The sequence below is a fragment of the Kluyvera sp. Awk 3 genome, assembly GCF_028069715.1.
Lineage (GTDB): Bacteria > Pseudomonadota > Gammaproteobacteria > Enterobacterales > Enterobacteriaceae > Kluyvera > Kluyvera georgiana_A.
The window spans coordinates 1-40,904 of record NZ_JANEWH010000031.1; the positions used below are offsets into that span (position 1 = coordinate 1).

Sequence of the window (40,904 nt, forward strand, 5' to 3'; positions counted from 1 at the left end):
GGCAATTCATTCTGGTTCATATTTATTTTTAATTATTTGCTGTGATAAGAAAATTATTGCCGGAACGCTTCAAACCTATCCGTAACGGCGCAAAAAAACGCCGCAAGTGTATCAGGGAGAGTACATTAAATAAACCCTCGTAACCCGCTCCCCCCTGGTATTAGTACTTCCTTATCAATATCCAGCACCAAGGCTCAGATATCCCCATTCGCTGCGGCCAGAATAACTGGCCGGGCATCGATAAAACCAGCTAATGGACGAATGGGCCGCGCTGATCGATACGGCGCGGGCACCGGATGTTTACGATAATCTGCCAGAGTGGTACAGATTTACCCTCACCCCGCCATCGGATAATCCACATACCCCGCCTTACCGCCGCCAAAGAACTGCTCTTTCACCGGCGCATTCAGCGGCAAATCATGTTCCAGACGATACGGCAGATCCGGGTTAGCGATAAACGGACGGCCAAAACCAATCAAGTCCGCCCAGCCTTTGGTCAGCGCCTCTTCCGCACGCGCTTTGGTGTATTTACCGGAGTAAATCAGCGTGCCGTGGAAGATAATACGCAGCGCTTCTTTAAAGGCCGCAGGCATCACCGGCGCATCTTCCCAGTCGGCTTCAGCGATATGGATATAGGCAATACCCAGTTCATTCAGCACGCTGGCCGCCGCCAGATAGGTGGCTTCCGGCGTGTCATCGCGCGACCCCATCAGCGTGGTCAGCGGCGCCAGGCGAATCCCGACACGCTCTTTCCCAATCGCCTCAGACACCGCAGTCACCACCTCTTTCATAAAGCGCAGGCGATTTTGCAGCGATCCGCCGTATTCGTCGTCGCGCAGGTTGGCCTGTGAATCAATAAACTGGTTGATCAGATAGCCGTTGGCGCCGTGCAGCTCAATGCCGTCGAAACCGGCGGCAATGGCGTTGCGCGCGGCCTGGGCATAGTCGTTAACGATAGCCGGGATCTCATCGGTGCGCAGCGCGCGCGGCATATCATGCTGCACCATCGCGCCAACGCCGCTCTCCGGGCCGCGGCCTTCGACGTCCACAAACACCTTCACGCCTTCGGCCTGAATGGCGGAAGAGGAGACCGGCTGCGCGCCGTTCGGCTGCAATACCGTGTGGGAAACCCGGCCCACGTGCCAGAGCTGGGCGAAGATTTTACCGCCCGCCTGATGCACCGCGGAGGTCACTTTTTTCCAGCCCGCTATCTGCGCCTCGGAATACATGCCTGGCGTCCAGGCGTAACCTTGCCCCTGCTGGCTGATCTGGGTGCCTTCGCTGATGATCAGCCCGGCACTGGCCCGCTGTGCATAGTACTCAGCCATCATATCGGTCGCGACGTCACCGGCACCGGCGCGAGAGCGGGTCATCGGCGGCATCACGATACGGTTAGCCAGCGGCAGCGTATTCAGAGCATATTTATCGAATAACATACTGTTTTCCCCCTCTTATTTGTACAGTTCGGCGCTCATGGTCACGGTATTGCCCATGCGTGCGCTGGTGATTTTGTAGTCAGAGGCGTTCATCTCTTTGGCCTTCTGGGCAATCGCCGCTTCGGCGGTGTCCAGCGTCGAGCCGGTCGCCGTCACGCTTTGCGCCGTGGCGCTAAAGGCAGCAACAGAGAGAAGGGAAGCAGCAAAAATAGCGGTAAGGTTTTTCATGGTCGTATCCTGTTCGGTTTAAGGCGTTACGCTCGGTAACGTGATGCGATGAAGGATACGGCCGCAGACTCATTACATAAATGGTATAAATCGCAATAGACTATTATCAATAAAGCAATAATACCCGGACTCGTTTATCGGCTTGCCCACAGGCGCGCTTTCATGCCCCAGTAGCTGGTCCAGCCGGTGGTGACCGAGACCAGCTGCCCTTGAGAGACGATAACGATCGTCGGCGTGACGCTCACCTGCCAGCGCTGCGCAAGCTCGCCGCGCGCGTCGTTGACCACCGGCATGGTGAGCTGCTTTTTCTGCATCCACTGCGCCAGCCGGGTATCGTCGCCGGAACGCAGCGCGATGCTCACCACGTTTTCCCCCTGCGCCGCCAGTTTCTCTACCGATGGCGTGGTGTAACGGCACACGCTGCACCAGGTCGCCCAGACGTAGATCAGCAATGGCCGCGTGTCGCTAAGCGCGGCCAGGTCGATGTTTTGTCCATCCAGGGTCTGTACGGCCATGCCGGAAAAGGAGTCCGGAAGCGTCGGGCTGCGAAAACGGTCAACGCCCCACATCAGTACCGCGGCCAGCACCAGCAGGACGACTATCTCGCGTAGCCAGCGGTACACGCGGCGGCGTTGGAAAAATTCGCTCATGATCACCTCGTAAGAATACGCGGTTTATCTTAGCGGGACACCTGGACTAGTGCTGTAAAGAAGTGTCTTTCGGCAACGGCGGCATTTTCAGGTGCTGCGTCATGACATCGTGACGAAAATAGTCGATAAATGCGGCGAAAGGGAGAGGTTTTGAATAAAAGTATCCCTGGAAAAAGTCGATCTCATTTTCCTGTAGCCAGGCCACCTGATAGTCGTGTTCTACCCCCTCGGCAACCGTCTGAATGCCCATCTGCCTCGCCATATCGATTACACAGTTAATGAGCGGCGTAGAGGCATCAGGAGAAATCTGGTTGATGAACATACGATCAATCTTAATGCTGTCCGGGCTCAGGCTGGCTATCCACGACAGGTTGGAGAAGCCGGTGCCAAAATCATCCAACGAAATAGCAATGCCGCTATCACGAATCACCTTGATTTTATTGAGAATATCATCATTGAAGTTGATCTGTTCGTTCTCGGTAAATTCGAAGGTCAGATGCAGATGCAGCCGTTTAAAACGGGCGGCAAATTCGCTGGTAAAGGCGTTGAAATCTTCCGCAACCAGGTGCGCGTGGCTGATGTTGACGTTGAAGGTGAAACCGTCCGGTAGCACACAGTCCGGCCGCTGGCAGTCGGCAAGCACGCGTTTGAGCAGGTTCTCCGTCATCAGGCCGATCGTGTTCGTTTTCTCCGCCACCGGGATAAAAATATCCGGCGGTACGAAACCAATCTCCGGATGTTCCCAGCGGGCGAGGATTTCCGCGCCGATCACCCGGTTGCTATGGGCGCAAATAATCGGCTGATAGTAGGGCGTAATACGGTCCTGATGCACCGCATTCACCAGATGTTGATAGAGCGAGCGACGACGCGTCAGCAATGACCAGGCCAGCGTCGTTAGCAGCAGCGGCGGGACAAGGATAACTAGGATATACAGCCAGGAGCCCAGAATCTCCTGCCAGATATCAGCGGTATCCGGCGAGCGCCAGGCCAGCGTATACAGTCCACCAGGCTGGCGTTGCGGGTAGTCTTGCGCGCCAAGTTTCGCCTGCTCACCGACCAGAATACCGTTCTGTGTCAGCAGTTTGTTATTCACCAGCAGCGCGAAACGTTCATCGCGGTTGCTGTTGCCCATGATGCCCCACAGGTAGCGCAGGTCAGCCGACACCACGATGCCGCCGTTAGCCAGGCGCTGGTAGAGAGAAAAGACCGGAATGCCCGCTGACGCCACGGAATCATCAATTTTCACGCCCTGCGCGCTAAAGCCGCTCAGATCGACCCGCGCGCCCTGGTTAGCCAGCAGTGAGGAGCAGGTGATGCGATCGCCATCCAGCAGGTTAATGACCAGCATGCGCATTTCGCGCGTCGGCAACGCGTTCAGGCGGCTTTCCAACTGGCGGTTACAGGTTTTTCCCACCCAGCCCTGCGCCTCGCGTGCGACGCGCCGCGTCTCGTCCAGCAGGTTTTCCACCGCATTGCGAATGGGTATCGCCTGATGAGCCAGCTGAACATTCAGCTGTCGCTGCGCGATGTAGAACGTGAGCCAGAGCGCCAGCACGACCGAACCTAAAAAAACCAGACCGACCAGCGCATAGTTTTTGCGATCGGCTTTACTGGCGTATTTTTTGTACATTGCTCATTTATTCCATCTGGCAGGGCGCACTTACCGATGCGCGTGAGACGCTCGCGTTTGCGCCTGTTGGTGCTGCATGTATTCACGCTGGAAACTCTCTTTGCTGATCGGTCGGGAAAACAGATAGCCCTGTCCGAACTTCACGCCCTGTTTCAGCATGTTGGAAGTTTGCGTATAGTTTTCAACACCTTCAATGATGACATCGATGTCGTGCTGGGCAATCAGCTGGAGGATCTGCTCGGTTTCGTCCTGCTGGCCGCACGCGAGACAGCTGCGATCGAGCTTGATGTAATCCGGAATCCAGTAGGCCAGCCGCTCCTGTAGCGCCGCCAGCGTGCCGATACCATCCCAGGCGATATTGATGCCGTCATCCTGTAACGTCTGGAGGTTCTGCCGAGCGACTTCAGTGAGCGCAACCTGTCCGGAGGTAATTTCAAATACCAACTGCGCCGCCCGCAGATGCCGCGTCTCCACAATCCCCAGCGCATGGTAGGCAAACTCCGGATCGTTCAGCTGCACGGCGGAAATATTCAGCGTGTACATGAATTCTTCCTGGTCATCGGCCCGCTTTTGCGCAATAAACGACAGCGATTTTTCCATCACGTAGTAGCCCATATCCACGATGGTGCCATTCGCTTCAAGGTGCTGGATAAACTCGACCGGCGGGACAACGTTACGCCGATGGGTGCCTCGCACCAGCACTTCACCGCCAATACAGGCAAAACGGGATAAATCGAAGATAGGCTGAATAACGAAATCGATACCTACATCGAATTTAGCGTTCTCTACGCAACGAACAACATAATGCGCACTTTTGTCCATACCAGCCTCATCTCTCATTATTGTGCGGAAAAAGCGACGTGCAGCGGCGGCAACTTAAACCGCCCGTCATTTAAAAAATGCCTTTCTGGCGGATCTGCTTCATTTTTTGCGCGGGTGCGCCAAGGGTGCTCAGGTCGACCTCTTCCGCCGCACCGTTTTTACTGCCTTCGGCAGCAGGCGAAGCAGCGCGGCCAGACAGCCTTAATTGTTGCAGCAGCAGGTTTTGCTGATTAAGCAAGGTTTTCAACTGCGCGACTTCGCTGCGCAGCTGGCTCAGTTCCTCGCGTGCACCGTCGTCCGGCGCGGCGGGCGCGGGTTGGCGCTGGAGCGCTTCGGACATCAGCGCGCGCATCTGGCGCAACTGTTGCTTGCTAAAATCCGCGCTTGGCGCAACTTGCTCGGCCGCAGGCGCCACCGTCGGGCTGGCCGACACGGGCAGCAGCGAGGCCGCGGACAGCTCGCTGCACAGCGCATCCAGCGTCAGCTTTTCCCGGCCCATTGACTCGGCAACATGGCTACACAACTGCGGGTTCAGCAACTGAAGTTGCAGCCCGGCCAGGTAAACGTTGCGGTGGAAGCGGCGCATTTCCATATTGGCATCGCCAGAGTTGCTGCCCGCCTGGCTCAGCTCCTGATGCCACTTCTTAAGTTGCAGCATCGCGCGCAGGTCCGCGCGCGAGTGTTCCGGCGACAAATGCAGCGAGAGATTAACGCGGCGAATGTGCCTGTTACTCATCGTCACCCACCTCGGCCATATGCGGCGCGGCGACGGTTTCGACGCTGGAGTCCGCATGGTACAGGCAGATTTCGCGCGACAGCGCGCTCTGTGGGTTATCGATGGTGATCACGCGGTCGCCCAGCGTGGCGTAGGTTTCACGTACCGCTTTCTCAATCAGGTGCGCGCCGCCGCCAACCAGGTAAACGCGGTTGGGGTTTTTGGCAAATTTCTTCGCTTCGTAGGCCACCTGGTCACCGAGTTCCTGAATTTTAATCTCAATACGCTCAAGGATTTCCGCAATGCGCGATTCGTCGTTAATGACGCTTTTCACAAACTCCATATCGTGACGGCGCTTGATAAGCTCGTTCGCCACCAGGTAGCTGGAGTCGCTGTCAGCCGCCGCCAGCAGCTTACGGGTGGCATCGGTGACCATCGCCACGCCGATTTCGTTGTTGCCATAAATCGCGGAGACATCATCAAATTCACCGACGATCACTCCCATATCCAGCGTGGTACCGCCGCAGTCGACCACCAGCGATTTCGTGAACTCGGTGACGTTGGAGTTCAGCAGATGAGACAGCGCCGCCGGCAGGCTTTCCGGCATCACCTGGACATCCACAATACGGAACAGCTCGCCCTTGTTGAGGGAGATATCGCGCATCAGATTGCGGCGCTTCGCTTCGATACGGCTTTCGTTACGCTGGCAGTCGTCCGGGTTGTAGTACTGGGTGATTGGCAGCGTCACGATCACTTCAACATCGCACGGCGTCATGCCGGTCTGCAGCAGCGCGTGATGCACCGCCAGCAGGTTGAGATCGTCATACTGATAGTCGATGTGCGTGGTGGATAACGCTTTGTCTGAGGTCGCATCGTAGGTGTATTTGGTGGTGCCGATGGTGTAGTTGTACACCGACTGTCCGCGCAGCAGCGCCGCGCTTTTCCAGTCCTTACGGAAGGAGTTCGGCGAGACCACGGTCTTCAGCGTGCCGTTCTCAATCCAGCTAATTTTTACGTTGGTCGAGCCATCATCAATGGCGAATTTCATACGGGTCATGGTCACGTTCTCAATACTAAAGGTGTTTTAACAGCGTCACGCCGGCCTACAGGACGCGGCGTGCGCCAAGGTAATGTGATTGCCAGAAATCATCGGATAACCGGCTGATACGAATCTTTAACCCGGTACGCGGGGCTTCAATAAAGCGCCCATCGCCCAGGTATACGCCAACGTGATCCGCGCCGGGACGCTGGTTAATGTTGAAAAAGACCAGGTCGCCCTGCTTCAGGCTGTTCTGGCGAATCGACTTCAGGCCGTTATCCCGATACATGCCGTTGGCGGTGCGCGGTAGCTTGCGGTCCAGCACATGATTGAAGGCGTAGAACACCAGCCCGCTACAGTCGAAGCCGTCGGTCGGGCTGTTGCCACCCCACAGATAAGGCTTCCCGAGTTGGCTTTCCAGCCGATGGATCACCGTACGCAGCTTCGCGGTGTTCTTCGGTGCCCGACGTTTCGCCGCGACCGCCCCGTCCTGGACTTCATCCCACAGCGCTTCTGAACCGCCCAGCGTTCCAGGCTGCCAGCGGGTGTGCATCGCCAGAATTTCACGGTTTTTCGCCCGTTCGGCCTGCTGATTCGCCAGTTCACGGCGTTTTTGCTCCGGCGTGGGCGGAACCACAACGGCGCGTTTCTTCGCTTTCGCCATCAGGCGGGCGCGGTTCTGTTTGCGCTTTTGCGCTTCACTGTCGGTTTTGGCCGCTGGCGCTTTCACCGGCTGCGGCTTTGCGCTGACGAACCCTGCGGACATCAGCAGCATCAAAAAGAGGAAAAAAAAGAGTACCTGACGGGCAAAGGCGGCCCGAACAGGTACAAAAGGGATGGTAAAAATAAAACTCTTCACAACGTTAATCAGGCTATGGGTTTTGAGTGAGCTTGTCGGCTAACGGCTTGATCACCTTCTCGCCGTGCTGGCCAAAGAATTGATACAGCGATTCACTGGCCGAGTGCGTCAGCACCATGATTTCGATGCGGCGGTTAGCCGAACTGAGCGGATGTTCCGGGTCCAGCAGCATCTGGTCGGCCATGCCGCTTACCTGCAAAATTTTGCCGGGTTCAAGGCCGCTGCGGGTCAGTACCGATCGCGCCTGCATCGCTCGTTCGCCGGAGAGGTTCCAGTTGTTGTAGAGCACCTGGTCGCGGAAACGGGTGGCGTCGGTATGCCCGGTAATAATGATTTTGTTGTCTATCTTGTTCAGTTCGGGGGCAAATTCGGTCAGCAGGCGTTTAAAGAACGGCGTCAGGATGGCGCTGCTGCGCTGGAACATTTCACGCTTCTGATCGTCAGTCACCAGGATGCGCAGCCCCTGCGGCACAATCTCCATTTTCAGGTTGGCCTGCGCGTCGTAGGCCGAGGTGATTTTCATAATGATGCGCGCGAGATCTTCAATCTCATTTTTGGAACGCGCGTTCACGTCACCGAGGCTTTCAGTGCCCTTAAGCTGCTTCGCCAACTCGGCGTCTTTCTTCGCCTGCTCTTTGAGCAGCTCTTTTTGCTTCGCGTGACGGGTATCGAGCAGCGCGATCTGCCCGCCGTTCCCCTCTTTTTGGGTCACCGGCGTGATATTGTTGCCCTCAAAAATCGACTCGCCGTTGAGCAGCGAAACGATCTCTTTACGCTCTTCTTCCGTCACCGCGCCCATAATCCACAGCACCATAAACAGCGCCATCATCGCCAGCGTAAAGTCGGCAAATGCGACCTTCCACGCGCCGCCATGAAAGGCATCATGGCTCTTGCGCGAGGAACGTTTGATGATGGTGGTATGTTCTTTGTTGCGGCTACGCATCAGGCTTCACCAATCATCTGGTTCACCCAACCGTCGAGTGTGGCGAAGGTCGGCTTGGTGTCCATCGGCAGCATCTTACGGCCCGCATCCACCGCCAGCAGCGTCGGCTTCCCGGCAACGTGGTTGACCAGCACGGTACGCACGCACTCCAGCACCGCCAGCTGTTTCTTGGTGCGCTGTTCCATGGCGTTCGCCACCGGGTCCATTAAGCAGTAACAGAAGAAGACGCCGAGGAAGGTACCAACCAGCGCGGCGGCAACCTTCACGCCGATCACCGCGATAGAGCCGTCGATCGACTGCATGGTGATGATGATCCCCAGTACCGCCGCACAGATCCCGAAGCCCGGCATCGCTTCTGCGGTACGCTGCAACGAACGCGACGGCTGCAGCAGGTTCTCTTCCATCGCCACCAGCTCCTGCTCGAGGATGCCTTCCAGCTCGTGTTCGTTGATCTTACCCATCGCCATCAGGCGGAAGTTATCGGAGATAAACGTCACCAGCGCTTTGTCACGCAGCATCAGCGGGTATTTCTGGAACAGCGGGCTGTTTTCTGGTGCTTCAATGTGCTCATCCAGCACCTTCAGGCCGCCGTCCTGCACCAGTTCCAGCAGTTCGTACAGCAGCATCAGTAGCTGACGCTGGTACTCGTTGGTGTATTCGTTTTTGCGCATAATGCCGCGGAACTGGCGGTACATTTCCGCCAGTACGGCGCGAGGGTTAGCGAGGACCATAGCCCCCATACCGGCACCCAGAATGATAATAATTTCACCCGGTTGCCAGAACGACGCGAGGTGGCCGCCGGACATAAGAAAGCCGCCAACCACGCATCCCATGATGATTACGATACCGAAGAATTTCTGCATAAACCTTTCACTTCTGGAAAAAAGACTGAATTTTTTGGGCGATTTTTTTATTGAGCTGGCAGACCCTGGCCTCGGTTAAATCAAGGACGAGGGCAATCTCTTTCAGACTCATTTCATGCTGGTAATAAAGCGTCAGGATCAGCTGTTCACGCTCATCAAGCGCTGCCAGCGCGCTGCGTAGCGTCCGGCTGACGACGACTTCGTCTTCCAGCGGTCGGCTATCCAGCGCCCCGGCGTGAACGTCATTCCCTAACAGCTCATCCAGGCTCTCTATCGTTTTGGCGCAATCCAGCAATAAATATTCCTGGTACTCTTCCGCCGTGATCGACAGGTGGCGGTTAATATCCTCGAAGCTGGGCGTCCGCCCGAGTTGGCGCGCAATTTCGCGGATACCGTCATTCAGTTTGTGGGTCTTCTGCCGCAGGCGGCGAGGACGCCAGTCCAGCAGGCGCAGTTCGTCCAGCACCGCGCCGCGAATACGCTGTACGGCGTAGGCGGCAAACTGCTCGTCCGGGTGCCCGTAGCGGCGCAGCGAGGTGAGCAGACCCATCAGGGCAATCTGCTCCATATCTTCGCGGTCGATGACGCTGCTGGTCTGGTATGAGAGCTGTTTAACCACCCGATTCACCAGCGGCAGATACGCACTGACATAGCGCGCCTCGTCTGCCGGCGTCAGGGTGTCACTCGCAATAAAGTCCATCATTTCCATTGCGGCGTATCTATCACTGGAAGACCATTTTGCTGATGATGACGTCGTCAAACGGCACGTCCATCTTCAGGCTGCTAAAGCGCGCCGCGTAAGCGGCCTGCAGCTTGTCGTGCAGGACGTTAACGCTCATGCCGCGCACTTCGTCATAGTCCAGATCGGAGAGCAGGCTCACCGTCGCACCGCGCACCGCCGGGATCATGTCCTGCGCTTTACGGGTATTTTCCGGGCCGTTGGTCGCCAGGTTCAGCTCCAGCAGCAGATAGCGCTCGGATTGCCCTTTGCCTTTCAGGGTGATCACCACGTTTTTAATTTCCACGAACTCCACGGACCCTTTATCAGAGCTGGAGAACATACCCGACAGGAAGCTACTGCCAGTGGCTTCATCCATGCGCAGCAGATGCGTGCCAACTACCGTCATGCCTGCCGCCAGCATGGCGGTGACGAGCGCGATAATGAGACCGAAAGAGAGAGTTTTTGCGTTCATATTTTTCTTTGTCTTAAACCGTCATGAGTACCGAGTCATCGCTGCGGGAATCCTGGGTAGCCGATACGTTGGCTGCCAGCTCCGCGCCCGCCTGAATGGCGTTGTGCTGCTCGGCGAAATGTTGACCTCTGCCCTGCTGCTGCCCCCCTGATTGGGAAGACACCTGCACGTTCACCTGCACGAAGTTTTGCTCTGTCAGGCTCTGGCGAAGGTCGTTACTGGTCTGCTGTAGCGCACGATAAACTTCGGCGTGGCTGGCGTTGATCTGTACCTGTACGCGGCCATTGTCGACCTGCATCGAGATATCGATTTTGCCCATATCCGGCGGATCGAGACGGATAGTGGCGTGCTGGATCTGCTGCTTCACCTGCACCTGCAAACGATCGCCAAGTGCGCTTTGCAACTGCTCGCTCCAGCGGGAAGGCTCAGGATCCATCTTCAGCGTGGTGGTGACCGGCGAAGCGGTGGAGGCGGTTGCCGGAGAAATGCTGTTGCTGCTGTCTAACGGTTGCCCAGGCATCGCGGCGACCGGCGTCATCGCCGTCATCAGGATCGGCGAAACCGGCTGAGCGCTCGGCAGGACGCTGCTCGCCGTCTCCGTAGTGGCAAGATTCGGCGCAGCCATCGTCTGCTGTTGCAGCGATGGCGCAAGGCCCATCGTCAACGCCTGCGGCGCCATCAATGTCTGCGCATTCGCCATCAGCGCATCGTCGACGGGCTGTGCCACGTTGACATAGCTGGAGGTCTGCACTGGCATCTGACTGGTCATCAACAGCGTTTCGAGCAGTTGCTGCTGAGAGTCGTCTTTCAACAACGCGCCGCTCAACTGCTGCGGATCAGCATCGTCGTCTTTGTCATCGATGGAGACCGGATGCGCGCTCACGGCCAGCGAGCTCGGGAGCGTTTGCCCGGTCATCATCGAGTCAATGACGTTAAGCAATGCGTCGCTGAAAGCGGTTGGTGTTTGCGCGGCACCGTTTTGCCCCATCTGCCCGGCGATAGATTCGGCCTGCATCGGCAGGCCGGATCCGCTCAACGCGCCCTGTGAAAGGTTCAGAATATCCATCAGCGCATCCCCTCATCGTCCATAAACTGGGCGTAAGCTGTTGCGCCTTCGCGGTTACGCGCCACCAGGCTCATTTTGGCGGCCAGCATATCGCTCTGGCCCTGGCAGTAATCGCGCGCCTGCTGGTGCACCTTCTTCAGCGCATCCAATGCCTGGCGTTCCGCAGCATCCAGATTTTTGCCCTGGATGGCCGCCAGCAGTTCGGCGATTTTGGCATCGACGTTAACGACGGAAGGCCAGTTGTGGTCTTCCGTCGCCTGACGTAGCGCCTGAGTCAGCGTCTGAATCGCATGTAACATACTCATGCCGCCTGACCCATTTTTTCCCAGCCGTCCTGCAGGTTGCCGAGGATCGCTTCCACTTCTTCGATCTGCTCGATGGAGAGGTTATTGCTGGCGTCGTACAGACGATAAACGCAGTAGTCGTAAAGATTCGCCAGGCTCAGCGCCAACTCGCCGCCTTTGTCAAAATCAAGCGAGCTGGTCAGCGCATTGAGGATATCGATGCACTTGTTGATGCTCTGCGCCTTACGCTCATAGCGACGCGCCGCAATGTGGCTTTTGGCGCGTACCAGCTCATCCATCATGCCGCGGAACAGCATCAGCACCAGCTGGTGCGGGTTGGCTGCCGCCGCCTGAATCGCCAGATCGGATTGTTGATACAGGCCGTAGCCTTCCTGCTCATTACCGTACATTGAGGATGGGTTCCCTTAGAAAATTAGCTAAACAAACTCGTGGTGTTATTCATCTGCGTCATGAGCGACTGCAACTGCGTAAACTGCTTGAGGTAGCGGTTGTACGAAGACTCATAGCGCGTTTCCATTTTTGCGGTTTTGTTGTCGATATCAGTCTGCTGACGGTCGAGGGTATCCTGACGCCCTTTCAGCAAGCCGGTAGTGGAGCTGAGGTATTTATCCAGCGTTTTATCCATCGCTTTAATCAGGCCGTCATTGCCGTTAAAGAACTGCGCCACGGTCTGCGGGTCGTTTTTCAGCTGCTCTTCCAGCTTGTCGGCATCGAAGGAGAATTTGCCGTCTTTGTCGGCGGTGATGCCGAACTTGCTCATGTTCTGATCGCCAAAGGTGCCGCGCAGCATGCTGCTGAGTTCGGTGCCTAACGTCGAAATACTGGCATCGCCGGCAAAAGCGCCGCGGTCAGTGCTGGAACTGCCGGTCGCGGTCAGGCCAGAAATGGTGTCGCGCAGGGTGTTGTAGGCATCGAGGAACGCCTGGACCTGGTTCTTGGTTTCGGTGACGTCGGTATCAATAGAGATAACCAGTGGCTTACCCGTTTCGGTGGTGCTGGTCAGTTTAATGGAGACGCCGTCGACCAGGTCATCGAGGGTGTTGGAGCTGCTGTAGTATTTTTTATCGGAGTCACCCAGAGTAAAGATGGCATCTTTGCCGTCGGTAATAATTTCCGGCTTGTCGAACATCTCCGCACCGCTGGTCATCCCGCTGGTATCCATTTGAATGTCGTACTTCGCGCCGCTCTGATCGCTGTTAAAAATCAGCGTCACTTCCCCGTTGACGCGCATCAGCGAGGCGGTAATACCGTTCTGGCCGGTGGTGGCGGTGGTGGAGCTGGACGCGCTGGGGAAATCAGCCTTGTTCACCGCTGCGGCGAAATCAGAGAGGCTGTTGAGGCCATCCATGTTGATTTCGATCTCTTCGCCATCCAGGGTGATTTTGAGCGTACCGGTAGCGTCTTTAACGGACTGGTCTGTCATTCCCTCAAACGTCTTCTGCTGGGCGGTCGCCAGCTGGGTGACGTTCAGGCTGTAGGTCCCTTTACGCGCGCTGGCGCTGGCGGTGATGGTGGCGATGCCTTCCTGGTTCATGGTCGCGACGTTCTTCAACACGCTGGCGGAACTGGAGTTCAACGCCGTGATGGAGGTGCGGAAGGTGGTTAGCGCCGTGCGCAGCGAATCCAGCGCTTTAGTCTGCGCCTGTAACGTAGTGGTCTGCTTGGTGATCGAGTTTTGCAGCGCAAGAATGTCATAGCCTGCCAGCTGGGTGGCCAGTGTATTCGGGTCAAAATCAGACATAGTAGGTTCTCCAGGCACGCAAGCCACGATCGATATGCAATTGATTTAGCAACTATCGTGCCAACTTTTAAATTGTTATTTATCAATGAATTAAATAATGGCAGGAACAGGTATTTCCGCATTTTCCGGCAGGGGAAAGGAGGGGTCGGATACAAAAACACCGCCATACAGCGGTGTTTTTTCCTGCAATAATCCGTGAAGGATTAACCCAGCAGAGAGGTCACCATGCTGGACATGCTGTTGGAGGTTTTCAGCATGGACATACTGGTCTGTACCAGCAGCTGGTTACGGGTCATGGTAGACGCTTCGGTCGCGTAGTCAGCATCCTGGATGTTGCTCAGCGCCAGGTCGGTGTTGTCTTTCATGTTCGCGAGGTTAGCCGCAGTGTGGCCCAGACGGTTGATGTTCGCACCCAGAGCGGAACGCATGGAACCGACGTTAGCGATAGCCGCTTCCAGACCAGAGATGGTTGCCTGGGACTTATCGAAATCACTTACGTCGATTGACAGACCGCCAGATACGTCGATTTTAGCCAGCTGGCCGGAAACGTCGACCGCCAGTTTCTCATCGGTGGAAGAACCGATCTGGAAGTTCATGGTGTCAGCCAGTTTGCCGCTTGCACCAAACAGGTTGTCACCCGCATATTTGGTGTTGTTCATAATGTTGTTGAGTTCGCTTTTCAGCTCAGTCATTTCCGCACCGATCGCCGTACGATCGTCAGCGCTGTTGGTGTCGTTCGCTGCCTGGGTTGCCAGGTCTTTCATGCGGTACATAATGTTGCTTACTTCATCAAACGCGCCTTCCGCAGTCTGCAGCATCGCAGTCGCGTCAGAGATGTTACGCTGTGCAACGGTCATACCGTTGGTCTGGCCCTGCAGACGGGTAGCAATCTGCAGACCAGCCGCATCGTCAGCCGCGGAGTTAATGCGTTTACCGGTGCCCAGACGTTCCATCGCGGTGGACAGCAGGTTGTTGGATTTGTTCAGAGCATTGGTGGATGCCATGGAAGAAGCGCTAGTAAAGATAGAAAGAGACATAATGATTCCTTTTTTCGTCCTGGTGATTCAGATGTTGTAATAACTCAAGACGACACGGCGGGAACAAAGATTAAATCGATAAATATCAATCGCTCATTTTTTCACCAAAACAAATCNTAACCAATTGATTTCAAAGCCATTAAAAAATCCAAGAAATGAGATAACTCTTCCATTCATCCCTTATCTGTTGCGCAACTACCAGACTAAACCCATATTCAAGTTCGTTTTTTGCGCACCTGTAGCCTATTTTTGAAAATATCCCAATTTTATTTTCAGCCCTGACTTTTCTTTACATTCACCATATTTAATTAGTAACATTAATTCCTGGCATATTATATCTCAACCATCATTCGTATTTCCGCCATATAAAAACAAATCTGGTTTAAAGCGACACAATAAAATAAAAAATTAAATCCATTTTTTCTCCTTCCACCTCACATCCCGCAAATAATACTCACCAGCATTTAGATCACACCAATAACACATTTAATTCACCAAGAGATCACTTAATTAACATAAGTTTTATTTAACGATGGATGTTAACTTTCAGCAAAATCAGCCCCCTTTTAGCCGCCACTATTGCTAAAAAGCCTGTTGCGCATCACACTTTTATCGCGTAAAAAGGGCGCAGGAAAAAATGATTCCTTCCTGTTGAGGTGTATTACAGACAAAAACGTTTCCGTTGTTTCAACAAACTCACGCCTCTTACAGAAGAACATAACGTCCGCTTTTTAATTTCCCGCAGGCACGCGGCATTCATTAAGAATTCTAAATGGAGTTATCAACTCAATCAGATAATCGCTGAGATTTTCGGGTATCCGCGCGGTTGTCACGATATTACTGGGGTGGTTGAATCCATAACGCATAAATGAATAAACGCTATTGCTCCGTAAACAACTGGCTGGTTGACGTCACCTCAGGATCCATTCTCCATCTCACCACCGGGGAACGAAAACGCCTCGGGGAGTATCAGCTCAAGCTGCTGGATATCCTGGTGCAGGACGCGGGAAAAATCTTCACCCGCGAAGAGTTGACTAACCTGGTGTGGGAACGCCGGGTGATCGGCAATAACAGCCTGCCAAACGCTATCCACGCGCTGCGTACCGCGCTGGAAGATGATGGCAAAAACCAGAGAATTATTAAAACCATCCCGCGCAAAGGCTATCTGCTGGAGGCCGAATACTGCTGCGTGGTGGAAAAAGACGAGGATGAGGTCAGCGACCCGGAAGAAGATCGTGACGTCCAGGAAGACTATCTGCTCTCACCGCAGCCAGAGACTGACGCCATCACTGAAGTGGCCGAAAAAGCGGCCGATATTCAACCCGTAGCGGAAGCTGCGGTTGCCGCCGCGCCAAAACAGCGCCGCTCAGGCATGCTCGCATTTATGCTGGTCATCTTATTGACCGCCACCGCCACCGCAGGTGTCTGCTGGTATTTATTCGGCGGGCGCGCAGAGCATCTGGTTGCGCGTGAGGTCCAGCCCGGCGTCTACAGCAATATCCGCCTCTACACGGTAGAAGCGATGGGGGATCCGGCGTATATGTCCGCCAATCTTTACGGCAAGTTAAAAGACTCGCTGTATGCGCTGAACCAGCAGATCAAAATGCAATCTGCCACGATGAACGTGTACTTCCACACCAACAACTCGTCGTTGAACTACAGCTTTATGCTGAGCAACCAGTGCGACAAGAAGCAGCTGGCGATGGCAATTTACCACTGGCGTACCGATACGGTGCAGCTGAATAACGTAATCCTGCGAGAGACCCGGAGAAAGCTCAATGAACTGGCGACATGCAAAGCCAATTAATCTGCTGATCGCGCTGGTCGTCATACTGGCGCTGTTGGGCGGGCTGCTGGCGGCGAAGCTGATGCCGTCAGAATCGGCGTTGCCAACTGGCCCGGTGACGGGCGGCTTTCAGATGGGTTTTTACGATCTGATGTCGCAGCGTAAAGAGATTTACAACGTCAACCTGCACACCGTGCGCAACGTTCTGATGGCAAACATCACCAACCCTGACGACAACCGCTTTGTGCTGAAAGGGAAGTTTACCCCTACGCAGAAAAAGCAGGGACGGATTTACTTTAACCTGACGCCCATCTACTACAGCTCAGAGCAAAGAGGGTTGATGATTGAAGGGCTTGTGGATCAGTTGATGTACTCCAACTACTGGATGGAGCCGATCTCATTGAGCAACCAATCGCTGGTTGTCGGACAGAATGGTTCGATTTTCCTGTATCCAATGCCGAAATAGCGCCATCTGCCTGATGGCGCTGCGCTTATCAGGCCTACAATCGTAATGAACGCAGGCCTTTGCATTCATTAGCCCAGCAGGTTTTTCACCGTGCTCAGATGCACATTGGCCTGGGTCCCCAGCGCCTGTGAGAGCGCGCTATAGCTGCTGCCGCTGCGTGCCAGCGCTTCGCTCAAACCGCGCGAAGTCTCCAGCGCCTGCTGTGGACTATAGACTGTCGCCATATCGTTGATACGCGAACTGACTCGCTCCTGCTGCTGACGCAGCCTGCTGCGCTGGCTGGTGATGTGATCGAGAGTGGTTTGCAGCTTCATCTGCCCTTCTCGTTCCCGACGCGTCGACAGCGCCAGCACTTCATCACTGCTGGCGCTTTCCGCCTGCGGTGCCAGCAACGTGAAAGCGTCAGCGGGGTAATGCTGGCCTTCACCGCGTACGGTAAGCTGTTGGCTCACACGATCCCAGCGGCTTTCGTCGACGCTAAAGATCAGCTTTCCACCGCCCGCCTGCGCGGCGTGAATCCCTAAACGCCCTAAGCCGACGTTCAGCTTGAGCAGCGTCTGACGCGGCGTCGCCTCTTCCGGTAACACCACGGCCGCCATCTCGCGCTGACGACCGCCGAGCGAGAAGACCAGCGTTTCGCCTCCCGGCTGGCTCAGCAATTTCTCGCTGCCCGGCAGGGTAAAATTCACCGTACTTTTTTGTTCCAGCGACGCCGTCAGATGACGATCGACCGTCCCGCCGGAGAGCTGCGTGCGGCGCGCGAGATGCTTTTGCAGCGCCTGAGTTTGGGCGCTGGCATCACCGCCGCGAGTAGCGGACTGACGCAGCTGCAACAGCTGCGTTTCCGTCTTCGCCAGGTAGCTGTCGGCCTGCTGCACCGCGGTCAGCTGCTGATTGAGCTGCACGTTATAGCGCATCGGGCGCCGCGAAAGCAGCGCCGCTTCCGGAAACGCGCTGCGGTTGGTGACCGTATCAGGGGCGTTAACGCGCCCCACGGTCTGAGGAGCGCCAATGGTACCGCGCCCGGCGTTTGCCGGGGTGGAGGTGGTCAGAGAGCCTGTTTTTAAACCAACTTGCATAACCAATTACAACATACTGAAGAGATTGAGCTGACTGACCATACTGTAGGCCTTATTGGTGATCTGCATTGAGGTCATGTACAGCTGTAAATTGATGGTGGTGGTCGCGGAGTCTGCCGAGTTGAGGTCGGTTTCGACCAGCGAGTTCGACAGGCTCACGTCAGTGTGCGCATCATCAATCAGCGTCAGGCGATTCTGACGGCCACCGAGATCGGTAAACAGTGCGCCCAGGCTATCACTGGTGGTCTGGGTCATGTCGATCATCGCGGAGATGTCGTCCTGATAATCCGCATAGCTCAGATTCGGATCCTGCATCTTCTCGCTGAGTTCTTTCAGCTTGTTCAGCATATCAAGATCGTTGCCCGAACCAGAGAACGCCTGCGCGACATTGGTGTTTTCGGTAATCGACACGCCGTTGGCTACGATGGTTTCACGCGAGTTATCGTTACCGCCATACACGTACTGACCGTCCACCAGCTCGACCGCTTTGGTGTTGGTCTTAGTGCCAGAGAACAGATAGCTGCCGCTCTCGTTCTTACTGTTCATCGAGGCGACCAGCGAGTCCAGCATCGACCCCAGCTCCGCGCCGTAGCTCGCCAAATCTTTCTGGCTCAGGGTGCTGTTGTTGGCCAGCTTAAGTTTATCGCTCACCGCCAGCACCTGGTTGCTCATCGCCGTAATATGCGATTCCTGCACCGACAGCTTACCGCTCAGGCTGGTGATGTTGCTTTGGTACTGTTTAATTGCCGACTGTTCACGGTTCAGCTGTACCAGGCGGCTGGCCGTTACCGGATCGTCCGACGGCACGTTAACACGCTTTTGCGTCGACAGCTGTTCCATCAGCTTGGAAACGCGGCTGCTGTTGGCGCCAAGCTGCGCCAGCATCGCGTTTGAGTTATGAAGACCACTAATACGCATAGCTTAATACTCCTGATGACGCTTAAAAAATGCCCAGCAAATCGCTGAAGACCTGGTTTCCAGCAGCAATCACTTTCATGTTCGCCTGATAGGACTGCATGTAAATTTGCAGGTTAATCGCCTCTTCGTCCTGGTTAACCGCGCTCAGGTTATCCCGCTGCTCTTGCGCCTGCTCGCTGACGGACACCGCCGCGTCCATTTCGGTTTTACTCTGTTTACTGGCAATACCAATCGTGGAGATAATCGCCGCCGCCCCTTCGTTGAGGCTCATGTTGCCGAGGCCAGGGATATTGGTTTTCTGGTTTTTCAGCTCGATCAGCAGGTTCAGGTTATCGCCGTTGCCCGGTTCGTCGGGATCGCTGGACAGGGCCAGCTCTTCCGGCTCGAGATCGTTAACCTGCAATATGCCCGCCGGGTTGGACGGGTCGAAGGTGAACAGCGGTTTTCCCGCATCGCCGTTCAGGTCATAGCCTTTCGCCAGCTGATCGTTGAACATGTCCGCCACCGCCTGCGCCATGCCCTGAATAGCGTCGCCCATCTGCTGGAGCGTACCGGTTTCATAATCGTACAGCGCGCCCAACTGACCGCCGGCGGACGGATTGAGCGAAAACTCACTGGTGGAGAACTTCAGGGTTAACGTCGAATTCCCGTTGCCGTCCGTGCCCACGCTCAGTTGCCCGGCGGTTTTACCGCTGACTAGCGGCTGGCCGTTGCTCAGCGAAACGGTATAGCCGCTGCTGTCATCGCTAACCTTGACCTCTGCCAGCGAACTGAGCTGCTTTACCAGCTCGTCGCGCGCGTCGCGGAGCGTGCTGCTGTTGCCACCGGTGGCGTCCATCTCAACAATTTTCTTGTTGTAGTCGGCAATGCCGCCGCTCAGGGTGTTGATCTGATCAACCATCGCCCCGCGCTGAGTCGTAATGGACTCTTTCTGGCTGGTGACAAAGTTGTTCATGCTATTGAAGCGGGTAGCCAGCGTGTTGGCCTGGTTCAGCAGCTGCTGACGCCGCGCCTGTGATTCTGGCTCCTGGGTCAGCTCGCTCAGGGCGCTGACAAAATCATCAAGCCCGGTACCGATGCTGGTTGAGTCGGTGCCGATCACCTTCTCCAGTGCGCTGATGTACTGGTTGCCCATGCTGTAGTAGTTGGACTTGGTGTTGGTCTGCCACACCTGATTCACCAGATACTGGCTGGAGATACGGCGGATGCTATCCACCTGCACGCCGCTGCCCGGCGTAATCCCGGCTTCGCCCATCGGGCCGATAGCGCTCTGGATGATCCCCTGACGGCTATAGCCGGAGGTCAGGTAGTTGGCCGTATTCATCGACGTGACGTTCATGCCCAACTGGGCTGCCTGCAGACCACTGAAGGCGATATTAATCATACTCATGGCTTACTCCTGCCCTTCGGGTTACGGGAACGACGGGCGTTTTAAGTTCTTGCGGTTGTCCATGTAAAGCGGCCGCTTCCGCCCCATTCTTAAGCGACGCCGTCGTCTGAGGCGACAGCTGGTTGATGATCATCTGCGCGATGCCGGTGCTGCGCTGCGAAGCCAGCTCGGACGCCATCTTGTCATCATAAAAATCACGCATCATTCGCTGCTGCTTGCTGTTGAACGGATTATCTTCCCCCAGCACATCCGACGCTTTGCGCATCTGCGACAGCATCGATTTCAGCATCAGCGCTTCAAACTGCTCGGCAGCCTGTTCCAGATTCTGCGGCTTGACCTGCCCGGTCATATCGCCGGGCAGAATCGCGGTTTGTCGGTTAATCGCATCCAGCATTACATCACCACCAGTTCAGCATCCAGCGCGCCTGCTTCGTGCAGCGCCTGAAGAATGGCCATGGTATCGTCCGGCGCGGCGCCCAGACTGTTCAGGGTGTTCACGATGCTGCGCAGGCTGGTGCCCGCGGCGATCGTCACCATCTGGCCGCGACCGCGGTTCACGCTGACGTCGCTCTCCGGCGTCACTACCGTCTGGCCGCGACCAAAGGCGTTTGGCTGGCTGACGTTGGACGACTCGCGGATAGTCACGGTCAGATTGCCGTGGGAGACCGCCGCGGCGCGCACAATCACGCCGTCGCCAATCACTACGGTGCCGGTGCGCGCGTTAAACACCACGCGCGGCGGCTGCTTGCCGGCGTTAATCTGCACGTCTTCCAGCGCCGACATAAAGGCCACGCGCGCGCCGGCGCCCATTGGCGCTCGCACCGCCACGTTGGTGGCGCTCTGCGCAGTCGCCGTCCCCGCGCCAAAAGCGTTGTTCAGCGCCACGGCAACGGTGTTGGCGGTTTTAAAGCTTGGCCGTTTAAGGTTAAGCATCACCATCGGTTCCTGCTGGAAGTCGCTGGCGATCTCGCGTTCAACGGAGCCGCCGTTCGGCACACGACCCACGGTCGGCGTGTTGATGGTCACGCTTGAGCCGCTGTTGCCTTCGGCCTTGACGCCGCCAACCACCACGTTGCCCTGCGCCAGCGCATAGACTTCGCCGTCAGCACCGCGCAGCTGGGTCAGCAGCAGCGTACCGCCGCGCAGGCTTTTGGCATCGCCAATGGACGATACGGTGACATCAATGCTCTGACCCAGCGAGTAGCCCGGCGGCAGCGTGGCGCTGATCGCCACCGCCGCCACGTTTTTAACCTTCGGGTCGATTTTGGCCGGCAGCTGTACGCCAAACTGGCGCAGCATATTGGTGACCGATTGGCTGGTGAACTTCACCTGGTTTTTATCGCCGGTGCCGTCAAGGCCGACCACCAGGCTGTAGCCAATCAGTTGGTTACCACGTACCCCCTGAATATCCACCACGTCACGCAGCGGCTGGGCCACGGCAGACACGCTGAAGAGGCACAGGAAAAACAGTATCCGTTTAAGCATCATGGCCTCCATCACATCGGGAACAGCGGGTGGTTAAAGAAGCGAACCAGCCAGCCCGCGGCGTTCGAATCGCTGAGCGCGCCGCGCCCGGCGTAAGAGATGCGGGCGTTGGCAATACGCTGTGACGACACAGAGTTATCGCGCTCGATATCATCGGCACGCACCAGCCCGGTCACGCGCATATACTCATCGCCCTGGTTGAGGGTGAGCCATTTCTCGCCGCGAATCGCCAGCACGCCGTTAGGCAGCACCTTAAATACCGCGACGGTGATTGCCCCGCGCAGGCTGTTTTGCTGTTGCGACGTGGCGCTGCCGTTAAAGTTACGGCTGCCGTCAACCGAGCCGGACAGCTTATCGACCGAGTGGCCAAAGGCTTCGGGGATGCCCAGCGAGACATCGTTCTTCTTGCCGAAATTGGTCCGCGCCTGCTTGCTGGCCTGCGTGGATTCATCCAGCTTGACGGTCAGAATATCGCCCACGCGGTAGGCGCGACGGTCCTGAATCAGCGACCAGTTATAGCCGCTGTTGTACACTCCACCGCCGCGTACCGGGGTTTCCGGCATGGCGAAATCTTCCGGCGGCGCATACGCCGCGTCGTCTTTTTGCACCAGCAGCGCCGGGCTTTCACAGCCCGACAGCATCAGCGCCAGCAAAACGACTGCTACCTGCTTTTTCATCTCTTTCACTTCACTGCCCTACCGTTACATCGACTGCGTGACAAACTTCAGCATGTCGTCGGCGGCAGAGACCATTTTGGCGTTCATTTCATAGGCGCGCTGAACGGTGATCATATCGACCATCTCCTCAACGACCTGTACGTTAGAGCCTTCGAGCGACCCTTGTTCCAGCTGGCCAAACGCCTCTTCACCCGGTACGCCTTCTACCGCCTGGCCGCTGGCCGCGGTTTCGAGGTACAGGTTGCCGCCGATGGCTTCCAGACCGGCCGGATTGACGAAGTTCACCAGCGTCAACTGACCCAGCTCAACCGGATCGGCCTCGCCCGCCACGGTGGCGGTAATCGTGCCGTCTTTACCAATCTGCAGGTCTTTGACGTTGTCCGGCAGCTCAATCTGTGGGATCAGCGGCAGGCCCTGGGCATTGGTCAGCACGCCTTCCGGCGTTTTCTGCAGGTTGCCGGCGCGGGTGTAGGCGATATCGCCATTGGCGGTTTCGACCTGGAAGAAACCCTGACCGGAGATCGCCACATCAAGGCTTTGCCCGGTGTTCTGGATGCTGCCGACGGTGAACTCTTTCTGCGTTCCAACGACCTTAACGCCGGTCCCGTACTGGATGCCGGTCGGGGAGACGTTGTTCTGATCCAGCTGGCCGCCCGGCGTGCGCTGATTCTGATAGAACAGATCGGCAAACATCGCGCGATCGCGTTTAAAACTGGTGGTGTTAACGTTCGCCAGGTTGTTCGAAATGGTGGTCATGCGGGCGTCTTGCGCCGCTAACCCCGTTTTGCTGATCCATAAAGCAGGATTCATTGGTATTCCTTAATCGTATTCTTAAGTGCCGCGAATCAGGCGGTTGCCTGCGGTGGCGAGATCTTCTGCGGCTTTCATCATCTTGATCTGCGCTTCAAACTGACGGTTGAGCGCAATACTGGAGACCATTTCGCCGATGGCCGACACGTTGGCCGCTTCCAGATGCCCGGCGGCCACCGTCACGTCTTCATCGCGTGGGGTAAACGCCGCGTTGCTCACCAGGAAACCCGCGTCGTTTTTGCTCAGCGCACTGGCCGGAATGTTCACCAGCTTCACGCGGTCGATATCCATCGGCGCGGCAATGTCGCCGTCATCCGGCACGATGGTGATCACCCCATCTTCAGCGATGGAGACTGACGAGTACGGCGGCAGCACGATAGGGCCGTTATCGCCTTCCAGCGGCAGCCCGTTGATCGACAGCTCCCCTTCGGCATTGATATCAATCTGGCCGTTGCGGGTATAGACCTCACGGTTGCCGCTGCGCAGCGCAATCAACCCATCGCCTTTTACGGCGATGTCCAGATCGCGGCCGGTTTCCCGTACCGCGCCTGGCGCTAAATCGACGCCGCCCTGAGTGGGCTGCGCCAGGTAGCGGGTGGCATAGCCCTCGCCGCTCACCTGTTGGGTCAACGCGTTGTCGAGATCGCTGCGGAAACCCTGAGTGTTGACGTTGGCCAGGTTGTTCGCGTGGATCTCCTGCTGCGACAGGCTGCGCGACGCGCCGCTCACCGCGGTGAAAAGTAAGCGATCCATCGATTACACCGCCTGGAACAGCGCGCTCATCATGCTGTCGTTGGTGCTGATGACTTTGGTGTTCGCCTGGTAGTTACGCTGCGCGGTCATCAGGCCCACCAGCTCGGAGGTCAGATCGACGTTGGACGACTCCAGCGCACCGGAAACGATAGAACCCAGCAGGCCGGAACCCGGCGTACCGGTCAGCGGCGCGCCGGAGCTGGCGGTTTGCGCCCAGGTGGTGCCGTCCTGCGACTGCAGACCGTTCGGGTTGGTGAAGTTCGCCAGTACCAGCTGGCCCTGCAGCAGTCGTTCACCGTTGGAGAAGGTGGCGTACACGCTGCCGTCTTCATCGATCGCCTGGCCGGTACGTTCACCGGAGGCGTAGCCGTCGCCTTTGTTTTTGCTGACGGAGAAATCGGAGCCGTACTGGGAGGTGCCGTTGTAGCTCATGTCGATAGTGATGGATTCAGCGCCCGCAATGTCTGCTGTCAGCGGAACGGAACCACTCGGGTTGGTCAGGATGCCCTGGCTATTGAAGGTCAGGTTCTGCACCTGATCGACGCCGCCATTGGTCACCGGCTTATCGTCCATGTAGTAATGCACTTCCCACTCGTTTTCACCGGTCTTCACAAAATACTGGTTCAGCGTGTGTTCGCGGCCCAGAGAGTCATAAACCTGAGTCGTGTAGGAGTTGTTGTAAGAGGTGTTGTCTTTCGGGTCGAACGGCGAGGTCGCCGGGACTTCCGCGCGCGCATCCAGGTTCGCGGTAAAGTCGATGCTCTCGGTCGCTTTCGCCGGAATAGAACCGCTGCTGATGGTCAGGTTGCTGATGGTTCCCACCTGTAGCGTACCGTTGGCATCAACCGGATACCCTTGCAGGTACATGCCCAGGTTATTGACCAGGTTACCGGCGCTATCGGTGCCGAAGTAACCCGCACGGGTGTAAGCAGTGGTACCCGCGCTATCGCGAACCATAAAGAAACCGTTGCCGTTAATCGCCAGATCCAGCGCGGTGCCGGTGGAAGAGATGCTTCCCCCTTTGGTAATGCTCTGGGTTACCGCTGAAACGCCGACGCCCAGCGGCTGGCTTTCCGCATACAGCGCGGAGAACTCAGCGCGGCCAGACTTGAAGCCCACGGTGCCGGAGTTGGCAATGTTGTTCGAGATAGCGTTCAGCTGTTCGGTAACGGCATTCAGACCGGAAGTTGCAATACTAAAGCTCATAATCGTTCCTGTTTAATTAACTGCCTGATTCACTTCAGGCTTTGTTCTTAGAGGTGTTACCAAACTGGGTAATATTGTTGTAGGCGATTTCACCCAGACCGTTGATGTTCAGTACGGTCGAGCTGCCGTCGAGCGGGATACGCACGTTGTTCACCACGCCGCCGATTTCAACCGGCACGTTCTCTTCGCCGGTATCGGTCACCACGCTCAGGGTATATTTCCCTTCGCTCAGGCCGAGTTCTTCCGGATCGATGTTGAAATCCACCTGTCCGGCTTCCTGTTTGCCCAGCTCGATTTTGTGCTCGACGCCAGCGGAATCTTTAACAATCACCGTCACCACGTTGGCCGCGTGCTCCAGCGTCAGACGACCATCAAGCACGGTTTCACCGTCACTCTCGATAGAACTGGTCTGTACCATCACATGCTGCCCGACCAGGTTGCCGGTGGTGAGAGTTTGCAGGTTGTCCATCAGCACAGAGCTGTTGGCCATTAGCTGCGACATGGTTTCCATCGACTGCACCTGGGTCAGCTGCGCCAGCTGACTGACGTACTCGGTCCCGTCGGTTGGGTTGAGCGGATCCTGGTTCTGGATCTGCGCTACCAGCAGCTGCATAAACATGGTGTTCATGCCGGAGGCGGTGCTGTTGCTGGTAATGCCGTCGGTGGAGCTGGAAGCCCGGCTATTGGCGTAAGAGTTATCAACGTTCATGCTTATACTTCCCCAAGTCGCAGCAGGCTTTGCTGCATGCTTTTTACGCTGTTAAGTACGTCGACGTTGGTTTCAAACCCACGTGACGCTGACATCATGTCCGCCATCTCTTCCACCACGTTGACGTCCGGGTAGTAGACGTAGCCGTCGTCGCTTGCCATCGGGTTGTGCGGCTCATAGCGCTGCACCGCGTTGCCCGTTTCAATGACGTCCATCACCTGCACGCGCGCGCCGGTGAGCGCGCGGCTGTGCATCAACTCATCGTTTTGATAAACCGCAGCAAACACCGGACGACGCGCTTTATAGGTGCCGTCTTCGGTGGCGGAGGCGGTTTCCGCGTTGGCGAGGTTACTGGCGATGGTGTTAAGACGAACTGTTTGCGCCGTCATCGCCGACCCCGAAACGCGATAGATATCCGAAAAAGCCATATTGCGTGGTTACCTGCGTTGGATTACTTGCCTTCAATGGCCTGCTTGAGACCAGTGAACTTCATGTTTAAAAAGGCCAGGCTCATTTGGTAGTCCTGGGTGTTTTTCGCAAACTCGGCCTGCTCAACGTTCAACGAGACGGTGTTGCCGTCTGAAGAGGGTTGATAGGGCACGCGATACATCTCCTGCGCTGACGTCTGCGTGGAAAAACTCGACCGTGAGCGTTGCATCTCGGAGGCAAAATCAATATCTTTAGCCTGGAAGTTGGGGGTATCAACGTTTGCCAGATTGGCTGAAAGCAGCTCTGCTCGGGAAAGTCGAAGTGCTACAGCCTGTGGATGAACGCCCAATGCTTTGTCAAAAGTAATACTCACAATTCACACCCTCGTGATGCTAAAACCTGCATGATCTGCTCACTCGTATAGCAATATTCATGCCAAGGTTTTAATTACATGATTTATAATGTTTTTGTTCATTTTTTTCGCGCCAGTGTGAAACGGGATTTCCGCTTCCTCACCGGCCTTTTCCTGCTCGCTATCTCTGCCGCGATTCCCGCGTCCGCCGCTGAGCGCCCGACCAGCGCCCGTAAGCAAATCTATGTCGCCGTCCAGCTCCACGCGGCTGATATTGTTCGCCAGGAAGCGAAACGCCGCCGGTGGCCGGAATATCAGGCGAAAATGAACCTGTTTATTCCCTCCGAAGCCTCGCAGTACGCGACCTGCAGCCAGGAACCTGCCGTGTCGATCCCCGGCGGCGACCGTCTCGATCTCAACCGTCTACGTTTTGATGTGCGCTGTGCGGATGCCAACGGCTGGGATATCGCGGTCACCGTCAAACCGGATATCTATCTGCCAGTCGTCGTGGCCGACAGCACCCTCGAACGCGGCCAGCAGATTTCCGCCGACAACCTCACCATTAAAAAACTCAACATCAGCAACACGCGTGGCGACTACCTGACCGATCCGGCAGAGGTTATCGGCCTGACCGTGAAGCGCCGCGTGCGCGACCGCCAGCCGATTACGCTCAACCAACTGGAGTCACCGCTGCTGGTTGAACGTGGCCAGCGAGTGCTGATGGTGGCTGAACAAAATGGCGTCGAGGCCCGTACCATGGGCGAAGCCATGAAAAAGGGGCGTAAGGGCGAGATTATTAAGGTGAAAAACGAGAGTAGCGGTCGCGTGGTCAGCGCCATTGTCGCCGACATCGGCGTGGTAAACATGGTGTACGCCAGCGGGAATTAAAAAACTTCCCGCAACGTTTAAGTTATCTTCCTTAACTGCCGCTCTTTACTGACAACGGCACAGGAAGTCCGACTTCCGCAGGGCAAGGTTCATACGCCACCACCATAAACAATGAGAACGAGGGCGCAGCGATGAAAGTAACCGCACCACAGTACAACCTGACCACCGCAATCAATAAAGCCAGCAGCGCGGAGCAGACCCGCACCGTGGCTCAGGAAGGCACCAGCGTGACGCGCAGCGCCGCGATTGATCCGGTTCTTGGCGATGCGCAAACGCAGCTGAGCACGCTGCCAGAAGTCGACATGGCGCGCGTCGCCGAAATGAAAGAAGCCATCAGCAGCGGCAAAATCAGCGTCAATATTGATTCACTGACCGATGCGATGCAAAAGTATTTCCAGAGGTAATTTATGACTAACGCAGCCCAACGCGTTAAAGCACTGATTCAGGACATGACCGAAGACCGTAAACGCTATCATGCCCTGACCACACTACTTGAAAAGCAGCGCCACCACATTGTTGCCCGCGACGCTGCCGCGTTAGATAGCGTGAACGAGCAGATTATGGCGCTGTACCATCAGCTGTCGCAAAGCAGCCAGCAGCGCTACCAGATTCTCGGCCAGTTAGGGATTGACCCGAGCACCGAAGGCCTGAAAACGCTGATCGCCCGCCTGCCCGCCGCCCATCAGCCTTCTGTTTCCGCCCTCTGGCAAAGCCTTCAGCAGCAGGCTGCTGATTGCCGGATCGCCAACGACTACAACGGGGCGTTGATGAGTATGCAACAGGAGATTCTGGGGAATTTGCAGAATGCCAGCGCGCCGGAGAATTGGTTGTATCAGCAGGGGTGAGTCCCTGCTTTTTTGTTTTCCCTTCTGAGTAGCCAAAATGCCAACATCCCACATGCTTCACCAGCTGGCTGAAGCACACCAGAGAACCTTTCATTCACTGTTAAGAATCGGCTTTACCTCAAACGAGGCTCGCAACGATATCCCGTCTATTCTGGATATCCAATGCGTGAGCGATGCCTTTCAACAGGGTGAGCCGTCATTCAAACAACCGTTTGATTTTGTCCAGGTACAAGGTGGTTTAGATATCCTTAACCAACTGAAAACGTGGCTGGATGTGACGCCAACTTTCAGTGACCTGCTCCTCTGCAACGCCGATGAAGATACCTTTGCCCAGGCTGCATACTGGTTAGGCCGTAAAGGCTACCGCTGCCTATGCCAGTCTGCACAAGGGGATGACTTTTATTTCTCCGTACTCCCCGAGCCACGTCAGCATATTGTGATGACCGCAACGGCCGATAATTACCACTTTGCTGAGCCGCTGATCCACCTTGCTCGCCAGGATGGTCATTTAGTGACGCCGCTTTCACTGAAAGGGTTAACCAAAGAAGTGCTACAGGGTTGGTTACAACACTGCGATGTTGCCTGGTTTGAGTGGGGAGATAGTGCGGTTATCGCCGCCAGCCATTTACAGAAATCCTGCCGCATGGTTTGCCGTATTCATCGCTATGAGCTGTACGACAAAACCTTTTTAAACGCCAACTGGCATAATATCGATGAGGTCATCTTTGTCTCAGAAGCGATGAAAGTCCGATTTATGACGCTGCTGGGCGATAAGTTGCCCTCAACGTTGGTATTAAAAGTCATCGGCAATCTCACCCACCATCAGCCAGCCAGCACAGCCCGGAAAACCCGGCGCGACGGTTACCAGATAGGCTGCGTCGCTCGATTTGTCGGCATCAAAAATCTGTTTCTCCTGATTCCGATTATGCAAATGCTGATCCAGCGAAATAATCGCTATCGGCTAACCATCGTTGGACGCGTTGAAGATGAGTGTCTGTATGAGTCATTCATCGAGTTTATAGCGCAAGCCGGGATGGCTAAATATATAAGAATTGAAGGCGAAATCCCGCCCCATAAGATGGCCCAGTGGTATAGCAATAAATCGTATCTGCTCTCTACCAGCTATTTCGAATCACAGGGCATGGGCATTTTTGAAGCCATGATGGCCGGTGTCAAACCAGTCGTGTTTTCCGCGAGCGGCGGGTTGCGTGAATACCTCCCCGCAGAATGGTGTTTTACCCAACTGGATGAAGCAATTGAACAGCTTTTAACGCCCCCTATGCCCGCCGAATATTATGCGCAGCAGGCAGTCACGTTACTCAAACAGGATAGTTTCACCGAAGCCTACCGCGAATGCTGGACACAACCTGAAGCAGTGCGCACTTTTACCATTATTATCCCAAGCTACAATCGGGAAGAGATGATCATATCGGCCATCACTTCAGCGCTGAACGTGGACTATCCATATTTTGACGTGGTAGTGGTGGATGACGGCTCAAGCGACAACAGCCTGGCGCGAATTGCGGATATGTTTGACGATCCCCGTCTGCGAGTTATAGCCAAAAAGCACACCAATGCACCAGATACCCGTAACGTCGGGATTAGTCACGCTCAAGGGGAATACATCGTTTGGCTGGACAGCGACGATATCCTGCACCGCTCAACATTACGCCATTACGATATGCTGCTCACCCGCTGGCCAACATGCGATATTATCTCGTGTGGTATCAGTCAGTTCGGCAGTGAACAACGGCTCTTTTATCGAACAGAAACAGCGCTTCCTCCGGCTAATTTGCTGCCACAGATCGTGCTGGGATGCCCTATCATCAATCCTGGCTGTTGTGTAAGAAAACAGATTTATGATGTCGTTGGTGGCTTTAACGATAGCTTCCTGCGTGCGCACGACTACGAATTCTGGTCACGAGCACTAGGCAGCGCCAGCGTACTCTTTACCTCACGCAATAACGTGCAGTATCGCCTGCACGCCAACAACCTGACGGGAATAGGCCAGCAGGTTGATAACACCTATGAATACCGAATATTCTCCAGCATCATCGCGCGCTATCCAGCGCGTTTACTGTTCCCGGAAATGCCCGCCTCTCAGATAAAAACCGTCATAGCCCAACTCCGCGAAAAGCGAGAGAAAGCATGCGGGCTAGAAAATCTAGTCATTGTTATCCCCGCAATGGGAGAAGCCGTAGAGAAACTGGATACGGCCTTTCAGGCCCTAGGTATACAGCAGGATCGTGCATTTGAAATCTGGGTTGTATCCGATCACGACCTTAGCTTCCTCTCAGTGCCAACGCAGCGCAGCGAACGCTACGATCCTCAGGCTATTGTGCGAGATATTGCCGAAAAGCGCCCGGCACACTATTCCTACATTTACGCCTTTCAGCCCCATACGGCCCTGGCACCCGACGCTATTAGCCAACTTAAACAGCATATTTTGACAAAAACGAACGCGAGGCCGGAAGGATTTACCTGTCTGCGAACAATTCAACAGGTATCACTATGAATAAGATGATGGCAATGCCACTCACTGAGAAACTCAATCAATTATTTACCTTCGCCGCCGAGGAGGATTTTGATAACTACTCATTCAACTGCCTTGGCGAGATGATCACTATTTTCCACATGAAGCAGGATTTTATTCCGCAACAGATTCGGCAGCATAACACCTTCTATGAAGCTGAATTTCTGCAAACGCTTAGCTTTTTCTGGGATCGGCAGGGCGCGGTATTTGATATTGGTGCCAATATAGGTAACCACAGCCTTTGGTTCGCCAAAATTATGGGGGCCTGCGTTTGGGCATTTGAACCCATTCCAATGAATGCGCTAACGCACTGCATAAATATGGAAATCAATCATGTAAAAGATCGTGTCCGCTTCTTCCAGATCGGGTTAGATAAGATAGATGGCGAACTGTCCATGGGCATGGCAAAAGAAGGCAATATGGGAACCTGGTCAATGCTGACCGGAGGCGGTGAAGACAGCGTCAAGGTAAGCGTAACGCCTCTTGACAGTCTTTTAGAAAAAACACCTCTGGATTTGCCCATTTCCGTAATCAAAATCGATGTGGAAGGAATGGAGGAAAACGTACTTCATGGTGCCAGAGATGCTCTTCAACGCTTTAAGCCGGTCCTGGCTATGGAGAGCGCCACGCTGAGCGAACTGAGCTCGCTGGAAACGTTGATTTCCCCCTGGGGCTACTTCCCTGTAGAGGTCATGAACTATACGCCTACGTTTATCTGGCTGAATAAACATAACCCGTATCATATGGAAAAACTCAGCGAATACATTCGCCGCCGGACAATTCTCAAACGCCAAACACGTTACGCCTGATATCCTCCACATTCCCCCCGCTCCTACAGGGGGAATGTACGGCCACCACTACAGTAGCGACAACCCGCACAGCAAGCTGTAATCTGCCGTATTCCCTGGCTCACCCACTGACGGATTTTTCTGCTGCCAGCCGCGCAGCGCACTTACCAGCAGCGCGACATCGTCCTGGGTCAGTTCCTTCTGCTCGGCGCGAATGACGCACAGCATTTTGATGTGGAAAAACTGCCGCGCGAGGCCGAGCAGCGCTTCGCCGTAATTGGTGCAGCCTACGCCGGGGAAAATATCGCTATACAGCTGATAAATGAGGATATTGCGCAGCGTATGCGGCTGTTCGTCAAACAGCGCGATCGTGGGCCATGCCGAATCCAGCGCCTGCTGACGCTCTGCCAGACGTGCGGGCTGCATAATCGCCAGTTCGCTCAGCTTCAGCGACATTCCCATTTTCTCCACCATCGGCAGATTCAGGTTCAGGCGCATCGCCCCCATCTCTTTAAGCTCCGCCGCACGGTTCTCGATGATGGGCGGCAACATAGCAAACTGCTGCGCCAGTACACCCTGTTCCGCCAGCGTGGCCAACTGCGCCCCCATGTCGACCAGTAGCGCCGGATCGCTTTCGCCGTTATCCAGATGCTGCTGTGCTTTGCTAAGCAGTATGCCGATGGCATACAAGCTCTCTTCCAGCGTCAGCGCCGGATGCACCGCCAGGTTGATACACTGCTGGTTAAGCGCTTCGCTCCACGCCGAAAGTAACTCTTCACTCTGCGGCGCGGCCTTTGAGGTATGCAGCACGAAGGCCTCCGGGTTGAACAGCATCTCTTTTGCCGCCGTTTCACAGCCAATATCCAGCGTTTCACGCTGCTGGTTTTTCAGCTTTACGCTGATGTGCGGCCACTCCTGTTCGGCATTCTGGCACGCCGGACAGGCACACGACGTCTCCCGCGCATCGAAGCGTGCAACGAATTCAGGTTGGTAATGTTCAATCAGTTCCATGTGTGTTCTCTTTGGTCGTCTCGGCTTCACGATGTTTACGGAAAAACCAGTGCGTACAGTCGATCAGCTCACCCGTTTTCGGGTCTGGATGATGCTGCAAGAAAGCAAAGCTCGGGCTAAAGCCCAGCCACAGCGGCGTCTGCTGCTGCAGATTTTGCCAACAGTGATCCAGACTGAGCGCTTGCTGGTAGGTCTCCAGCAACGTGTCGTAATAGTTGGCATTCACCGCGTAGGCGCACGCGCAGCCCGCTTTGTAAATTCGCGCCACGCCCTGCATGGTCCGCGTGGGCACGAAGCGTTCATAGCGCCCGCCCAGCAGCAGCACCTGCCAATCCAGCAGTTCCAGGCCGTTGAGCAGTTTGTTGATGTTGTTCACCGCGTTTTCTTTTTTCACAAACCGCAGTTCGGCATCCAGCAGCACCACGTTCTTCCAGCCCTGCTGTTTAGCGTGCGCCACAATCTGGTAGTGGGTCTGCCGCGCGGCGGCATCGCTCGACTCGGCCTTCACTTTCGCCACCGGCCAGATTTGATCGGCCTGGACGCCAAGCGCCAGCAGCGCCTCACAGCGTTCGGGAAGCATCTCCTCCTGCTGCGGTTCGTAAATCACGGCAACCTTCTCAAACACCGACCAGTTCACCAGCGTGTTGAGCGGCGCGGTGCTCAGGCGACGGTAATGCGCCAGCAGGTTGGGGTCGTGGACGAAATCTTCCAGCGTCAGATCTACCGCTGTGGAGCTGTCCATGATGTAGTCTTTATCGAAGGTATTACTGCTGTGCGAAATGCAAAGAATGCTCTGCTTCGGGTCGATCTGCTGCACCGGCGTCGTAAAACGGTTCAGGAAGGCATACTCTTCTGCCCGGGTAGCATCATCGTCATAACGGTTTTTCTTCAGCAGATTACGGTGATAGCCAAAAGTACCGTTCAGCGCATGGTGCGCGCCGAAAGGGTGCGTCAGGTAGATTTTGTCCAGGTGGCTGTACCAGATGTAGATCTGGTCGCAACCGGAGAACAGCGCGTGATGACTCTGCATCTGCGTCACCTGATGGGAAATTTTATTCGGCGGATAATAGTCGTCATCATCAAAACAGAGGATGTACTCGCCCTTCGCCAGCGCGTTAAGCCGGTTGCGTTTATGGCCCAGCACCAATCGCTCCGGGCTATGGATATAGCGTACGTTCGGCGTCGCCGGGTCGCTCATCATCTCGATGAGATCGGCGTTACTGGTCGGAGAATCGTCGAGAATAATCAGCTCGCGCTTGTCCGCCGGGTAGTCCTGGTACTGCCAGATATAGAGCAGATAGGGCAGAAACTCGCGGCGGTTATAGGTCGGGCAGACGACACTGACAAATGGCGTTGTTTGCGGCTGCGGGCGCTGCTGGCGAGCGAGCAGCGCGGACATCAGGTTTGGTTTATTGGCGGTCTTCATCACAATTATCGTTGGCGCGCGGCGGCCAGCTGCTGACGCAGCCAACACTGGGTAGAAACAGAATCAGTCATTTTTTGCTCCCGACGGCTCCTTTCCATCCGTTGGTCGCTGCGTTTGGCGTCCAGTACCAGCTCGAGGCTCTTTTCGCGCTTCGCCTCAGCCAGCAGATTGCCCTGAATTTTTTGCGCTTCGAGGTTAGCCAGCGCCTGCTCTTGTTTCTGCCAGTCGATAACACGTTGAATATTGTGCTTATATTTCGACTGGTTAATCATCATCACGGCGCTATTGACGCTCTGCTCCGCCAGCCCGGAGGCCAGCGAGGTCAGCGCATCAATATTCTTCTCAAAGCGCTGGCAGACCTGCTTTTGCGAGGCCAGCTTCGAACTGAGATCATCAACCGCGCGCGTGCGCATCAGATGAAGCTGTTCCAGCGTAGAAATCAGTTTATTCATCGTGCATTACCCTGCTTGCGCCAGCGTACGCAGATCGTTAACGGTCGAATCCATTAACGCCGCGTCCTGAACTTCCTGTTGTAAGAACTGCGTGATGGCCGGAGAGAGACGGACGGCTCTATCAGCCAGCGGGTCTGCGCCAGCAACGTACCCCCCCAGCGGAATTAACGGCTTAATGCTCTGGTATTCGGCATACAGCTGCTTAAGCGTGCGCGCGGCGAGCTGATGTTCGCGGGCGGTGACCTGGCTCATGCAACGGCTGATCGACTGGCCGATATCGATGGCCGGATAGTGTCCTGCTTCCGCCAGATGGCGCGACAGCACGATATGGCCGTCGAGCACCGCACGCGCGCAGTCGACGATCGGATCCTGCTGATCGTCGCCCTCCGCCAGCACGGTATAGATCGCGGTCATCGATCCGCAGCTTTCGCTGTTGCCGGCGCTCTCCACCAGACGGGGGATCATACTGAACGCCGACGGCGGATATCCTTTGGTGGCGGGAGGTTCGCCGAGTGATAGCGCAATCTCACGCTGCGCCATGGCGTAGCGGGTCAGCGAGTCGACCAGCAGCAGCACGTCTTTGCCTTTATCGCGGTAATAGCTGGCGATGGTGTGACACAGCTCGGTGGCTTTGATGCGCATCAGCGGCGATTCGTCCGCCGGTGCGGCGACAATCACCGACTTCGCCAGCCCTTCGGCCTGTAGCGAGTTCTCGATAAACTCTTTCACCTCACGGCCACGTTCGCCGATCAGCCCCACCACCACCACTTCGGCCTGGGTGTAGCGGGTAATCATGCCGAGCAGCACGCTTTTGCCCACGCCGCTGCCCGCCATCAGCCCCACGCGCTGGCCTTTGCCGATGGTCAGCAGGCCGTTAATGGCGCGGACGCCAACGTCCAGCGGCGCCTCCACCGGCTGGCGTTTCAGCGGGTGAACTTGCGGTAGCTGCTGCGGCAGCAGCGTGTCGCCGCCGAGTTTGCCTTTGTCATCCAGCGGTTCGCCAAGGCCGTTAACCACCCGCCCCAGCCACTGGTCGCCAATCATCACGCCTTCGCTTTTTCCGGCGGGAAACACGCGCGCGCCGGCAATCAGGCCGGAAGGCTGCTTGAACGGCATCAGGTAGGTGACTTCGCGGTCAAAGCCCACCACCTGCGCTTCCATCATCTCGTGCTCGATGCTTTCGACGTGGCACAGCTGGCCAATCGCCAGACGACAGCCGACGCACTCCAGCAAAATGCCGTTGACGCGGACCAGTCTCCCGGCGACGCGCGCCAGATCGATCTGTTCAATGGAGCGCAGCGCCTGTTCGAAATCAAGGCTGCTCATGCGCGGCTTCCGGCAACAGGTTGTCCTTCAGCACCGACACGCACTGGTCGAGGCGGTGCTGACAGCCAACGTCCATCTCGGTGGTATCGGTAATCACGCGGCATTCGCCCAGCTCAAGCGCCGGATCGGCAACCAGCCCCCACTCGCGGGTCTTTTCCGGCTCCGCTTCGCTGATGCGGCGGAATTCTTCAGCATTGAGCATCACGCGAATTTGCTCCGGCGGCTGCGGCAGGCTGGTCACCGCCTCTTCCACCAGCGCCAGCAGCTGCGTCGGGTGCAATGCCAGCTCGCAGCGAATCACCTGACGGGTGACTTTCTCCACCAGCTGTAGCAGCTCTTCGCGACGACGCTGTTCATAACCGTCAAGGAAACGCTGGACGTCGGCGGTGATGCGCTCAAACGGCGCCGCCGCGTCCAGGAACTGCTGGCGAGCCTGCTGTTTACCTTCGGCGAGCCCTTTACGCATCCCGTCATCAAAGCCCAGACGCATGCCTTCCTGATAGCCTTCCTCTTTGCCTTCTGCCATTCCCTGCGCGAAGCCCTGATTCACGCCCTCGCGGAAGCCTTCCTCAAGCTGCTGCTGATACGCCGCCGGATCCGGCGCGGCAACCGACTGGTCGTCCATCGGCGCGTCAGGCGTCGCCCAGCGTTTACGCAACGGCGGGAATTTATGCAGCTGCGGTTTCGCGGTGGCATGGCGGTTGGCGCTCAGCGATAAGCTGCGTTTTTTGAACATGGTTTATTCCACCGTCTGTTCTGCGAACAGCTGTACCTGAATCTCACCCTCTTCCACCAGCTGGCGCAGGGTCTGCATAATCTCTTTACGCACCTGCTCGATACGGCTGACCGGCACCGGCCCCAGGCGCGTGGTGGTGCTTTGCAGCAGGGTCACCTGGCGCTTCGGCATGACGTTGAAGATCGCCTGACGCAGCACCGGCTCGGTGCCCTTCAGCGCCACGGCCCATTCATCGATCGGCACTTCATCCATCAGGCGTTGCAGGGTCATCGGGGTCTGGCGGCTGAGGATGTAGAACTCATACATCTCATCCTGCAGATCGTCGACCACGCTCTCGTCACGTTCGCGCAGCTGCTCCAGTAGTTCCTGCTGGTTGCTGGGGATACGGTTGACGATATTCGCGGCGTGCTTGATACCGGCGACCTTCGAGCCGTGCTCGGAGAGCACGGCGATGCCACGGTCAATCAGGCGATCCAGCTCGTCGATCACGTCGCGGTTAACGTCATCCAGACGCGCAATGCGGTAGATGATTTCGTCCTGACGTTCACTCGGCAGCACGCTCAACACGCTGGCTGCAATATCCGGCGGCAGGAAGGCGAGGAACACCGCCTGCAATTGCAGGTGCTCTTGCTCAATCAGCGCCGCCAGCTGCGGAATATCCACCCATTGCAGGCGCGCCATGCGATAGCGAATCTCATCACCGTAGATGCCGTTAATCACGCTGCGGGCAATTTCGCCGCCCAGCGCTTTTTCCAGAATGCTCCGCAGGTAATAACGCGATGCGCCGTTGATACCACTCTGCTCACGGTAGTCGGAGAAGAAGTTGTTCATCGCCTGACGCGCGTGGTTAACCTTCACATCATGCAGACGCGCCATGGTTTCGCTCAGCAGCACAACCTCTTCACGGTTCAACTTCTGCATCACCTGCGCCGCGGCTTCCTCTCCCACGCTCATCAGCAGAATGGCCGCCTGTTCCAGACGGCTGCGGCTACCTGAATTACTATTCCGATTTGCTGTTGCTTCGGTCATTGCTGTTAATCCACTGTTTCAGTACTTCCGCTACGCGCTCCGTCTCGCTCTGGGCCAGAACCTGGAGATACTCCACCTTGGTTTCCAGGCCGGAACTTTGCGGCGGCAGCAGATCGTCGTTGTTGTTAAAAGCGGTGCTCGGCAGCGCGGTGAGATTGTCATCCTGAGCTTCGGACTCATCGGTCAACAGGCCGCGTTCGTTCTGTTGGGCCTCGTTCACCAGACGCTCGCGACGTCCCAGACGCTGGGCCAGCGGACGGACGCCAAACAGCAGCGTGAGTAAGGCCAGCAGGCCAATCCCGCCGTTTTGTCCCCAGTACTGCATATCCGGGTCTTTCCACCACTTCTGGTTCAGCATGCTGTCGGTTGCTGGCGCGGTGAAGGCGAGCACGTCCAGCGTCAGCGCGTCGCCACGTTCTTTATCAATACCGGCGGCGCTCTCCACCAGACGGGTGATCGACGTCAGCTGAGTGGGGGTAATATTGGCCAGCGCAGGCGCGGACTGGTTCAACGCCACGGCGACGCTCAATTTCTCCAGCTTGTAGCCGGGATGGCGGATATGGCGGATGTCGCGATCGAACGCGTATTTACGCTGCTCCTGGCTACGGCTGGAGAGGGAACGCGGGTCGCTGGTGTTGTTAGCAGCGGTGTTAGCCGCTGGAGCCGCATCGCCCGCCGCCTGTGCGGCAGCGGCCTGCGGGTTCTGGTTCACCGGGCGGTTGCTTAGCGAGCCGGGAATCCCGAACGCCATTTCGTTGGTGGTGTTCTCCTGGCTTAGCTGCTCATCGCTGACGCGCGGATCTTTGCCCAGACGTTCCTGAGTCTCTTCCACACGGCTTAAGTCCACGGTCGGCGCAACGCTGATGCGGTAGTTGCCCGCGCCCACCAGGGAGGTCAGCAGGCTGGCGATATTCTTGCTGGTGTCTTCGCGGATACGCTGCATGACATCGTCGCCCAGGCGTTTACCGGCGATGCTGCCGTCCGGCCCGGCCACGCCATCAGACAGCAGATTGCCCGCCTGATCGACCACGCGTACGCTCTCGGCGGACATACCCGGTACGGAACCGGACACCAGTTGCACAATCGAGGCCACCTGCTGTTCATCCAGCTGTCGGCCATAGCGCAGTTGCACCACAACCGAGGCGCTGCTGTTCGGCTTATTGGTCAGCACAAACGAGCTGGACTCGCTCAGCCCAAGATGAACGCGCGCGGTTTCTACCGGGTCCAGCGCCATGATGCTTTTCGCCAGCTCGCCTTCCAGGCTGCGCTTGTAGCGCACGTTCTGGATAAACTGGCTGCTACCGAGCATCTCTTCTTTATCCATCAGCTCATAGCCGTCCGGCGTTGCCGCGCTGATGCCTTTGGCCGCCAGCGCCATACGCGCCTGGGACAGTTTGTTTTCGGTCACCAGCACCTGGCCGTTATCCGGATTAATGCGGTAGGCAATGTTTTCCGCGCCCAGTACGTCCACGACCTGCGCGACCGGCACCTGCTCCTGCGCGCCGTACAGCGCGACGTAGCCCTGATTGTGATTCCACAGCGACGCAATGATGGCGATCGCCAGCACCACGCCGCCGGCAATCACCAGCAGTTTCGGATTGTTGATGCCAGCGGGGAGGGAGACGGCAGGGAGACGATCTTTGATTTTGTTTAACACGGTACAGACCTTACAGCGAAATATTCATCACTTCGTCGAGCGCGCTGTTGAGCTTGTTGCGCACCTGCATCATCGCCGAGAAGGCCACGCTGGCTTTCTGGCTCTCAATCATCGCGCCGGCTAAGTCGTCGCTCTGACCCATATCAATTGCGGTCTGTTTGGCGCTGGCGCTGTGCTGTAGCGCGTCCACGTTGTCGATGGCGTTATTTAACACGCGGGAAAAAGAGACCGAGTCGGTGCTGGCAAACGCGCTGTTCGCCGGGGCAATCGTCTGTGCGGTGTTGACCGAGCCGGCGGAAGCCAGCATGGCCGTTTGCTGCATACGGTCCAGCAGCGCCTGGTGCGCGGTGTTAATACCTGCGGCGGCAATCTTGTCCATTATTTCTTCCTTCCTGGCCTCAGGAATAACATTCAATATCAATGCCTTCGTCGCGCATTGACGCAAGGCGGTAACGCAGAGCGCGTGGGGTAATGCCTAAAAACTCCGCGGTCTTGGATTTATTGCCTTTATGGCGTTTGAGCAGATCGATAATGTACTGGTACTCCGCCAGACGTCCGTGCAGCTTCACGTCGCGGATGGCAGAACTGCCGGTATCCTGCTCGCGGTAAGCAGGCATGACGCCCACCGACGGGGTTTCCGGCAGCGGCACGCGCGCCACCAGACCAAAGTCGGCGGCTTTAATTTCATCGCCGTTGCCCAGAATCATGCCGCGCTGGATAACGTTCTCCAGCTCACGCACATTGCCCGGCCAGTCATAGCCGAGCAGCGCGTTGCGCGCATCGTCGCTCAGGCGCACGTCGCCTTTGTGGAAGGCGCGGTATTTGGCAATAAAGCGCTGCACCAGCGGCAGGATGTCCTGCTTGCGCTCGCGCAGCGGTGTGATGTGAATAGGTACCACGGAAATACGGTAAAACAGATCCTGACGGAAACGGCCTTCGGCAATTTCCTGTTGTAAGTCTTTATTGGTAGAGGCAATCAGTCGAATATCCAGCGGAATACGTTTATGGCTACCCAGGCGTTCAACTTCCTGCTCCTGTAATACCCGTAATAACTTCGCCTGTAATGACAGCGGCATATCGCCAATTTCATCCAGCAGCAGCGTACCGCCGTTTGCCTGCTCAAATTTACCGGCTACACTCGCCACCGCGCCGGTAAATGCACCTTTCTCATAACCAAATAAAATCGCTTCCAGCATACTTTCTGGAATAGCGGCGCAGTTAACCCCGACGTACGGGGCTTCACTGCCGCAGGCATGCTCGTGGATATATTTAGCGACACACTCCTTGCCCGTTCCTGTCTCACCAGTCACCAGGACTGATACATTATATTTAGCAACGCGGCGAGCTAATGAGATTACGCCCACGCTGGCAGGAGAAACGGCAACAAAACCTTCTCCGTGACGGTCTTCACGTTCAATGATAATGCTCATTTTGGATTACCAGTAAAAAAGAACAAATAAGGATAATGCGCTAAACCTTTATTAAACGTGCGCTGCAATCACCTTGCTACATAGAAGATTAAAAGCGTTTTTATAATGTTAATAAAGATTAAAGACTGCGGTATTTTCATGGGGAAAGAATCCTTCCGTGAAAATATGCTGCCTAGTATACGCATGGTGTAGGAAT

Annotated in this window: 45 protein-coding genes; 7 read left to right on the plus strand and 38 right to left on the minus strand. The window is 56.2% G+C overall.

What is annotated here, in order from left to right:
* Window positions 1-335: 335 nt before the first annotated feature.
* The 17 genes from NNN71_RS08915 to NNN71_RS08995 all read right to left on the minus strand — a co-directional run bounded on the left by NNN71_RS08915 (window position 336) and on the right by NNN71_RS08995 (window position 14,527).
* Complete coding sequence (locus NNN71_RS08915; protein ID WP_271458347.1) at window positions 336-1,436, minus strand: alkene reductase; 1,101 nt, start codon at window positions 1,434-1,436, stop codon at window positions 336-338.
* A 15-nt stretch (window positions 1,437-1,451) separates the two neighbouring features.
* A complete protein-coding gene (locus NNN71_RS08920) occupies window positions 1,452-1,664 on the minus strand; it encodes a DUF1471 domain-containing protein (RefSeq protein ID WP_167574777.1) in 213 nt (70 codons plus the stop codon).
* Between the two features lie 134 nt (window positions 1,665-1,798).
* A complete protein-coding gene (locus NNN71_RS08925; RefSeq protein WP_271458348.1) occupies window positions 1,799-2,314 on the minus strand; it encodes a protein disulfide oxidoreductase in 516 nt (171 codons plus the stop codon).
* 46 nt (window positions 2,315-2,360) lie between these two features.
* Window positions 2,361-3,944 carry an EAL domain-containing protein gene (locus NNN71_RS08930; protein WP_271458349.1) on the minus strand — a complete coding sequence of 528 codons (1,584 nt, stop codon included), beginning with the start codon at window positions 3,942-3,944 and terminating at the stop codon, window positions 2,361-2,363.
* A gap of 30 nt (window positions 3,945-3,974) precedes the next feature.
* Window positions 3,975-4,766 (minus strand): EAL domain-containing protein, encoded by a 792-nt coding sequence (locus NNN71_RS08935; RefSeq protein WP_271458350.1) that lies wholly within the window; start codon window positions 4,764-4,766, stop codon window positions 3,975-3,977.
* Between the two features lie 70 nt (window positions 4,767-4,836).
* On the minus strand, window positions 4,837-5,502 hold the full coding sequence (locus NNN71_RS08940; RefSeq protein ID WP_271458351.1) for a hypothetical protein: 666 nt from the start codon (window positions 5,500-5,502) through the stop codon (window positions 4,837-4,839).
* On the minus strand, window positions 5,495-6,529 hold the full coding sequence (parM, locus tag NNN71_RS08945; protein WP_249023273.1) for a plasmid segregation protein ParM domain-containing protein: 1,035 nt from the start codon (window positions 6,527-6,529) through the stop codon (window positions 5,495-5,497). Before parM ends, NNN71_RS08940 begins: the two co-directional genes overlap by 8 nt.
* Window positions 6,530-6,584: 55 nt before the next feature.
* Window positions 6,585-7,379, minus strand: coding sequence for a C40 family peptidase (locus NNN71_RS08950; protein WP_223882135.1), 795 nt, complete (start codon window positions 7,377-7,379; stop codon window positions 6,585-6,587).
* 13 nt (window positions 7,380-7,392) lie between these two features.
* Complete coding sequence (lafU, locus tag NNN71_RS08955) at window positions 7,393-8,322, minus strand: putative lateral flagellar export/assembly protein LafU (protein WP_271458352.1); 930 nt, start codon at window positions 8,320-8,322, stop codon at window positions 7,393-7,395.
* On the minus strand, window positions 8,322-9,185 hold the full coding sequence (gene motA, locus NNN71_RS08960; RefSeq protein WP_271458353.1) for a flagellar motor stator protein MotA: 864 nt from the start codon (window positions 9,183-9,185) through the stop codon (window positions 8,322-8,324). Before motA ends, lafU begins: the two co-directional genes overlap by 1 nt.
* 7 nt (window positions 9,186-9,192) lie before the next feature.
* On the minus strand, window positions 9,193-9,894 hold the full coding sequence (locus NNN71_RS08965; RefSeq protein WP_191091017.1) for a FliA/WhiG family RNA polymerase sigma factor: 702 nt from the start codon (window positions 9,892-9,894) through the stop codon (window positions 9,193-9,195).
* 13 nt (window positions 9,895-9,907) lie between these two features.
* Window positions 9,908-10,378 carry a flagellar basal body-associated FliL family protein gene (locus tag NNN71_RS08970; protein ID WP_167574768.1) on the minus strand — a complete coding sequence of 157 codons (471 nt, stop codon included), beginning with the start codon at window positions 10,376-10,378 and terminating at the stop codon, window positions 9,908-9,910.
* 13 nt (window positions 10,379-10,391) lie between these two features.
* The gene (locus NNN71_RS08975) at window positions 10,392-11,444 is read right to left on the minus strand and encodes a flagellar hook-length control protein FliK (protein ID WP_271458354.1); all 1,053 of its coding nucleotides are present in this window, start codon (window positions 11,442-11,444) and stop codon (window positions 10,392-10,394) included.
* Window positions 11,444-11,749 carry a hypothetical protein gene (locus NNN71_RS08980; RefSeq protein ID WP_182068728.1) on the minus strand — a complete coding sequence of 102 codons (306 nt, stop codon included), beginning with the start codon at window positions 11,747-11,749 and terminating at the stop codon, window positions 11,444-11,446. Before NNN71_RS08980 ends, NNN71_RS08975 begins: the two co-directional genes overlap by 1 nt.
* Complete coding sequence (gene fliS, locus NNN71_RS08985) at window positions 11,746-12,138, minus strand: flagellar export chaperone FliS (protein WP_167574765.1); 393 nt, start codon at window positions 12,136-12,138, stop codon at window positions 11,746-11,748. The genes NNN71_RS08980 and fliS overlap by 4 nt, the downstream gene beginning before the upstream one ends.
* A 23-nt stretch (window positions 12,139-12,161) precedes the next feature.
* Window positions 12,162-13,490 carry a flagellar filament capping protein FliD gene (gene fliD, locus NNN71_RS08990; RefSeq protein WP_182068727.1) on the minus strand — a complete coding sequence of 443 codons (1,329 nt, stop codon included), beginning with the start codon at window positions 13,488-13,490 and terminating at the stop codon, window positions 12,162-12,164.
* Between the two features lie 203 nt (window positions 13,491-13,693).
* The gene (locus NNN71_RS08995; protein WP_223803667.1) at window positions 13,694-14,527 is read right to left on the minus strand and encodes a flagellin N-terminal helical domain-containing protein; all 834 of its coding nucleotides are present in this window, start codon (window positions 14,525-14,527) and stop codon (window positions 13,694-13,696) included.
* Window positions 14,528-15,395: 868 nt separating this feature from the next.
* Between NNN71_RS08995 and NNN71_RS09000 the strand changes: the two genes are divergently transcribed.
* Window positions 15,396-16,334: a winged helix-turn-helix domain-containing protein gene (locus NNN71_RS09000; RefSeq protein ID WP_182068726.1), complete on the plus strand. Its 939-nt coding sequence runs from the start codon at window positions 15,396-15,398 to the stop codon at window positions 16,332-16,334.
* Window positions 16,306-16,779 (plus strand): hypothetical protein, encoded by a 474-nt coding sequence (locus NNN71_RS09005; protein WP_167574761.1) that lies wholly within the window; start codon window positions 16,306-16,308, stop codon window positions 16,777-16,779. Before NNN71_RS09000 ends, NNN71_RS09005 begins: the two co-directional genes overlap by 29 nt.
* Before the next feature lie 68 nt (window positions 16,780-16,847).
* Here NNN71_RS09005 and NNN71_RS09010 read toward each other — a convergent pair whose 3' ends face one another.
* Genes NNN71_RS09010 through flgB form a run of 12 tightly spaced genes read right to left on the minus strand, consistent with a single transcriptional unit; the run spans window position 16,848 to window position 26,608 of the window.
* Entirely contained in the window at window positions 16,848-17,858 is a 1,011-nt protein-coding gene (locus tag NNN71_RS09010; protein ID WP_271458355.1) for a hypothetical protein, read from the minus strand.
* Window positions 17,859-17,864: 6 nt separating this feature from the next.
* A complete protein-coding gene (flgL, locus tag NNN71_RS09015) occupies window positions 17,865-18,776 on the minus strand; it encodes a flagellar hook-associated protein FlgL (RefSeq protein WP_167574759.1) in 912 nt (303 codons plus the stop codon).
* A 22-nt stretch (window positions 18,777-18,798) separates the two neighbouring features.
* On the minus strand, window positions 18,799-20,166 hold the full coding sequence (flgK, locus tag NNN71_RS09020; RefSeq protein ID WP_271458356.1) for a flagellar hook-associated protein FlgK: 1,368 nt from the start codon (window positions 20,164-20,166) through the stop codon (window positions 18,799-18,801).
* Window positions 20,153-20,560 carry a rod-binding protein gene (locus NNN71_RS09025; protein WP_167574757.1) on the minus strand — a complete coding sequence of 136 codons (408 nt, stop codon included), beginning with the start codon at window positions 20,558-20,560 and terminating at the stop codon, window positions 20,153-20,155. The genes flgK and NNN71_RS09025 overlap by 14 nt, the downstream gene beginning before the upstream one ends.
* Entirely contained in the window at window positions 20,560-21,663 is a 1,104-nt protein-coding gene (locus tag NNN71_RS09030) for a flagellar basal body P-ring protein FlgI (protein WP_411908135.1), read from the minus strand. Before NNN71_RS09030 ends, NNN71_RS09025 begins: the two co-directional genes overlap by 1 nt.
* The gene (gene flgH / locus NNN71_RS09035; RefSeq protein ID WP_167574756.1) at window positions 21,663-22,328 is read right to left on the minus strand and encodes a flagellar basal body L-ring protein FlgH; all 666 of its coding nucleotides are present in this window, start codon (window positions 22,326-22,328) and stop codon (window positions 21,663-21,665) included. Before flgH ends, NNN71_RS09030 begins: the two co-directional genes overlap by 1 nt.
* 24 nt (window positions 22,329-22,352) lie before the next feature.
* The gene (flgG, locus tag NNN71_RS09040) at window positions 22,353-23,138 is read right to left on the minus strand and encodes a flagellar basal-body rod protein FlgG (RefSeq protein WP_167574755.1); all 786 of its coding nucleotides are present in this window, start codon (window positions 23,136-23,138) and stop codon (window positions 22,353-22,355) included.
* A 21-nt stretch (window positions 23,139-23,159) separates the two neighbouring features.
* A complete protein-coding gene (locus tag NNN71_RS09045) occupies window positions 23,160-23,891 on the minus strand; it encodes a flagellar basal body rod protein FlgF (protein ID WP_167574754.1) in 732 nt (243 codons plus the stop codon).
* A 3-nt stretch (window positions 23,892-23,894) separates the two neighbouring features.
* Window positions 23,895-25,097 carry a flagellar hook protein FlgE gene (flgE, locus tag NNN71_RS09050; RefSeq protein ID WP_271458357.1) on the minus strand — a complete coding sequence of 401 codons (1,203 nt, stop codon included), beginning with the start codon at window positions 25,095-25,097 and terminating at the stop codon, window positions 23,895-23,897.
* 34 nt (window positions 25,098-25,131) lie between these two features.
* The gene (gene flgD, locus NNN71_RS09055; RefSeq protein WP_167574752.1) at window positions 25,132-25,806 is read right to left on the minus strand and encodes a flagellar hook assembly protein FlgD; all 675 of its coding nucleotides are present in this window, start codon (window positions 25,804-25,806) and stop codon (window positions 25,132-25,134) included.
* 2 nt (window positions 25,807-25,808) lie between these two features.
* On the minus strand, window positions 25,809-26,234 hold the full coding sequence (gene flgC / locus NNN71_RS09060; RefSeq protein WP_167574751.1) for a flagellar basal body rod protein FlgC: 426 nt from the start codon (window positions 26,232-26,234) through the stop codon (window positions 25,809-25,811).
* Window positions 26,235-26,257: 23 nt separating this feature from the next.
* Entirely contained in the window at window positions 26,258-26,608 is a 351-nt protein-coding gene (flgB, locus tag NNN71_RS09065) for a flagellar basal body rod protein FlgB (protein ID WP_167574750.1), read from the minus strand.
* Between the two features lie 78 nt (window positions 26,609-26,686).
* Between flgB and flgA the strand changes: the two genes are divergently transcribed.
* The 5 genes from flgA to NNN71_RS09090 all read left to right on the plus strand — a co-directional run bounded on the left by flgA (window position 26,687) and on the right by NNN71_RS09090 (window position 31,662).
* A complete protein-coding gene (gene flgA, locus NNN71_RS09070) occupies window positions 26,687-27,475 on the plus strand; it encodes a flagellar basal body P-ring formation chaperone FlgA (RefSeq protein ID WP_167574749.1) in 789 nt (262 codons plus the stop codon).
* Window positions 27,476-27,579: 104 nt separating this feature from the next.
* A complete protein-coding gene (gene flgM / locus NNN71_RS09075; protein WP_223804129.1) occupies window positions 27,580-27,879 on the plus strand; it encodes a flagellar biosynthesis anti-sigma factor FlgM in 300 nt (99 codons plus the stop codon).
* Between the two features lie 3 nt (window positions 27,880-27,882).
* A complete protein-coding gene (locus NNN71_RS09080; RefSeq protein WP_271458358.1) occupies window positions 27,883-28,320 on the plus strand; it encodes a flagellar protein FlgN in 438 nt (145 codons plus the stop codon).
* 37 nt (window positions 28,321-28,357) lie between these two features.
* On the plus strand, window positions 28,358-30,835 hold the full coding sequence (locus tag NNN71_RS09085; RefSeq protein ID WP_271458359.1) for a glycosyltransferase: 2,478 nt from the start codon (window positions 28,358-28,360) through the stop codon (window positions 30,833-30,835).
* Window positions 30,832-31,662: an FkbM family methyltransferase gene (locus NNN71_RS09090; RefSeq protein WP_271458360.1), complete on the plus strand. Its 831-nt coding sequence runs from the start codon at window positions 30,832-30,834 to the stop codon at window positions 31,660-31,662. The genes NNN71_RS09085 and NNN71_RS09090 overlap by 4 nt, the downstream gene beginning before the upstream one ends.
* 48 nt (window positions 31,663-31,710) lie before the next feature.
* Here NNN71_RS09090 and NNN71_RS09095 read toward each other — a convergent pair whose 3' ends face one another.
* The 9 genes from NNN71_RS09095 to NNN71_RS09135 are packed head-to-tail and all read right to left on the minus strand — an operon-like array spanning window position 31,711 to window position 40,708.
* Window positions 31,711-32,652 carry a hypothetical protein gene (locus tag NNN71_RS09095; protein ID WP_271458361.1) on the minus strand — a complete coding sequence of 314 codons (942 nt, stop codon included), beginning with the start codon at window positions 32,650-32,652 and terminating at the stop codon, window positions 31,711-31,713.
* Window positions 32,639-34,078 (minus strand): glycosyltransferase family 2 protein, encoded by a 1,440-nt coding sequence (locus NNN71_RS09100; protein WP_271458362.1) that lies wholly within the window; start codon window positions 34,076-34,078, stop codon window positions 32,639-32,641. Before NNN71_RS09100 ends, NNN71_RS09095 begins: the two co-directional genes overlap by 14 nt.
* A gap of 5 nt (window positions 34,079-34,083) precedes the next feature.
* Entirely contained in the window at window positions 34,084-34,530 is a 447-nt protein-coding gene (fliJ, locus tag NNN71_RS09105) for a flagellar export protein FliJ (RefSeq protein ID WP_271458363.1), read from the minus strand.
* 6 nt (window positions 34,531-34,536) lie between these two features.
* Window positions 34,537-35,856 (minus strand): flagellar protein export ATPase FliI, encoded by a 1,320-nt coding sequence (gene fliI / locus NNN71_RS09110; RefSeq protein WP_167574740.1) that lies wholly within the window; start codon window positions 35,854-35,856, stop codon window positions 34,537-34,539.
* Window positions 35,843-36,592 (minus strand): flagellar assembly protein FliH, encoded by a 750-nt coding sequence (gene fliH, locus NNN71_RS09115; protein ID WP_249022568.1) that lies wholly within the window; start codon window positions 36,590-36,592, stop codon window positions 35,843-35,845. The genes fliI and fliH overlap by 14 nt, the downstream gene beginning before the upstream one ends.
* A gap of 3 nt (window positions 36,593-36,595) precedes the next feature.
* Window positions 36,596-37,621 (minus strand): flagellar motor switch protein FliG, encoded by a 1,026-nt coding sequence (locus NNN71_RS09120; RefSeq protein WP_167574738.1) that lies wholly within the window; start codon window positions 37,619-37,621, stop codon window positions 36,596-36,598.
* Window positions 37,593-39,278: a flagellar basal-body MS-ring/collar protein FliF gene (gene fliF, locus NNN71_RS09125; protein WP_271458364.1), complete on the minus strand. Its 1,686-nt coding sequence runs from the start codon at window positions 39,276-39,278 to the stop codon at window positions 37,593-37,595. Before fliF ends, NNN71_RS09120 begins: the two co-directional genes overlap by 29 nt.
* 10 nt (window positions 39,279-39,288) lie before the next feature.
* The gene (gene fliE / locus NNN71_RS09130) at window positions 39,289-39,657 is read right to left on the minus strand and encodes a flagellar hook-basal body complex protein FliE (protein WP_167574736.1); all 369 of its coding nucleotides are present in this window, start codon (window positions 39,655-39,657) and stop codon (window positions 39,289-39,291) included.
* Window positions 39,658-39,676: 19 nt separating this feature from the next.
* Window positions 39,677-40,708: a sigma-54 interaction domain-containing protein gene (locus NNN71_RS09135; protein ID WP_167574735.1), complete on the minus strand. Its 1,032-nt coding sequence runs from the start codon at window positions 40,706-40,708 to the stop codon at window positions 39,677-39,679.
* Window positions 40,709-40,904 lie beyond the last annotated feature (196 nt).

Bases quoted from the DNA above. Each gene is read 5' to 3' on its own strand.
- NNN71_RS09080 (WP_271458358.1), top strand. From the start codon at position 27,883: ATGACTAACGCAGCCCAACGCGTTAAAGCACTGATTCAGGACATGACC.
- NNN71_RS08995 (WP_223803667.1), bottom strand. From the start codon at position 14,527: ATGTCTCTTTCTATCTTTACTAGCGCTTCTTCCATGGCATCCACCAAT.
- NNN71_RS08940 (WP_271458351.1), bottom strand. From the start codon at position 5,502: ATGAGTAACAGGCACATTCGCCGCGTTAATCTCTCGCTGCATTTGTCG.
- NNN71_RS09025 (WP_167574757.1), bottom strand. From the start codon at position 20,560: ATGCTGGATGCGATTAACCGACAAACCGCGATTCTGCCCGGCGATATG.
- motA (WP_271458353.1), bottom strand. From the start codon at position 9,185: ATGCAGAAATTCTTCGGTATCGTAATCATCATGGGATGCGTGGTTGGC.
- flgC (WP_167574751.1), bottom strand. From the start codon at position 26,234: ATGGCTTTTTCGGATATCTATCGCGTTTCGGGGTCGGCGATGACGGCG.
- fliH (WP_249022568.1), bottom strand. From the start codon at position 36,592: ATGTTCAAAAAACGCAGCTTATCGCTGAGCGCCAACCGCCATGCCACC.
- fliI (WP_167574740.1), bottom strand. From the start codon at position 35,856: ATGAGCAGCCTTGATTTCGAACAGGCGCTGCGCTCCATTGAACAGATC.
- fliD (WP_182068727.1), bottom strand. From the start codon at position 13,490: ATGTCTGATTTTGACCCGAATACACTGGCCACCCAGCTGGCAGGCTAT.
- flgD (WP_167574752.1), bottom strand. From the start codon at position 25,806: ATGAACGTTGATAACTCTTACGCCAATAGCCGGGCTTCCAGCTCCACC.
- lafU (WP_271458352.1), bottom strand. From the start codon at position 8,322: ATGCGTAGCCGCAACAAAGAACATACCACCATCATCAAACGTTCCTCG.
- flgK (WP_271458356.1), bottom strand. From the start codon at position 20,166: ATGAGTATGATTAATATCGCCTTCAGTGGTCTGCAGGCAGCCCAGTTG.
- NNN71_RS08970 (WP_167574768.1), bottom strand. From the start codon at position 10,378: ATGAACGCAAAAACTCTCTCTTTCGGTCTCATTATCGCGCTCGTCACC.
- NNN71_RS09085 (WP_271458359.1), top strand. From the start codon at position 28,358: ATGCCAACATCCCACATGCTTCACCAGCTGGCTGAAGCACACCAGAGA.
- parM (WP_249023273.1), bottom strand. From the start codon at position 6,529: ATGAAATTCGCCATTGATGATGGCTCGACCAACGTAAAAATTAGCTGG.
- NNN71_RS08920 (WP_167574777.1), bottom strand. From the start codon at position 1,664: ATGAAAAACCTTACCGCTATTTTTGCTGCTTCCCTTCTCTCTGTTGCT.
- NNN71_RS08965 (WP_191091017.1), bottom strand. From the start codon at position 9,894: ATGGAAATGATGGACTTTATTGCGAGTGACACCCTGACGCCGGCAGAC.
- NNN71_RS09095 (WP_271458361.1), bottom strand. From the start codon at position 32,652: ATGGAACTGATTGAACATTACCAACCTGAATTCGTTGCACGCTTCGAT.
- NNN71_RS08975 (WP_271458354.1), bottom strand. From the start codon at position 11,444: ATGGATATTCTGAACCTTTCACAGGGCGCGTTGAGCGGATCCGGCCTG.
- NNN71_RS09135 (WP_167574735.1), bottom strand. From the start codon at position 40,708: ATGAGCATTATCATTGAACGTGAAGACCGTCACGGAGAAGGTTTTGTT.
- flgG (WP_167574755.1), bottom strand. From the start codon at position 23,138: ATGAATCCTGCTTTATGGATCAGCAAAACGGGGTTAGCGGCGCAAGAC.
- fliJ (WP_271458363.1), bottom strand. From the start codon at position 34,530: ATGAATAAACTGATTTCTACGCTGGAACAGCTTCATCTGATGCGCACG.
- NNN71_RS08935 (WP_271458350.1), bottom strand. From the start codon at position 4,766: ATGGACAAAAGTGCGCATTATGTTGTTCGTTGCGTAGAGAACGCTAAA.
- fliS (WP_167574765.1), bottom strand. From the start codon at position 12,138: ATGTACGGTAATGAGCAGGAAGGCTACGGCCTGTATCAACAATCCGAT.
- NNN71_RS09045 (WP_167574754.1), bottom strand. From the start codon at position 23,891: ATGGATCGCTTACTTTTCACCGCGGTGAGCGGCGCGTCGCGCAGCCTG.
- NNN71_RS08930 (WP_271458349.1), bottom strand. From the start codon at position 3,944: ATGTACAAAAAATACGCCAGTAAAGCCGATCGCAAAAACTATGCGCTG.
- flgL (WP_167574759.1), bottom strand. From the start codon at position 18,776: ATGCGTATTAGTGGTCTTCATAACTCAAACGCGATGCTGGCGCAGCTT.
- NNN71_RS09100 (WP_271458362.1), bottom strand. From the start codon at position 34,078: ATGAAGACCGCCAATAAACCAAACCTGATGTCCGCGCTGCTCGCTCGC.
- NNN71_RS08925 (WP_271458348.1), bottom strand. From the start codon at position 2,314: ATGAGCGAATTTTTCCAACGCCGCCGCGTGTACCGCTGGCTACGCGAG.
- flgA (WP_167574749.1), top strand. From the start codon at position 26,687: ATGATTTATAATGTTTTTGTTCATTTTTTTCGCGCCAGTGTGAAACGG.
- flgH (WP_167574756.1), bottom strand. From the start codon at position 22,328: ATGAAAAAGCAGGTAGCAGTCGTTTTGCTGGCGCTGATGCTGTCGGGC.
- NNN71_RS09090 (WP_271458360.1), top strand. From the start codon at position 30,832: ATGAATAAGATGATGGCAATGCCACTCACTGAGAAACTCAATCAATTA.
- NNN71_RS09030 (WP_411908135.1), bottom strand. From the start codon at position 21,663: ATGGAGGCCATGATGCTTAAACGGATACTGTTTTTCCTGTGCCTCTTC.
- NNN71_RS08915 (WP_271458347.1), bottom strand. From the start codon at position 1,436: ATGTTATTCGATAAATATGCTCTGAATACGCTGCCGCTGGCTAACCGT.
- NNN71_RS08980 (WP_182068728.1), bottom strand. From the start codon at position 11,749: ATGAGTATGTTACATGCGATTCAGACGCTGACTCAGGCGCTACGTCAG.
- NNN71_RS09000 (WP_182068726.1), top strand. From the start codon at position 15,396: ATGAATAAACGCTATTGCTCCGTAAACAACTGGCTGGTTGACGTCACC.
- NNN71_RS09010 (WP_271458355.1), bottom strand. From the start codon at position 17,858: ATGCAAGTTGGTTTAAAAACAGGCTCTCTGACCACCTCCACCCCGGCA.
- NNN71_RS09120 (WP_167574738.1), bottom strand. From the start codon at position 37,621: ATGACCGAAGCAACAGCAAATCGGAATAGTAATTCAGGTAGCCGCAGC.
- NNN71_RS09005 (WP_167574761.1), top strand. From the start codon at position 16,306: ATGAACTGGCGACATGCAAAGCCAATTAATCTGCTGATCGCGCTGGTC.
- flgE (WP_271458357.1), bottom strand. From the start codon at position 25,097: ATGAGCTTTAGTATTGCAACTTCCGGTCTGAATGCCGTTACCGAACAG.
- fliE (WP_167574736.1), bottom strand. From the start codon at position 39,657: ATGGACAAGATTGCCGCCGCAGGTATTAACACCGCGCACCAGGCGCTG.